Annotated in this window: 45 protein-coding genes and 7 pseudogenes (1 of these 52 only partly in view); 41 read left to right on the forward strand and 11 right to left on the reverse strand. The window is 61.6% G+C overall.

Annotation, left to right across the window (positions count from 1 at the left end; translation table 11 throughout):
* Positions 1 to 27: 27 nt before the first annotated feature.
* The 3 genes and pseudogenes from CDO87_RS25360 to CDO87_RS25370 all read right to left on the reverse strand — a co-directional run.
* Positions 28 to 264 (reverse strand): annotated as a pseudogene (locus CDO87_RS25360) (helix-turn-helix domain-containing protein); the annotation flags it as partial.
* Between the two features lie 18 nt (positions 265 to 282).
* Positions 283 to 1,641 (reverse strand): IS5 family transposase, encoded by a 1,359-nt coding sequence (locus tag CDO87_RS25365; RefSeq protein ID WP_254698519.1) that lies wholly within the window; start codon positions 1,639 to 1,641, stop codon positions 283 to 285.
* A 118-nt stretch (positions 1,642 to 1,759) separates the two neighbouring features.
* Positions 1,760 to 2,596 (reverse strand): annotated as a pseudogene (locus CDO87_RS25370) (hypothetical protein); the annotation flags it as partial.
* 226 nt (positions 2,597 to 2,822) lie between these two features.
* Between CDO87_RS25370 and CDO87_RS25375 the strand changes: the two are divergent.
* Positions 2,823 to 3,719 carry a recombinase family protein gene (locus CDO87_RS25375; RefSeq protein ID WP_100931448.1) on the forward strand — a complete coding sequence of 299 codons (897 nt, stop codon included), beginning with the start codon at positions 2,823 to 2,825 and terminating at the stop codon, positions 3,717 to 3,719.
* On the opposite strand, the gene CDO87_RS25380 is transcribed toward CDO87_RS25375, so the two are convergent.
* Both CDO87_RS25380 and CDO87_RS25385 read right to left on the reverse strand, forming a co-directional pair.
* Positions 3,703 to 4,098: a PIN domain-containing protein gene (locus CDO87_RS25380; protein WP_100931449.1), complete on the reverse strand. Its 396-nt coding sequence runs from the start codon at positions 4,096 to 4,098 to the stop codon at positions 3,703 to 3,705. The two genes, CDO87_RS25375 and CDO87_RS25380, sit on opposite strands and share 17 nt — an antisense overlap.
* The gene (locus CDO87_RS25385; RefSeq protein ID WP_009815510.1) at positions 4,088 to 4,315 is read right to left on the reverse strand and encodes an AbrB/MazE/SpoVT family DNA-binding domain-containing protein; all 228 of its coding nucleotides are present in this window, start codon (positions 4,313 to 4,315) and stop codon (positions 4,088 to 4,090) included. The genes CDO87_RS25380 and CDO87_RS25385 overlap by 11 nt, the downstream gene beginning before the upstream one ends.
* 314 nt (positions 4,316 to 4,629) lie before the next feature.
* Between CDO87_RS25385 and repA the strand changes: the two genes are divergently transcribed.
* The 3 genes from repA (at position 4,630) to repC (ending at position 8,243) form a co-directional block, all read left to right on the forward strand.
* Entirely contained in the window at positions 4,630 to 5,817 is a 1,188-nt protein-coding gene (gene repA, locus CDO87_RS25390; RefSeq protein ID WP_009815511.1) for a plasmid partitioning protein RepA, read from the forward strand.
* Positions 5,814 to 6,830, forward strand: coding sequence for a plasmid partitioning protein RepB (gene repB, locus CDO87_RS25395; protein WP_009815512.1), 1,017 nt, complete (start codon positions 5,814 to 5,816; stop codon positions 6,828 to 6,830). The genes repA and repB overlap by 4 nt, the downstream gene beginning before the upstream one ends.
* A 177-nt stretch (positions 6,831 to 7,007) precedes the next feature.
* Positions 7,008 to 8,243, forward strand: a complete 1,236-nt coding sequence (gene repC / locus CDO87_RS25400) for a plasmid replication protein RepC (RefSeq protein WP_100931450.1) — start codon at positions 7,008 to 7,010, stop codon at positions 8,241 to 8,243.
* A gap of 131 nt (positions 8,244 to 8,374) precedes the next feature.
* Here repC and CDO87_RS25405 read toward each other — a convergent pair.
* Positions 8,375 to 9,448 (reverse strand): annotated as a pseudogene (locus CDO87_RS25405) (Fic family protein).
* A gap of 254 nt (positions 9,449 to 9,702) precedes the next feature.
* On the opposite strand from CDO87_RS25405, the gene CDO87_RS25410 reads away from it, so the two are divergent.
* From CDO87_RS25410 to CDO87_RS25520, 23 genes and pseudogenes are all read left to right on the forward strand, one after another.
* Positions 9,703 to 10,188 carry a hypothetical protein gene (locus CDO87_RS25410; protein WP_100931451.1) on the forward strand — a complete coding sequence of 162 codons (486 nt, stop codon included), beginning with the start codon at positions 9,703 to 9,705 and terminating at the stop codon, positions 10,186 to 10,188.
* Positions 10,189 to 10,227: 39 nt separating this feature from the next.
* Positions 10,228 to 10,956: pseudogene (locus tag CDO87_RS25415) on the forward strand (ArdC family protein); the annotation flags it as partial.
* A 174-nt stretch (positions 10,957 to 11,130) separates the two neighbouring features.
* Entirely contained in the window at positions 11,131 to 12,480 is a 1,350-nt protein-coding gene (locus tag CDO87_RS25420) for a tyrosine-type recombinase/integrase (RefSeq protein WP_100931393.1), read from the forward strand.
* The gene (locus tag CDO87_RS25425; RefSeq protein ID WP_100931394.1) at positions 12,477 to 14,264 is read left to right on the forward strand and encodes a hypothetical protein; all 1,788 of its coding nucleotides are present in this window, start codon (positions 12,477 to 12,479) and stop codon (positions 14,262 to 14,264) included. Before CDO87_RS25420 ends, CDO87_RS25425 begins: the two co-directional genes overlap by 4 nt.
* On the forward strand, positions 14,261 to 16,477 hold the full coding sequence (locus CDO87_RS25430; protein ID WP_100931395.1) for an integrase: 2,217 nt from the start codon (positions 14,261 to 14,263) through the stop codon (positions 16,475 to 16,477). Before CDO87_RS25425 ends, CDO87_RS25430 begins: the two co-directional genes overlap by 4 nt.
* A gap of 51 nt (positions 16,478 to 16,528) precedes the next feature.
* Positions 16,529 to 17,431, forward strand: a complete 903-nt coding sequence (locus CDO87_RS25435) for an ArdC family protein (protein ID WP_100931396.1) — start codon at positions 16,529 to 16,531, stop codon at positions 17,429 to 17,431.
* A gap of 56 nt (positions 17,432 to 17,487) precedes the next feature.
* Positions 17,488 to 17,703 (forward strand): annotated as a pseudogene (locus CDO87_RS25440) (zincin-like metallopeptidase domain-containing protein); the annotation flags it as partial.
* 23 nt (positions 17,704 to 17,726) lie between these two features.
* Positions 17,727 to 17,936, forward strand: a complete 210-nt coding sequence (locus tag CDO87_RS25445; protein WP_088726107.1) for a DUF6330 family protein — start codon at positions 17,727 to 17,729, stop codon at positions 17,934 to 17,936.
* A gap of 87 nt (positions 17,937 to 18,023) precedes the next feature.
* The gene (locus CDO87_RS25450) at positions 18,024 to 18,413 is read left to right on the forward strand and encodes a DUF3768 domain-containing protein (RefSeq protein ID WP_088726108.1); all 390 of its coding nucleotides are present in this window, start codon (positions 18,024 to 18,026) and stop codon (positions 18,411 to 18,413) included.
* A gap of 156 nt (positions 18,414 to 18,569) precedes the next feature.
* Positions 18,570 to 20,552 carry a ParB/RepB/Spo0J family partition protein gene (locus CDO87_RS25455; protein WP_100931453.1) on the forward strand — a complete coding sequence of 661 codons (1,983 nt, stop codon included), beginning with the start codon at positions 18,570 to 18,572 and terminating at the stop codon, positions 20,550 to 20,552.
* Between the two features lie 74 nt (positions 20,553 to 20,626).
* The gene (locus CDO87_RS25460; RefSeq protein ID WP_100931454.1) at positions 20,627 to 21,220 is read left to right on the forward strand and encodes a regulator; all 594 of its coding nucleotides are present in this window, start codon (positions 20,627 to 20,629) and stop codon (positions 21,218 to 21,220) included.
* Entirely contained in the window at positions 21,220 to 21,876 is a 657-nt protein-coding gene (locus CDO87_RS25465) for a DUF6927 domain-containing protein (RefSeq protein WP_100931455.1), read from the forward strand. Before CDO87_RS25460 ends, CDO87_RS25465 begins: the two co-directional genes overlap by 1 nt.
* A 104-nt stretch (positions 21,877 to 21,980) precedes the next feature.
* Complete coding sequence (locus tag CDO87_RS25470; RefSeq protein WP_100931456.1) at positions 21,981 to 22,280, forward strand: type II toxin-antitoxin system RelB/DinJ family antitoxin; 300 nt, start codon at positions 21,981 to 21,983, stop codon at positions 22,278 to 22,280.
* Positions 22,219 to 22,542, forward strand: a complete 324-nt coding sequence (locus CDO87_RS25475; RefSeq protein WP_404944760.1) for a type II toxin-antitoxin system RelE/ParE family toxin — start codon at positions 22,219 to 22,221, stop codon at positions 22,540 to 22,542. Before CDO87_RS25470 ends, CDO87_RS25475 begins: the two co-directional genes overlap by 62 nt.
* A gap of 106 nt (positions 22,543 to 22,648) precedes the next feature.
* Positions 22,649 to 24,976, forward strand: coding sequence for a strawberry notch family protein (locus tag CDO87_RS25480; protein WP_254698511.1), 2,328 nt, complete (start codon positions 22,649 to 22,651; stop codon positions 24,974 to 24,976).
* 10 nt (positions 24,977 to 24,986) lie between these two features.
* Positions 24,987 to 26,216, forward strand: coding sequence for a site-specific integrase (locus CDO87_RS25485; RefSeq protein WP_088626526.1), 1,230 nt, complete (start codon positions 24,987 to 24,989; stop codon positions 26,214 to 26,216).
* On the forward strand, positions 26,213 to 27,565 hold the full coding sequence (locus tag CDO87_RS25490) for a tyrosine-type recombinase/integrase (protein WP_100931402.1): 1,353 nt from the start codon (positions 26,213 to 26,215) through the stop codon (positions 27,563 to 27,565). Before CDO87_RS25485 ends, CDO87_RS25490 begins: the two co-directional genes overlap by 4 nt.
* Positions 27,565 to 28,569, forward strand: a complete 1,005-nt coding sequence (locus CDO87_RS25495; protein ID WP_088626524.1) for a tyrosine-type recombinase/integrase — start codon at positions 27,565 to 27,567, stop codon at positions 28,567 to 28,569. The genes CDO87_RS25490 and CDO87_RS25495 overlap by 1 nt, the downstream gene beginning before the upstream one ends.
* Complete coding sequence (locus CDO87_RS25500; protein WP_254698512.1) at positions 28,490 to 30,766, forward strand: strawberry notch C-terminal domain-containing protein; 2,277 nt, start codon at positions 28,490 to 28,492, stop codon at positions 30,764 to 30,766. Before CDO87_RS25495 ends, CDO87_RS25500 begins: the two co-directional genes overlap by 80 nt.
* Positions 30,767 to 30,887: 121 nt before the next feature.
* A complete protein-coding gene (locus CDO87_RS25505) occupies positions 30,888 to 31,274 on the forward strand; it encodes a DUF6878 family protein (RefSeq protein WP_100931457.1) in 387 nt (128 codons plus the stop codon).
* Position 31,275: 1 nt separating this feature from the next.
* Positions 31,276 to 31,737, forward strand: coding sequence for a DUF6915 family protein (locus tag CDO87_RS25510; RefSeq protein ID WP_100931458.1), 462 nt, complete (start codon positions 31,276 to 31,278; stop codon positions 31,735 to 31,737).
* Between the two features lie 100 nt (positions 31,738 to 31,837).
* Positions 31,838 to 32,158 carry a hypothetical protein gene (locus CDO87_RS25515; RefSeq protein WP_100931459.1) on the forward strand — a complete coding sequence of 107 codons (321 nt, stop codon included), beginning with the start codon at positions 31,838 to 31,840 and terminating at the stop codon, positions 32,156 to 32,158.
* 107 nt (positions 32,159 to 32,265) lie between these two features.
* The gene (locus CDO87_RS25520; RefSeq protein ID WP_100931460.1) at positions 32,266 to 32,994 is read left to right on the forward strand and encodes a DUF736 family protein; all 729 of its coding nucleotides are present in this window, start codon (positions 32,266 to 32,268) and stop codon (positions 32,992 to 32,994) included.
* A gap of 166 nt (positions 32,995 to 33,160) precedes the next feature.
* Here CDO87_RS25520 and CDO87_RS25525 read toward each other — a convergent pair whose 3' ends face one another.
* Together CDO87_RS25525 and CDO87_RS25530 are read right to left on the reverse strand one after the other, a co-directional pair.
* Positions 33,161 to 35,626 carry a S8 family peptidase gene (locus tag CDO87_RS25525; RefSeq protein ID WP_100931461.1) on the reverse strand — a complete coding sequence of 822 codons (2,466 nt, stop codon included), beginning with the start codon at positions 35,624 to 35,626 and terminating at the stop codon, positions 33,161 to 33,163.
* A complete protein-coding gene (locus tag CDO87_RS25530) occupies positions 35,532 to 36,614 on the reverse strand; it encodes an ATP-binding protein (protein WP_100931462.1) in 1,083 nt (360 codons plus the stop codon). The genes CDO87_RS25525 and CDO87_RS25530 overlap by 95 nt, the downstream gene beginning before the upstream one ends.
* 687 nt (positions 36,615 to 37,301) lie before the next feature.
* Between CDO87_RS25530 and CDO87_RS25535 the strand changes: the two genes are divergently transcribed.
* The 5 genes from CDO87_RS25535 to CDO87_RS25555 all read left to right on the forward strand — a co-directional run bounded on the left by CDO87_RS25535 (position 37,302) and on the right by CDO87_RS25555 (position 44,449).
* Positions 37,302 to 38,231 carry a DUF2493 domain-containing protein gene (locus tag CDO87_RS25535; protein ID WP_100931463.1) on the forward strand — a complete coding sequence of 310 codons (930 nt, stop codon included), beginning with the start codon at positions 37,302 to 37,304 and terminating at the stop codon, positions 38,229 to 38,231.
* 534 nt (positions 38,232 to 38,765) lie between these two features.
* Complete coding sequence (locus CDO87_RS25540; RefSeq protein WP_007120662.1) at positions 38,766 to 38,972, forward strand: hypothetical protein; 207 nt, start codon at positions 38,766 to 38,768, stop codon at positions 38,970 to 38,972.
* A 560-nt stretch (positions 38,973 to 39,532) separates the two neighbouring features.
* Positions 39,533 to 40,126 carry a helix-turn-helix domain-containing protein gene (locus CDO87_RS25545; RefSeq protein WP_100931464.1) on the forward strand — a complete coding sequence of 198 codons (594 nt, stop codon included), beginning with the start codon at positions 39,533 to 39,535 and terminating at the stop codon, positions 40,124 to 40,126.
* Positions 40,113 to 42,446: a relaxase/mobilization nuclease domain-containing protein gene (locus tag CDO87_RS25550; RefSeq protein ID WP_100931465.1), complete on the forward strand. Its 2,334-nt coding sequence runs from the start codon at positions 40,113 to 40,115 to the stop codon at positions 42,444 to 42,446. The genes CDO87_RS25545 and CDO87_RS25550 overlap by 14 nt, the downstream gene beginning before the upstream one ends.
* An 8-nt stretch (positions 42,447 to 42,454) precedes the next feature.
* Positions 42,455 to 44,449, forward strand: a complete 1,995-nt coding sequence (locus CDO87_RS25555) for a type IV secretory system conjugative DNA transfer family protein (protein WP_100931481.1) — start codon at positions 42,455 to 42,457, stop codon at positions 44,447 to 44,449.
* Between the two features lie 3 nt (positions 44,450 to 44,452).
* Here CDO87_RS25555 and CDO87_RS25560 read toward each other — a convergent pair whose 3' ends face one another.
* Positions 44,453 to 45,247, reverse strand: coding sequence for a hypothetical protein (locus CDO87_RS25560; RefSeq protein WP_043754087.1), 795 nt, complete (start codon positions 45,245 to 45,247; stop codon positions 44,453 to 44,455).
* 77 nt (positions 45,248 to 45,324) lie between these two features.
* Here CDO87_RS25560 and CDO87_RS25565 point away from each other — a divergent pair, with 77 nt between their 5' ends.
* The 4 genes from CDO87_RS25565 (at position 45,325) to CDO87_RS25580 (ending at position 50,243) form a co-directional block, all read left to right on the forward strand.
* Positions 45,325 to 46,467: an exonuclease SbcCD subunit D gene (locus CDO87_RS25565; RefSeq protein WP_043754083.1), complete on the forward strand. Its 1,143-nt coding sequence runs from the start codon at positions 45,325 to 45,327 to the stop codon at positions 46,465 to 46,467.
* A complete protein-coding gene (locus CDO87_RS25570) occupies positions 46,464 to 47,837 on the forward strand; it encodes an AAA family ATPase (protein ID WP_100931466.1) in 1,374 nt (457 codons plus the stop codon). The genes CDO87_RS25565 and CDO87_RS25570 overlap by 4 nt, the downstream gene beginning before the upstream one ends.
* Positions 47,755 to 48,902, forward strand: a protein-coding gene (locus CDO87_RS25575; protein ID WP_404944761.1) for an IS3 family transposase whose coding sequence is annotated in 2 segments (ribosomal slippage) — positions 47,755 to 48,027 and positions 48,030 to 48,902 — 1,146 coding nt in all. Because the reading frame shifts where the segments join, the coding sequence is not laid out codon by codon here. The genes CDO87_RS25570 and CDO87_RS25575 overlap by 83 nt, the downstream gene beginning before the upstream one ends.
* A 57-nt stretch (positions 48,903 to 48,959) precedes the next feature.
* The gene (locus CDO87_RS25580) at positions 48,960 to 50,243 is read left to right on the forward strand and encodes a hypothetical protein (protein ID WP_157815110.1); all 1,284 of its coding nucleotides are present in this window, start codon (positions 48,960 to 48,962) and stop codon (positions 50,241 to 50,243) included.
* A 23-nt stretch (positions 50,244 to 50,266) separates the two neighbouring features.
* On the opposite strand, the pseudogene CDO87_RS25585 reads toward CDO87_RS25580, so the two are convergent.
* Positions 50,267 to 51,154, reverse strand: a pseudogene (locus CDO87_RS25585) (IS3 family transposase); the annotation flags it as partial.
* Positions 51,155 to 51,202: 48 nt separating this feature from the next.
* On the opposite strand from CDO87_RS25585, the gene CDO87_RS25590 reads away from it, so the two are divergent.
* Positions 51,203 to 52,392 (forward strand): IS3 family transposase gene (locus tag CDO87_RS25590; protein WP_100927447.1). Its coding sequence is split into 2 segments (ribosomal slippage): positions 51,203 to 51,455 and positions 51,455 to 52,392, totalling 1,191 coding nucleotides; the frame shifts between segments, so codons are not numbered across the junction.
* A gap of 51 nt (positions 52,393 to 52,443) precedes the next feature.
* Here the strand turns inward: CDO87_RS25590 and CDO87_RS25595 are convergent.
* Positions 52,444 to 52,701: pseudogene (locus CDO87_RS25595) on the reverse strand (transposase); the annotation flags it as partial.
* Between the two features lie 134 nt (positions 52,702 to 52,835).
* Here CDO87_RS25595 and CDO87_RS25600 point away from each other — a divergent pair.
* The 4 genes from CDO87_RS25600 to CDO87_RS25615 form a co-directional block, all read left to right on the forward strand.
* A complete protein-coding gene (locus CDO87_RS25600) occupies positions 52,836 to 53,186 on the forward strand; it encodes an SbcC/MukB-like Walker B domain-containing protein (protein ID WP_254698514.1) in 351 nt (116 codons plus the stop codon).
* A gap of 415 nt (positions 53,187 to 53,601) precedes the next feature.
* On the forward strand, positions 53,602 to 56,130 hold the full coding sequence (locus CDO87_RS25605) for a TerB N-terminal domain-containing protein (protein WP_100931470.1): 2,529 nt from the start codon (positions 53,602 to 53,604) through the stop codon (positions 56,128 to 56,130).
* Positions 56,123 to 57,430, forward strand: coding sequence for an ATP-binding protein (locus tag CDO87_RS25610; protein WP_064260171.1), 1,308 nt, complete (start codon positions 56,123 to 56,125; stop codon positions 57,428 to 57,430). The genes CDO87_RS25605 and CDO87_RS25610 overlap by 8 nt, the downstream gene beginning before the upstream one ends.
* 5 nt (positions 57,431 to 57,435) lie before the next feature.
* Positions 57,436 to 57,671 carry the 5' end (the start) of a DEAD/DEAH box helicase gene (locus CDO87_RS25615; protein ID WP_100931471.1) on the forward strand. It continues 1,936 nt past the right edge of the window, so the window shows 236 of its 2,172 coding nt (coding positions 1-236); its start codon is at positions 57,436 to 57,438; its stop codon lies beyond the right edge, outside the window.

Here is a 57,671-nt window from a genome sequence, read left to right on the forward strand (position 1 = left end):
ACAAATTTTGTGTGGCTACTGGTCGGCCTAAATCGCAATACTCCACATCCGAAACCGTCCCTGCCCCGTCACCTCACGGATTAGGCCTCTGGCTTCCATCCAGGCAAGATTGCGTTGAACGGCGGCTCGGCTGGCACCGATCCGCTTCTCGGCTATCGGGGCGGAAACGACGGGCCATTCGGTCAGCAAGGCGCTCAGGGCCGGCGGTGTCTTGCCTGAGAGTGTTGACATCTCGGTTTTGGCCCTCGCACACCATGATTGGATAGTCGAGCTTGAACAAGGCTATGCGCTGGCGATGAACGTCTTCTGACGCGTGTTCCGGGCGGTGTATCCGGCAATCGAGGTCTCCAGCCAAGCGAGGCAATGGAGCAAGAGAGCCCTCAGGTAGGCCAGGAGCTTGCGGATGTTGTGCCCGCAGCCACACAGGACGGCGAAGATGGCATCGCCGGCGGCGCCCTTGAGTGGGCAGCGTGCAAGGCGACCATCCATCTTCATGTGGCCGATTTCCGGCTCGATTGCGCTGCGCCTCCGGAGCTGGGCCTTCAGTGGCTCGGTCATCCCGCGGCGCATTCCGGAGATCAGGACACGCGTTCTGGTTACGCCATGGCCGCGGTAGCCGCGATCAACAACCGCGAGCTCGGGGCGGCAATCGGTGAGCGTCTCGACCTGCTCCAGCGCCTCGGCCAGGGTGTGGCCGTCGTATGGATTTCCGGGCATGGCCCGCATGCCGACGACAAAGCCCTCATCTATCGTCGTCGCGATGCTGACCTTGCAGCCAAACTCGTAGCGCACGCGAGCCTTCCCCTTCGAGATGCAGTCGACATCGGGCTCATGCAGCGCGTAGATCTTGCCCCGGCTCTTTGGCGCCTGGTGCAGCAGTTTCGACACGCGCGCCAACATTTCGAGCACGGTGTCGCGGACGGCTCCTCCGGGGACGGCATCGAGTTGGCGGCGAATGTCGCGCATGACCCGCCCCGCGTAACCGCGCAGCGTTCTCAAAGCCTTGCGCATGCGCTTGAACTGTCGCGCGTGCGCGTAGCGCCCGACCTGCAACGCCAACTGAGGCGCCTTGCGGGCATAGGTCTGCCGCAGGGAGAGGCCAAGGTCCCCGGCCAGCGCGACCAGCTTGCGCCGCGCTGTCTCGTAGAGGCGCCCGTCGGTTGGGTGGGCAATGTTCTTTTCCATTACGGTGGTATCGACCGACACGCGGGACAGGCCGCTGTCATCGATGACGCCGCCGGCGCGCCCGGCCTTGATCGTCTTGGTAAGCAACCATTCAGCGCCTTCCTCGCCGATCCGGTCCCGCCATCGGCTGAGCGACGACGGATGGATCGGCCGCTGGTGCTGGAAGAAGGTTTCGCCCGTGAAGTGCTGGAAGTACGGGTTCTCGACCCACCGCGCGATCACCGCCTCGTCGGAGAGGCGGAAGGTATGTTGGAGATACATGAGCCCGGCCACCAACCGGGGCGGCGTCGCCGGGCGCCCGGTTGCCGAGGGAAAGAACCCGGCCCACTCCCGCTCGAAGAACTCCCAATCTATCAGCTCGGCCAGCTTCACCAGTTCGTGGCGCATGTCGATCATGTCGACCAGCCTGGGCCGGAGGAGATCATCTTGCTCTTCAGGAGGCGAACGGTGTTTCATGGCGGAAATCCAAACTGCAGCCTTTTCAATAGAATCCTATTAAAGCCTGCAGTTCCAAGCCAGTAAAACCTAAGATTTATCTCGCACTCTCAAAGAGATGTCGGTTGTTCAGATCGAACTGGATATCATCGAGGTGCCGCATCGCCGTGAGGCTAGCTGTTTGCATCCCATTGAGCCAATGTTCGAGGCGCTTTGCCGATGGCCCACTCGCGCGCAGGCCCCCTGCCCCGCCCATTGCCAACGGTGCGAAAACTGCCCCGTTTGCCTCGCTAGCCGCGATGCGCGCCGCCGTGACCGCTGCTTCCACCCGATCGCCCTGCTGCTCAAGGCCCGCAAGACTCCAGAGATGAAACCCCATGCAGGCGCGGGTGATCGGATGAAGATCGGCGGCCTGTTTCATCAAATCCAGCCAACCGCTCGCGCGATCGTCGAAGCGCTTGGCATTTTCATCGATGTTTTCGGGATCGCGGTGGTCGAGGAAGGCTGCGATATAGACTATCGGGTCAGGACCGCCTGTCAGTCGCCGAACGGCCTATCCAATTCGCGCCAAAGCATTTGGGTCGTCTTGTGCGCCTGACAGGCGCATAGATATCCATAGAGCCAGACGATCCGTGCCTACGCGATCGCCTGCAAACCAGCTCAGGTCTGCCGCTTCGATCAGTGCCAGCCGATGCCGCCAACCTTCGGGCGCGCGAGCCAATCGGTGATCCAACGCACCCAAGCGTCCGGCCACCCTTGCCAGAAGCGCAGCCTGATGTGCTTCGGCCCTTGCCCAGTCATCAATGACGCCCTTTTCCGGCGGTCCCGCCCGAAGTCCGGGAGGCCGGTAATCCGGTTCCTCTTCGATCGGGCCCGGCAGGAACCAGAGGTTTTCTTCCGGGGAATCCTCATCCCCCTCTCCGATGTCGAGGGGTTCGTCGAAATCTTCAGGAATAATACTCGATTGTGGCATCATATGTGCAAAATACAGATTATTTGCACATTGCCTAAGCTGTTTTGTGACCATCGACAATGCTCTTTACACATTACGTGCGCGCGACTGCCGACGGAACCTTTCAGATCGCAATCAATGCAAGGAAACCAGGGGATTGTGTATCAGCACGACGAGAGAACACTTGCTTGCATTCGTTTATAAACGGTCGTTTATTGGCAATACCTTAAATTGCAAACGGCTCGTTTTCATGCCCCTGATTGGCTATGCCCGCGTTTCCACAGAGGAACAGACCCCCCTGCCCCAGTCTGAGGCCCTACAAGCCGCAGGATGCGTCGAAATCTTCGAAGAACACGCGTCTGGCGGCAATCGCGCGCGTCCGGTGCTTGCGCGGGTGCTCGAGCGCGTCCAGAGCGGCGACACGCTGGTTGTCGTACGGATCGACCGGCTTGCGCGGTCTTTGTCGCACTTGCTGGAGGTGATTGAGCGGCTGGAGGGCAAAGGAGCCTTCTTCCGCTCCCTCCAAGACCCGATCGACACTGCATCGCCGCAAGGCAAGTTTACGTTGCAGGTTTTGGGCGCTGCTGCCGAATTCGAACGCGCCCTGATCCGCGAGCGCACCAAGGCCGGGCTGGCCTCTGCGCGCGCCAAAGGTCGCGTTGGTGGCAATCCTGGGCTAAGCGCCAAGGATCCCGCCGCGCTGCGCAAGGTGCGGCTGGCGCGACAGGACGGCTACATGGAGCGCCTGAACGAGACCGCGCAAGATTGGGTGCCCCATGTGCGCCGCTTGCGCCCCGATATGGCTTGGGAAGACATCCTGCGGATTATCAATGGCCCCCTGCCCCCAGATCGCCATTGGACCCAAAGCCGCCTGCTCCGCGCCGTGAAAGCATATGTGCGCGACGGCTTTCTGCCCGCTGAAGTGCTTGGACGCGCTGGACGTCGCGAAACCGACGATCGCCTGCCCGCGATTGTCGCGGCAATCAAAGGTGCTGACCCCGAGATCACCTTGCAGGCAATCTGCTACCAACTGGAATCCATGCGTGAGCGCACCCCTCGCGGTCGCACCAGCTGGCAGCCTTCCTCAGTCAGAATGCTGTTGGAACGGGCGGAGCGACTTGGGTTGCTGGTCAGGCAAATGGATTGACGACGCGCAGCCAATCTTCGACTAGCAATCCGTCGTGCATGTCCTCAGTCCATAACGTCGTGCACCCAGCGAGCAGCGCGGCAGACACGATCATCGCGTCATAGACCGATAACTGGTATTTCTCCGCCAACGCGCGACCCACTTGATGGGTTTGAATCGTGAGGTCCTCGACAGGGCATAAGGACTTAATACCCTCAAGAAACGCTCCGGTATCTTCCCAACTGAGACCAGCTTTCCGCCGGCAATTTACCATCGCTTCGTTCAGGACTTGGACGCTGATCCGGGGTCCCTGCCCCAGAATTTCCTCTGCCCTCTCAGCCTTTGGACCATCGTCGAGCAGGTAGAGCACAACATTCGTATCTGCGAATTCAGCGCTCATGCGCGGCGTCGCGGCTTAGACGCGCGTCCTTGGGCAGTTTTCCGCGAAAACGCCTTAGCCCCTGTAGGACTTCATCAGCGCGAGGTTGGCGTCTCACAAGAATGGTTCCATCGTCCTTTACCAGGTCGACCTGATCGCCTTCCTTTAAGCCGAGTTCCCGCACAAGATCCGCGGGTAGCCGGACGGCAAGGGAGTTTCCCCATTTGGCAACTTGCATCTTGTCCTCTCAGGCATGGATAAACATCCACGTATGTATATCCAAAACTGCCAAAAGGCAAGCCTTGGTGCGTTCAAAAGCCATTTTGGACACCTCCGAAAAGAGTTCTGCCCTGTCCCTTTTAGTGAGATGCGGTGCGTTACACCATGCAGTAGGACACCAAACACCCTTGTGTTCGGTGAGGACTCGCCCACTAGATGTGGAAAAACCTTGCGCGAATCCGACTCTTGCGCCAATAGTCACGGAAGCGAGGCGAAAAACGTCAATTTCCGTGAACACGCCAAAGACGCGATGTCTCGGAAGCGAGAGGGCAGATGGATAATACCTTTGAGCATGAGGATCTCAACGCGGTGATCCGCCAGCATTCTGAATGGCTGGCGAACCAGTTGCATTCGCAACGTGAGAGCCTGTTTCCACCCGATGCCGAGAAGACCATGCGCAAATTCACCTCTGGTGAGGCTGCGGCGCTGCTCGGCGTCAACGATTCCTATCTTCGCAAACTCAATCTAGATGGCAAAGGGCCTTCTCCCGAGCTGACCGCCGGCAACCGTCGTCTTTACTCGGCGCAGGACATCCAGGCGCTGCGTGTGCTCCTTGAAAAAACCGCTCGCAAGCCGGGTGATTACGTTCCCGGACGACGAGAAGGTGATCATCTTCAGGTCATCGGCGTGATGAATTTCAAGGGCGGTTCGGGAAAAACAACAACCTCTGCCCATCTCGCTCAACGGCTTGCCCTGCGCGGATATCGTGTGCTGGGCATTGATCTCGACCCACAAGCTTCCTTCACCGCGCTGCACGGCGTTCAGCCGGAATTGGACCTCGAAGATGGCGGCACTCTCTACGATGCGATCCGCTATGAGGACCCAGAGCCGATCCGGTCGGTCATTCGCAAGACCTATATCCCCAATCTGGACCTGATTCCCGGAAACCTCGAACTGATGGAGTTCGAGCACGATACCCCGCGCGCGCTGGCTCAGGGCAATGCAGGACTTTTCTTCTTCCGCGTGAAAGAGGCGTTGGCCCAGGTCGACGAGGACTACGACGTGGTCGTCATTGATTGCCCACCGCAGCTAGGATTTCTGACCATGTCCGCACTGTCCGCGGCCACGGGCGTTTTGGTGACGATCCACCCGGAAATGCTTGATGTGATGTCCATGTCGCAATTCCTCCGCATGACAGCCGACCTCATGGACGTGATCGCTGAGAGCGGCGCCGACATGTCTCATGACTGGATGCGCTATGTTTTGACCCGCTACGAGCCGCAGGATGCGCCGCAGAACCGCATCGTGGCTTTCCTGCGAACAATGTACGGCGAAGCCGTGCTGAATTCGCCCATGTTGAAGTCTACAGCCATCTCCGATGCAGGCCTGACCAAGCAGACGCTCTACGAGGTGGAACGCAGCGCGTTCACCCGTTCCACCTATGATCGCGCACTCGAGAGCTTGAACACGCTGAATGACGAGATCGCCGACCTGATCCAGAAGACTTGGGGGCGCCTATGAGCAGCAGCAAGAAGAAACGGATGTCCATGCTCGACAGTCTCGCGTCGGCCGGAGCCCCCTCCCCTGCCCCGCAGTCCAGCGCCGTCACGCCAATGATGAGCTCTAACCGCGCGCTACGATCCGCGCGCGATGCTGTCGATGGTCATCACGTTTGGGAGCTGGATCCGACGAACATCGTGGATGACCGCATGGAGGATCGCCTCGACCCGGCGGATGTTCTGGACCTGCGCGATGCGATCGAGGCGAATGGTCAAACCGTTCCGATCCTTGTGCGCCGTGCCCCCGATGACCCCGACCGCTACCTGCTGGTCTACGGACGTAGGCGGTTGGAGGCGATACGCCAGTCCGACAAGGTGACCAAAATCCGCGCTCTCGTCGCCAATCTGGATGATGACAGTGCTTTGCGCGCGCAGATTTCCGAAAATATGGGTCGACGTGATCTGTCCTACATTGAGAAGGCGCTTTTCGCCAAGGATCTCGTGGCATCCGGCTTCGGAACACAATCACAGGTGGCAGAAATCTTGACCGTCACGAAATCTGCGGTCTCCATGGCCATCGCCATCGTAGACATCGTCGGCTCAGATTTAGTTCGCGCCATTGGGCCAGCCCACGGCATAGGTCGGCCTCGCTGGGACGCTCTGGGCCGCGCCATCGACGAGAACGGCCTCGATCGCGAGCGCCTCAGTCAGATTGCAGAGGAGGCGCGTGGAAAGGGTGTCGAGTCTACAGTTGTGGATGATTCCGTATCCACTGATGACCCATCCGTCCAGGCGTTTGAAGCGGTGGCTAAAGCCGTAGCGAAGGCACTCAAACCTGAGAAGGCTCCCTCCCCTGCTCCGTCCTCCAGTGTCCCGCTGAAGATCGGTGGCAAGCGCGGCGGCACGGTCAAACGCACTGCCAAGGGCCTGTCGATCGAGCTGGCAAGCGGAGATTTCGCCGATTGGGTTGAGACGCAAGTGCATGACATGATTGAAGACCTTCACGATCGCTGGAAGCAGCGGTCGGAAGACTGAGGAAGAGCAGAAATCAAAGAAGGAGGCACGAAAAGGCAAAAGAAAAGGTCCCGCAAAGCGACCACTCCACGAGACCCTAACTTGTTTCTAGCACCTTCAAGGTAGTGTCCGGAGTCATTTTCCGCAAGTCCAAAGTGATTCGCGGGCCGGGAAATTTTTGTCTTCGTGAATGATAAAATGGACTACACGCCCGTAACGCCGTTTCGGCGAACGATAGATGCTGCCATTCTAAAACATCAGGCAGCGGCGCAGGAAGACCTGCCCCCAGCCGGCGCCAACAAGTGGGAGGTCCTGAGGGAGCTAGCTACCGCTCGAGTCGCATTCGGCTTGTCCGATCGGGATTTGACGGTGCTTCAGGCACTGGTCAGCTTTCACCAAGCGACGATTCTCGGAGGCAATGACTGCGAGTTGATTGTACATCCGTCCAACAAGGCGATTTGCGAGCGCCTGAACGGCATGCCCTGCTCGACGATGCGGCGCCACCTTTCCAACCTTGTCCAGACTGGCTTTGTCGTCCGGCGCGATAGCCCCAATGGGAAGCGCTATGCCCGCCGCTACGGCGACGAAAAGGTTGCGTTCGGGTTCGACCTCTCTCCGCTTGTTCGACGCTTCCAGGAGGTCTGTGAGGCCGCCGAGGCCGTCCGGGCCGCTGAGGAGCGTTACAAGCGCCTACGTGCCACTGTGAGCCTCATGCGGCGTGACCTAGCGGGGCTGGCCGAGTACGGGCGCGCACTTCGTCCGGATCAAGGCGTCTGGGACCAATTCTCTGATCTTGCGGCCCTAACGGCTCGAGATCTTCGTAGAAAACTAGAAATGGAAGACCTTAGGCGCATCGAAGACGCTTTGGGGGTGGCTTTGGACCATGCCCGAAACCTTCTAGATGGCCGTGAAGCAGAAGATATGAGCACCAATGACGCTACTTTTGAGCAGCACTATCAGAATTCAAATAAAGACTCTTATGATCTTGAACCTCGCTTAGAAAAAGCGCGGGGCGGAGACGCTGTGCGTGAAAACCGAGAAGTCGCCGATAGCCCTCTGTGTTCTGACGATGAGGCTAACTCAACCTCGACTACTGACGACCAACTGATGCCGAACATACCGCTTGGTTTGGTCCTCGCCTCTTGTCAGGAATTCAAAGCGTATTCCGAGCAGCCTGTGCGCCATTGGCACGATTTGGTCCGGGTGGCTGACGTGGTCAGACCCATGATGGGTATTTCGCCTTCCGCCTGGAACGAGGCAAAACGCTATATGGGGCCCGAAGAGGCGTCTGTTGTCGTTGTTGCAATGCTTGAACGCTTTGCAGATATCCGATCACCTGGAGGCTACTTGAGAACCCTATCTTCAAAGGCGGCGATTGGGGAGTTCTCCTGTGGCCCGATGATCATGGCCTTGATGCGGCGGGATGCTGCATGATGAGTTCACAGCTGTGAACTTGGCTGACAAGAAGGATAGCTCGGGATGGTTCACAGCTGTGAACTTATTTCCAACACGGAAAGAGGCTGCGCTTGCGGACTTGGCCCGAAACAGGGTGCTGCAGTTACCAGTCACACGGGAAGGTCACCATCACCAAAAAGGTTTAGAAAGAGCCTCTCTTGATAGTCCAGTGGAAACGCTAACCCCAGCGGCGTTTTCGGAGACGCGGAGGTCAGTTAACCGGCGGCGGTGAGTTTGCGGAGCGAATTGCGTGCCGTTCGCTCGGACGTCTTGAGTATAATCTGCGCGTCTCCTCGTTCCAATGAGCCATGCCGGAGAACCGCCGAGATCAGCTCCGGAGCGCGCTTGTCATCGATGGTATCAGCAACAAGACGTCGATACCTTTGGTTCAATCCACAGAGATCGAACAATCTTGCTGAGAGGGTGATCTGGTCGAGCGTCACCTTTAGGAGTCATTCATTGAACGTCTTCAGTGCCGCCTTTGAAAAATTCCCCGTCCGTCGCGGCCTCCGCGGCGTGAACTGTCAGCCAGATTCGTCATCCGTTTGTACTCGCCCCGATCGGTTAACCTGCGGGCCAGCCCACGTGATAAGGGCCATGGCATGAGACATCAGTCTGCTGACACGACCGTTGCCATCCGGGAAAGGGTGGATGTAGTTCAACCGGTGATGTGCAGACGCGATCGCGATGATCCGTCCGCTCGAAGACCGCGCCGCAATTTGAAACCGTTTGTCAAAGTGATCCATGAACGCCGCAACGCACGACGATGATGGAGGTAGGTGGCGCCCGACTGCGGCTTCCCGATCGTCATCCTGGCGCATGCGTCCCGGAGCGATGGGCTTCTGTGTGCCGTCGGGATGTTCGATGACCCGAAACTCATTCGGCATCTCGTCGTAGAAGCTCTTATGGACCCAAGTCAGGAATTCCACAGATGTGGGGCGGGGCAGGGTGCCTATGCGATGCATCTCATCGATGGCCCGTTGAACGATGACCTGCGCCCGGGCCTCAAGGGCGAGAGGGCGGGTTTCTTCCTCAAGTTCGGCTGCGCTGTCAGGATGCAACCCAAGTCCCAGCCCGGTGGCTTCCCTCTGGATGTCGACCGAAAGGTCTGCCAGTTCTGTAGGAATATGCTCCTCGAAGAAGCAGGGTTCGATCCTGGCGGGCGTTTCTAGCCTTTTGCCGATCTTCTGCGCTTTCTAAGTAATTGAAATTTCGACATTTTACTTGATTAAGGGCAGGGTTCTGCCGATATGCGTTGCCGATCTTGAATTGCTGCATGAAATCAATGGCTTTGGCAGATGTCCCGGGCTTTCAGTTTTGTTGTGTGCCTAAAGGGATCGGGGAAAGGGAAAGTGTTCTTCGGGTTTTGTGACTGACGGATGAGGGCCTTTAGGGCCGCTCAGATGGGTCCGGGCCGGATTCCGGTCTGTCTTTCCTGATGAAGGGCATTCCCATGCAAACAGGTGTCTTGCGCGTGCTGCGCGCGACCGCTGCCTCTTGGTGGCGGCACAAGGAACTGCGACGAACTGGCCAGCTAGAATTGGCACGGCGGCTCGAAAGCAAGACCGTGTTGCGCGATCTCGTCCATCTCAGGCAGGCGGCGACATTGCCGAATGCGCATGTGATCTGCGGCGAGGGCGGGACATTCATCCATCTCGGTTGGACCACCGTGTCGACCCTCGCGCCGATCGAGCGCTTTCCCTTGGCCGCTCTTGCGGTCGCACGCGGGACGCCCTTCATCGATCTCCGACCCGTCACCGATGTCGTCGCTTTCGCGAACCTGCCGCGGGTGACGCGGGACGGATCGCTCGACCCTGAGCATTCGGGTGCCGGCAAGTGCGTCTCGCTGACCACCTACATCGACATGGTCGAAGGGCTCGGCGCGAGGATCGCCAACGATCCGCGGCCCCGTCGGTCAACCTGATCCCCAATCTTCTCACCAACACACGAAAGGACGCCAGCCATGGCCCGATCCAGCACGCCCAAATTCGATGCCTCCGAGGTCATCACAAACGAAATCATCCGCATCATCGAGCGCGGCGTCCTTCCATGGCGCAAGCCCTGGACCGCTGGCGGCAGTTCTCGTCCCCTGCGCGTGGGCGGTGAGCCCTACCAGGGGGTCAACAACTTCCTGCTGACCATGCGCACCGTGATGGCGGGCCACAGCTCGCCCTTCTGGATGACGCTTCCGCAGGCCAATGCCTTGGATGCGAAGGTCCGCAAGGGCGAGAAGTCCTCTGTCGTCGTTTACTACGGTCAAAGCCGGAGGGACGCCGGCGGCGAGGATGACCACGGGGAGAGGGATGATCGCTCCGAGGAGGCCCGCGTATTCCGCTTCCAGAAATCCTACCGCGTGTTCAACGCCTGCCAGATCGATGGCTTGCCCGACAGCTTCTTCCCCGACCCGGAGCCCGTGCCCGAGCATCCGCCGTCCGAGCCCATCCCGCACATGCAGGCGTTTTTCGATGCTATCGACATCACGACCGTTTTCACGGGAACAGAAGCCTACTATTTGCCGCCCGTGGACAAGGTCTTCATGCCGTCGATCGCGCGGTTCGAAAACCCGCGGAACTTCTACGGGGTCTGGGCGCATGAGCTGGCCCATGCCACGAAAGCCCCCCATCGACTGAACCGTGATTTCGGGTTCTCGAAGTTCGGCAACACCTCCTATGCGCGCGAGGAGATCGTCGCGTTATCTTGACAGTCTGCACCGCATGCCACCTTGCCGTAGGATGGGTGACAGGCGTCGACGGTAGGCAGTTTTCAGGCTGGCCGCCGCGCTTACCAAAGAGCTGGCGGCGGCCAGCCTGAGAACTGCCGGGCCGAAGCGTGCACCGGGTGGGGGCATGGGGAGGGTTTTGCGCTGGTGTCGATTATTTATGTTTGCGAGCGTCGCGAGGCCGGGGGTCTCGACGCGCATGTGCCGTTGATCCTGCGCGGCGACGCGCTCTACGACCCCGATCTGGATCGCTTCTTCCTCGACCTGCCGCTATCGGGGATTCGATCGCGGCATTCGCTTCGCGCCCAGGCCTATGATGTGACAGTCTGGCTTCGCTTTCTCGATGCTTGCGGCAAGACCGTATGGGCTGCGACCCGCGACGATGTCGAGGCTTATCATCGTGCGCGTCGGCGCGGCGATGCCGGTCAGCGGATCACGGCGGCAAGCTGGAACAGGGCCGTCGCCAGCCTTGATCGCCTCTATCGCTGGGGCGAGCGGCAAGGGCTGATCGCCGAGGCACCGTTCAACCGTCGTGCCGTGTGGCGACCGGCGCAGGGTGGACGTCGCGGAATGATCGCCGCGCGCAACGACGCCTATGAACGTGTTGCGAAGCGGTCGGATGTCCGGTTCGTCACGATGGACGACTACCGCATCTTCCGCGAGGTCGGTCTGCGCGGCCTCGCGCCTGACGGCAGCGAACGCCCCGGCGCACGTGATAGGAACGGATTGCGCAACGTGCTTTTCGCCGATCTGCTCGTCACGACAGGTTTGCGACTGGAAGAAGCCTCAGGTCTGCTCGCCGGTGATCTCGCGGTCATTGTTCCGGACGGCGATGAGAACCGGCAGCTCTGGTTGCGCCTGCCGCCGCCGCTCACCAAGGGCGATCGCGGACGAAGTGTTCTGGTCCCACGCCGGCTGCTTCGTCAGATCGCGGCCTATATCGATGTCGAGCGCGCGGCAGGCGCGGCCAAATTCGTCGCGCGCAATGGCGCGGCGCGCTTTGACCGGCCGATCCATATCACCGACGCCGGTCTCGACCGCATGCGCGATGTCTGCACGCCAGAGGAACGATGCCGTCTGATCCTGTGCAACGAGAACGGAACGCCGCGCGAGCCCGCGGCGCTATGGCTGACCGAGGTCGGACAGCCCGTTCGACCCAATTCCTGGGAGGTGATCTTCGCCCGCGCCTGCAAGCGCTGTAGAGACTATGGTTTCTCGTTGTCGATCAGCCCGCACCAGCTGCGCCACACCTTCGCGGTCCATATGCTCGCTTTGCTGATCCAGGAGCGTCTGCGCGAAGCCGCATTGCCGGCGGGGCCGATGGAGAGCTACCGGCTGATCCTGGGCGACCCGCTGCAGCAGGTGCAACGCCTGCTCGGCCACGCGAGTCTCGCCACCACCTATATCTATCTCGACCATATCGCGACCCGCGCCGATACGGTGGATTCGGCGGTCGAGGAGTTGCTGGCACTGCTGCCGGGACCGCAGGGCGCATGAGCGGGCGTCGCCGCAAGGGCAGGCCCGTTGCTTTCGCGCGCGTCACGCCGGAGCGAGCCAAGCCCGATCCGGTGCTCGGCCTCAGATTCGTCATCGAGGCGCGGCATGGCGGGACCGTCCAGGTTGACATGACCAATCTCGATCCTCGTCCGCTCGCTATCGCCTTTGCCAGCGCGTTGCGCCGGTCGGCCGCGCTCGGCGGCCCGATCGGTGCGGCCAGCGTCATCAAACAGTATGTAAACTCCTATCGCCGTTTCTTCACCTGGCTTTCCGATGAGGCGGGGGAAGTGGACGGGCCCGAAGACATGCGCGCAGCCCATGTCGACGGTTTCGCATCGGCACTCGAACGCGGGGGAATGGGCGCTATCTACCGGCATGTGACGGTCAGCAAGATCGTCAATACGCTGCGTGCGATAGAGGCGGATCGGCCCGACAGTATCACGCCCGACCTTCATGAGCGGTTGCGTTATACAATGGCAACCTCGGCGGGACGCTCGACCCCGCGTGATGCCTACAGTCCCTTCGTCGCCCGCGCGCTGCGCGACGCGGCCCGTACGGACGTGGAAGCGATATTCCGCCGGATCGGCGCCGAGGATCGGACCGATGAGGGCGATCCGGTCATTGGAGGAGCGCGGGCCGATGTCGAAGCTCTCATCGCGCGCGATGGAGCCGTTCGGACCGAGAGCGTCGAGCTGCGCCGTCTCTATTTCATGCGCTTGCGGCGCGGCTTGCCGATCAGCACGCTGATCGACGACCTGCATCGCAGACATCATCTGCACGTCACCGATCTGCCGCCATTGCTCGTGCTGCTTGCTCTCGATACCGGCCTCGAGCCGGAATGCCTGAAGGCGCTGACGGTCGATTGCCTGGCCAATCCCTCCGCCGGAACCGTCGAACTGCGATACCTGAAGCGGCGCGCCGGCGCCGCCGGGCACAAGAGCATGCGCGTGCGCGACGGCGGCCTCGGCACGCCGGGTGGCCTTCTCCGCCGGCTGATCGAGATTACGACCGTCGCCCGTCAGCATCTGCCCACCGATTGTCTCTGGGTTTACCACAACGTCGGCGGTCTCCATGCCGGCATCCGTCATCCGCGCGAACGCCTCGACGCCTGGGTGGCACGGCACCGGATTGTCGATGAGGACGGCAAGCCGCTCCATCTTCTGCTGTCCCGGCTTCGCAAAACCCACAAGGCGCTGTGGTACACCAAAACCGAGGGGTACATCGCCCGCTTCGCGGTCGGCCACACGCCCGAGGTCGCGGCGCGCCACTACGCCGATCTGCCATCGCTGCGGCCCCTGCACGAGGCCACCGTCGCCGATGCCTTCCGCGACGCTGTCGTCGCCGCGATGCCGACCATCCTCGCGCCAGCAGCCGAGAAGACGCTGCGCGAAGCGCCCGAACAGGCCGGGCCGCTGATGCCGCCGGATGCGGTCGGTTCCATTCTCGATGGGGAGCAGGATCTCTGGCTCGCCGCCTGCGCGGGGTTCCATAGCAGCCCCTTCGCCGAGGCCGGCTCGCCATGCCAGCAGCCGTTCTGGGGATGCCTCCATTGCCCCAACGCCGTCATCACCGCCCGCAAGCTCCCCGCGATCATGGCCTTCCTGTCCTTCGTCGAAGACCAGCGGCAGGGGCTTCCCGGTCCCGACTGGATGGTCAAGTTCGGGCAGGTTCATGCCCGGATCGTCCATCAGATCTTGCCCGCGTTTTCCGATGCCGTTGTCGCCGAAGCGCGGTTACGCGCCGGGGAGGAGCGCCTCTATCTGCCGCCCGAGGCGCGCGCATGACCGCGCCCGCCCTTGCCCGCGCTCCCGCGTTCGACGATCGGCCCGTGCTGGCGTGCGCGCCGCTCATGCCGGGCCATGCTCGCGAGGACCTGTCACGCGTCGGCGATCCAAGCTGGGATCTGGGTCCGGCCGTCTTCCGCGAGAACGCCCGGCGCTGCCACGTCACCGTGCATTTCGACGTGCTCGAAGATGCCGATGTGCAGGCAATGATGCGCGCCTATCTCTATGCGCGTCTCAATGTCGACCTTCCCGGCCATCGTCCGAAGCTGCCGCCCAGCTGCGTGCGGCAGGCGTTCAACCGGGCGCGGCGCTTCTTCGGCTTCGTCCGCGAACGATTGGGCGCGCTGGACCTTGCCCGCATTGATCCTCCGCTGATCGACGCCTATGCGCGGCATCTCCGAGAGGACCCGGCAAGGCGGCCCGTCATTGTCGGGCAGCTTCTCGAGGTCGTCATCGACTTCTATCTCTACCGCGAGCACCTTCCCGGCGGCGGCTTGTCGTTCGAACCGTGGGACGGGCGGCCACCCGCGCGCGTCGCGGGCTATCGTCATGTTCCCGAGAACCGGACCCCGCGCATCCCCGAGCCGATCATTGCGCCGCTTCTGGCATGGTCGCTGCGCTACATCACGGTATTCGCAGGGGACATTCTCGCCGCCCGGCGTGAGCTTTCCCGGCTCGAAGCGCGCCGCGCCCGGCTCTTCGTTGCGGAACAGGGATTGCCGCATACGGAGCGCCGCCGCCGGCAACGGCAGCGACTGGCGCGCTATTTCCGGTCCCGCGCGCGGCAGGGTCGGGGCGTGCCGGTCTGGGCTAGCCCGCCCAACGGTTCCGCATCCGTCGATCCGGTAAGCGGGGAGCTTCTGCCCGTCGTCAACGTGCAGCTTCTGCATCTTCACGCAGGCGTCGATGCCGCCAGGGAGCCGGCGATGCATCTCGCTCTCGCCGGCGGCGCGTCCGATCTCATCGCTGCCGCCATCGCGGATATCGGGATCGAACCCGGCGGCATGGATACGCCGATCTCGGTCGATGCCGATCTCGGCCGGCCATGGCGGCACCGCTTCGATGCCAAATCCCTCGTCCTGGAAGAGCGCATGCTGCAGGCAGCGGCCTACGTGGTCTGCGCCTATCTGACCGGTATGCGCGATTGCGAGGTGCAGGCGATGCGCCGGGGATGCCTGACGCTTGCGCGCAGCGAGGATGGCACCGTGTCACGACACCGCGTCCGTTCCACTGCGTACAAGGGAAAGGGGGCCCGGGGAGCGTCGGCGGAGTGGGTGACCATCGAGCCCGTCGCTCATGCGATCGGGGTGCTCGAACAGTTGACCCGGCGCGCGGCTGTTGCCCATGGTCTCGATACGCTCTGGCCCGTGCTGTCAGTGACGCGAAGTAGCAAACCGCACGTCTCCGCCGAGATCGTGCGCCAGATCAACGCCTATCGTGACCACCTGAACAGGCTGTTCGGGACGGAAGAGGCGCCCGCCATACCGCCCGGGCCGGACGGTAAGCCCTGGCGGATCACAACCCGCCAGTTTCGTCGCACGATCGCATGGCACATCGCCAACCGTCCCTTCGGAACGGTGGCCGGCATGATCCAGTACAAGCATGCATCCGTCGCCGCGTTCGAAGGCTACGCGGGTAGCAGCGCCTCGGGTTTCCGCGCCGAGGTCGAGGCGCAGCGCCGGCTCGGTCAGATCGACGATCTGCTCGAGTATTTCGACAGGCGGCGCGGCGGGGCTGACCTTGGCGGGCCGGCCGGTCCTCGTGTCGCGCGTACCCTCGACGAGACAGCCACCGAGCTCGGGCCATTGCCGCCGATGATCGCGGACCGGTCCCGTCTGCGCATCATGCTCGCCAGTCTGGCCCGCACCCTGCATGTCGGACCGCTTGCCGATTGCTTCTTCGATCCGGCAACCGCCCTGTGCCTCAAGCGCGTGACGGATGCCGCGGCAGACCGCCCGCTGACAGCGCTTTGTGAACCGACCCGCTGCCCGAACGCCTGCATCGCGGAACATCACAGGCCCGTCTGGGAGCGAAGTGCTGATGAGGCACGCATGTTGCTGCGCGAGAAGCGGCTGCCCGGATTGCAGCGGGCCGCGCTCCAGCAGGAAGTTGACCGGATCGAGGGTGTGCTGGCCCGGATCGCGCCCGAGGGCGCGACGCCGCCCGTTCGGGCGGCGGTAAAGGGAGAGGGAGCTTGGGATCGGGGTGAGTGACGGGATGAGGAGAGCGGGAGAGGCCTGCTCCGCCCGTCCTGGAGACCTGTCATGTCCCGCTCTTCCTCATCGGCCGGGCGCGCCGATGTTTATAACCGTATCACCACCGAGATCATCGCCGCCATCGAGGCAGGCACCGGCGACTGGCGTGCGCCCTGGTTCCACGACGGGAGCAGCATCGCGCGTCCGACCAACGTTTCATCCGGCAAGCGCTATCGCGGCATAAACACTTTGGCGCTCTGGGCCACGGGCTTTGCCGCCGGATATGGCGACGGTATCTGGGGAACGTACAAGCAATGGCAGGATGCCGGCGCGCAGGTGCGTAAAGGAGAACGCTCCACCACGGTCGTCTTGTGGAGGGAGATCAAGGTTTCCCAGCAGGCCGACGACGAAGACGATGATGACGGGCATCGACGGATGTTCGCCCGCGCATTTTCTGTCTTCAACATCGCTCAAGTGGACGGGTACGAGCGCCCGGCGACCCCTGTGCTGCCCGAGGCTGAACGCCTTGCCCATGCGGAAGCGTTCATCACAAACCTGGGCGTCAAGACGGAGTTCGGTGGATCGGAAGCCTATTACCGCCCGTCGGCCGACACCGTGTTCATGCCGCCGTTCACTTCGTTTCGCGATGCCGCGTCGTTCTACGGTGTCTGGCTACACGAGAATGGTCACGCCAGTGGCGCAAAGCACAGGCTCGACCGCGATCTTTCCGGTCGCTTTGGTTCGGCCGCCTATGCCGCCGAAGAATGCTGCGTGGAAATTCTCAGCGGGCTCGTCTTGGCAGACCTCGGGGTCGCCCACCATCCGCGCCCCGATCATGCCGCCTATATTGCCTCGTGGCTCAAGGTCCTGAAAGACGACCCCAAGGCCATCTTCACCGCCGCCAGCAAGGCGCAGCAGGCGGCCGACTGGATGCATGCGCAGCAGCCCCATGCAGAGGAGGTAGCGGCATGACCAAAACCGTTCTCATTGCCGAAAAATTTCAGAATGGGGCTGGACTGTCAGGATATGTGGCGGAATTGACCTCGGTTTTCCTGGGTCAGACGCTCGGCTTCACGGCCCATACGCTCGAGATGAATGCCGCCTATCTCCACAACTGGTTACGGGTCCTTCGGTCGGACAAGGGTGCGATCTTCAAGCACGCCGCGGATGCGCAGCGCGCCTGCGACTATCTGATCGCCAGATCGGAGACGGGCAGGGCAGGGCGCAGTGCCGAGGCCGCCTGACCACACGGAGAACGGAGACTCGCATGTCACGCAAGGAACCCAAGACGCTGCGGGTGGCCTGCTTCGAAGACGGCGGCCGCAAGATCATCACCTTCAAACGCGGTGCCTATTGGTGGAGCGCGTCTGAGGGCGCTTATCCGCTCTCGGCGGCACTTGAGAGCATCAAGGACCAGGGCGGCTGGATCGAAACCATCCCCAACCCGAATTACAGACCCAAGGGGCTGTTCGGGTAGGGCACCTTCTGCTTCGGTTCCTCCGCCCTGCGGAAAAGAAAAAGCAGGCTTTGGGAAGGGTGTTTCAACTTCTCAAAGGAAAGACCCATGTCCATGACCGTTCAACCCCAGTCAGACCGTCCGGATCCGACCGTGATCGCGGCGCAGAACGACGCGTTCCGCAAACTCGCGTGCCTTGGAGTGCCGCCCGCGCAGCCCATCCAAGGCCGGATGCATGTTACCCGTTCGCTCATGGAGGCTGGTGACGGCTTCATGGCCGAGGCGGTGAAGGCGACCGGGGAGTTTGATGTGTTCGAGCCCGAGAACGACCCGGAGGGATGGCATGATTTCGGGTCGGTCACGGTCCGCGGCGAGACCGTGTTCTGGAAAATCGATCTGTATGAAGCGGATTCCGACTTTCGCTACGGAGCCGAGACCCCGGACAACCCCACGACCACCACGCGCGTGCTGACCATCATGCTGGCGCGCGACTGGTAGAAGGGCAGGGGACTCCTCCCCGACATCTCAGGCAATGAAGGCCCACCGACCCCTCAAAGGGAGAGTGGGCCTTTTGTCCTTTTGATCCCCGAAGCCGGGGATTGGTCACGTGCGTGAACGCGCGGATCTCACCATACCCATCGAAAAGGACATCCCATGACCGCAAGCTTCAAACCCGTCTCCGTCGCCATCGGCGATCTGACTGCCCATCCAGCCAATGTGCGTAGCAACTCCCCGGAAACCTACGACCCCGAGAACATCGCCCATCTGAAGGCCAGCATCGCCGTACTGGGCCTGCTCCAGCCGCTCCTTGTCCAGAAGCTCGACGGCAAATATGCCGTGCTTGCCGGTGGCCGGCGCCATGCCGCGCTGAAAGAGCTGGTCGCGGACAAGGCCGTCAAGGGGTTCACGGCGAAAACCAAGGTGGACTGCCGTCTCGTCCGGGACGACTGCGACGTCACCACGGCCTTGTCGCTCGCCGAGAACATCACGCAAGCCCCGATGAACGCGATTGACGAGTTCGAGGCTTTCGCGCGGATGATGGAGGTCGATGGCCAGACCCCCGAGACCATCGCCAGGACCTTCGGCACCACAGTCGCTGCCGTGAAAGGCCGCCTGCGCTACGGTCTCATTCATCCCGACATTCGCGCGGCGGCTCGCGCGAAGACAATCACACTCGACACGATGAAGGCCTTTGCTGAGCATCCGAGCCAGGAAGTGCAGCGCGAGGTCTTCGAGGCGCTCACCAAGGAAGACAGCTACTTGCAGGCCTACACCGTCCGTCAGGCGCTCAAATCGCGCGGGGTGCAGGTCAGCGACGACATCGGTACCTTCGTGCGCGAGGAATACGAGGCCCGCGGCGGAGCGATCGCGGCCGATCTCCTGGAAGAGCATTCGGTGCTGGAAGACGCTGCGCTGGTCGAAACCATCCTGCTCGAGAAGCTCGCGGCCGCCGCCGAGGAGGCCCGCATAAAGCTGGGCTTTGCTTGGGCCGATTCGGTGGTCCGCTACGATTACGCGACCATGGCCGACTATGGCCGAGTCTATCCCAGCCCGATCGAGCCGGATGAGGCGAGCCAGAAGCGCATCGATGAGATCACCGCCGAGCTTGAGAAACTGCAGCTCGAGATGGAGGATGAGGGGCTCGAAGACGATGCCTACAATGCCCTTTACGAGCGCGTGGACGCTCTGGAAGACGAAGCGCGCGATCTGCAGGAGGCCTATAGCGCCGAGGACCTCGCGCGGTCCGGGGTGATCGCGTCGTGGCAGGGTGGAAAGATTACGCTCCATATCGGCCTCGTGCGCCCCGAGGACACCGTGAAAGAGGAGGGCGCGCGCGGTTCGTCGACCAACACCACCGGAGAGGAGGCCCCCGACGCTGGTGAAATCAGCTACCCGGCCTCGCTGGCAGAGGACCTCAAGACGGAGCGGGCCATGGCCCTCGGCGCCGCGATGGCGCTGCATCCCGAGGCCACGCTCGATCTGACGCTCTTCAAGCTGGTCAGTGATGTTCTGGCCAGCGGCATGAGCGTCACGCAGGCGATCAAGATCGATGCCCGCAAGGAATACCGCAGCCATGCCAAAATGGACGAGATCGACGAGACCTCGCTTGAGCAGGTGGCGGCGGCGCATGATGCGCTGGACCTCTCCTGGCTCGATGACAACTGTTCGCCCGCCGATCAGTTCGCGGCGTTTCGCGCGCTGGAGGCCGGCGAGAAGGCCAAGCTCGTGGCCTATGCGACCGCCAGCACGACGCAGTCCTGCTTCGCACGGGACCGCCAGCGCGACAGCCTGATGCATGACTTCGAGATCGAGATCATGCCCGACATCCGCGCCCACTGGACGCCAAATGCGGCGCTCTTCAACCGCTTCAAGAAGGCCTGGCTCCTGAAGATCCTCGGCGAAGATCTGGGTCTGGCCCAGGAGGCGGTGACGCTGGCCTCGTCGAGCAAGAAAGAGATCGTCGCCTTCTGCGACAAGCTCTTCGCCGAGCCTTTCGCGACGCTCACGGACGCGCAGCGCGCTGCTGTGGCCGCCTGGTGCCCGCCCATGATGCAGACCGCCGGCGTCGCCTGTGATGAGGCGGAGCATGCCTCGCAATCTCCCGAGCCTGACAGCGAGATCGCGCAAGCGGCCTGAGTCCTCACGCGACCCGCGCGAGCCATGACGCCTGCGCGGGTCGATCTTCTCATACCCAACCGAAAGACATCCCCATGGCTATTCTCAAGTTCTCTGCCTCCGCTGTTGCGGCGCAGATCGCCCATGCGCGCGCCTGCAAAACCTTCCTGCCCAACTGGAACGGGCCCGTGGACAGGCCGGCCCTGATCCTCATCGTCGGCAATGGCGTGCATCTGCGCTCGAACGGTATCGATGGCACAACCACCCGCATCGTCACGACCGAGCAGGCCGATCCGTCCTTCGCCTTCGCCCAAGGCATGAACCCGTTTCGGGATGCCGACTGGATGGCGCAGCGCCGCATGGCGTTTCGCGATCTGACCGGCCAGTTCTACACGGACATCCTTGACGATGTGCAGGCGCTCATCGATCGGGGGCAGGGGGCGATCCGGCTCGCCACCGATGGCCACAGCATCCGCGTCTTCGTGCGCCGGGCCTCGGACTATCTGATCGGCGGGACCTACGAGGTGCCTTCAGGTCTTGGCGGTACCTTCCGGGTCATCCTCAAGGATGCCTGCGACACCTTCGCGATCGTTCAGAACTGCGGCAATTGCGAGGATTTCGACGCCATGCAGCCCTACCGCGTGCCGCTCGATACGCTGATCGAAATCGATGACCGGAGGGCGGCGTGATGGGTTGGCTCTTCTACACCGACGGCCGCGTCCAGACCTACGCGGATGAGAAAGCGGAGATTGCCCGGCTTTGCACTTTTGAGGGCGACAGGCGCAAAACCGAACTGGTGAAAGCCTGCAAGGTCGGCTCCACTTGGTATGCGGCGGCAAAGGTCACCAATCTTGACGGCACCCCTGTCGAGGACACGACCTATGTCACAGATGCTGATGGCTCGATCACCTTCGGAGCTGTCTTCCTCACCCGATATGACGACGGCTGTTGGGGATACAAAGACATGGAGGAAAGCGCAGGACCAGTCGAATCTCGCGCACCACTGAGCCTGTTGGCCCTGCTGTCCGAGCTGACGGACCCAGACAGCTACGCCCATGCCTGGCGCCAGCGCTGCCGGGACTGGGCCGCGATCCCGAACTACGAGGAAGGCGACAAGATCAGGCTCGCCACGCCCGTAACGCTCACCGATGGCAGTACATGCCAGATCGTCACCGCGACGCACTATAGGCGTGGCCGGCAGAAACGCCGCTGCTACCGCATCGAAGAAACCGGTGGGCTCGTACGCCTGTCGAAGGCCTCGCTTGCGGGCTCGAAGTTGCTCAGCTCCGCGAAAGGTGCTGCCAGCCCGGTGCTGGCGGAGTTCCTGGCGGGGCAGGGTGACTGAGTTTCCCGCGGAGACAACACCACGGGACCACGTGCACACATACTGCCGCCTTGAAATCGTATCTCAAATGAGATACATCGCTCCCATCAACTGGAGGACCATCCATGCCTGCCCAAACATCCATGCTTCATGTCCGTGTTGACGATCAGCTGAAAGCACAGGCTTCTGACGCACTTGCGGGCGTCGGTCTGACGCTCTCCGACGCGGTGCGTATTCTTCTGACCCGCGTGGCCGCAGAAGGCGGCTTGCCTGCCGGATTGACCGCTGATCCGGATGCCTATGACGCCTGGTTCCGGGCGAAGGTACAGGAAGCGCTAGACGATCCAAGGCCCACAACGCCCCATGCCAAGGCGATGCAAGACGCTCAGGCATTGCTTGACGGGAAGCGCCTTGCCAAATCTTGAATGGAAAGCGACGGCCATCGCCGACTTGCTGGCAATCATTGACTACATCTCTGACGACAACCCGGATGCCGCCCAAGTTCTCAAAGACGAGATTGAACACAAGACGTCCCTCCTTCCAGAACGCCCTCAGATGTACCGCGCGGGCCGTGTGGACGGGACTAGGGAGATGGTTATTCGGCCGAACTACATCGTGGTTTATGCTGAAAGCCCTGAGATGGTGACCATTTTGCGCGTTCTTCATGCTGCGCAGCAGTGGCCATGATTGGGGTGCAGGCCCCCCGCTAAGAAATTGCCCGCTCTACGCCTTCAAAGTGTAGAGCGGGCTTTTTCTCCTTTGGAACTCAGACCCTGATCCAAAGGAATTCCCCATGTCCAAGCCCTGCTCAACGCTCCCCGATCCTATTGAATCCAAAGCTAACTTCGTCTCTGCCCTCGAGCAGATCGGCACGGAGATCGACCACCAACCCCTGCGCAGCTCAGCGCTCGCACGCATCATGCGAGAGACCTTTCTTGGCAGTGATGCCGGGGGCGCCTGGGACTGGCGGAAGGCCTATGACCTGATGCAGGCGGCGGCTGTGCAGGCGCTGCTACGTGGCGACAACAGTGAGGATGATTACTTCGCCGCAAAACTCCTTGCCTCACGGCTGCTGACGGAAACCCGCCGCTCGGAGCAGCAAATCCGGCTGCAGCAGTTTTCCACGCCGCTGCCATTCGCGGCGCTGGTCTTGCGGGCCGCGGCGATCCGCAAGGGCGAGACCGTGCTGGAGCCGTCGGCGGGCACCGGTGCCCTGGCTGCTTTCGCCGCCCGGGCCGGTGCCACGCTTTTGCTCAACGAGATCGACCCCTTTCGTCAGCGCCTCCTGCGCGCGGTTTTCGGCGGCGAGGTGACGGGCCATGACGGCGAGCATATCGACGATCTGCTGCAGTCGACGGTTCTACCCGACGTCGTGGTGATGAACCCGCCCTTCGCCTCCTCGGTCAATCGTTCCCGGGACAAACACATCGCCGCCAAACATCTCATCGCGGCTGCAAAGCGTCTCGCGCCCGGTGGGCGGCTGGTGGCGATCATGCCGCCGGGATTCACCTCCGAACGCGATGCCGCGCATTGGTCCCGCGCCTGCGGCCTCCTGACGCCGCGCCTGGCGCTGTCGATGCCGGGACAGGTCTATCGCAAGCTCGGCACAACTGTGGAAACCCAGCTCATGGTCTTCGACAAGGTGCAGGAAGGCGGCGAGATGATCCGCGCCAGTGTCCGGGACTTGGATGAAGCCCTTCCTTTTGTCGATGCCGTGGCCGCGAGCCGTCCCGAGGCACGGCCCGCCCAAAGGGCGGCGACGATCCCTCACGCTCGGCCGACCGTTCAATCATCTGTCCCGCGCAAGACCGCCGCCGGTGTTGTCACCGCCTCCAAACCCCGGGCCAATGCCGCAGTCCCGCTCAGCTTCACATGCTTCGATGTCCCGCGCGATAATACGCCCGTCTCGGATATCTATGCACGCTACCGTCCGCAGCGGATCGAGATCGCGGGTGCGCAGGAACATCCCACGCCGCTGGTCGAGAGTATCGCCATGGCCTCGGTTGCCCCGCCCATGCCCTCAAATACGGGCCGTGATGACTTGCGCCTGCCCGCACGGTTGGTCGAGGAGGGCGATCTCTCCGAGGCGCAGCTCGAGACCATCATCATGGCGCATGATGCCCATGGGCGTGATCTGCCCGGTCGGTTTACCATCGATGACGACCAGACCAAGCTGACGCGCGCCGATGATGACCCTGACGCACAGGCCTATCGCCTTGGTTACTTTCTCGGCGACGGCACCGGTTGCGGCAAGGGGCGCGAATGCGCGGGGCTCATTCTCGTGAACTGGCTGGCCGGGCGCAGGAAGGCGATCTGGGTCTCCAAATCTGTCACGCTCATCGAGGACGCGATCCGCGACTGGACCGATCTCGGCGGCTCGCCGGCGGATATTCAGCCGCTCTCCAAATGGAAACCGGACCAGCCCATCCCGATGGGCGACGGGATCCTCTTCGTCACCTACGCCACGCTGCGCTCGGCTGGCAAATGCGGCACCACGCGACTGAGCCAGATCCTCGCCTGGATGGGCGAAGGCTTCGACGGCGTTCTTGCCTTCGATGAAGCCCATGCCATGCAGAACGCGGCAGGGTCCGAGCAGGGCAGGGGGGTCAAACCCTCCCAGCAGGGCCTTGCTGGCCTGCGGCTGCAACTGGCAGCACCCCGCGCCCGCGTCTTCTACATCTCGGCCACGGGCGCCACGAGCGTGCACAACCTCGCATATGCCGCGCGGCTGGGGCTCTGGGGGCAAGGCCCCGAATACCCCTTCCCGAGCCGCGAGAGCTTCGTTTCAGCGATGGAGGCGGGCGGTGTCGCTGCCATGGAGGTGGTCGCGCGCGATCTCAAGACGCTCGGCCTCTACACGGCGCGCGCCCTCAGCTTCGATGGTGTGGAGTATGACGTGCTCGAGCATGCGCTCACCCCGGCCCAGATCGAGATCTACGACGCCTATGCGGGCGCGTTTCGGACATTATGCGCAGCTGCGCATAAGGTCCGTAATCGCGAGGACGCGATAATGCGAAGGTGTCCGGGATTCATTTTTGTTTTCCTTGGCTTCTGGATATCAGCGCGGGCTTTGCTGCGCATTATTTTGATTGCAAACCTCGGCGGCTTTCCAACCGTCTGAGGAGACATTCATGTTGAAATTGCACGACGAGCTGATCGAAGAGCTTGCGAAATCGCTCATGGAGCAGAACTACAATCCGGTGGTCGTGACCAACCATCGGCTCTACGCCCGCCGGTTCCTGGACTACCTGGCTGAGCGTGGCATGCCGGTGACGATGGTGACGCCAGCGCAGGTCGATCAGTATTTCCGCCACGCAGTCCTTTGCTTTCAGGATCGCTACGGTCGTCCGCCCAGCTCACGCTGGCACAGGCTGCCGCAAACAGCGATCGGCAGGTTGCTCCGCCTCGCCCAAGGCACGTGGCCGCCTGAAACAGAAATCGAATCGGGTGCGATGCTCCGGCACGCCATTTGCCATGATTACGGGAACTGGATGCGTGACGAACGCGGTCTGTCAGATGCGACGATCGACGCGCGCTCACGGGAGGCGCGGCGCTTTCTGGATTGGTACTTCTGCCGCAGCGGCGCCGACGATCTCTCGGCAATGGCCGTGCGCGATATCGATCACTACATGGACATGCGCGCCATCGGTCTGCGCCGGATATCGCTCTCGGGTTCTGCCGCATGGCTCCGTTCGCTGCTACGCTATCTCCATCAGTCGGGGCGGGTTCCGACCGATCTGAGCCCACAGGTCATCGGCCCCATGCTCTATGCCTACGAGGATGTTCCCTCGATCCTGAGCCGCAGCCAGATCGATCTGGTTCTGGAGGCCACCGGCAGAGACAGGTCGCCGAGGGGCCTGCGCGACCATGCCATTTTGCTGATGCTTGCCACCTACGGGTTGCGGCAAGGCGAGATCTGCAATCTCCGGCTCGACGACATCGACTGGCGCGCGGATTCGCTGCGGATCCGGCACACCAAAACCAATGCCTGTTCCACCATGCCGCTTCTGACGCCGGTCGGCGATGCGCTGCTTGACTATCTGCGTGCCGGGCGCCCGCAGGTCGAATGCCGGGAAATCTTCATCCGCTCTCTTGCACCCTATACCCGGATGACGAACTTGCACGGCATGGTCAAAAGACGTCTGGCGGCAGCGGGCGTCACCCCGGTGGGAAAACGTGGACCGCATATCTTCCGCCACGCGCGTGCGGTTGAACTGCTGCGGGCGTCGGTTCCGCAAAAGATCATCGGCGACGTGCTCGGGCACCGATCAACCGAGTCCACCAACACCTATCTCAAACTTGCCACCGAAGATTTGCGGGCGGTAGCGCTCGACGTGCCCGGATCGGAGGTGCTGTCATGAGCGCCTGGCACGATCCCGATCGCACCATCATCGACGCCTTTCTGGAGAAGTCGCAGTTCCGGCCGGGAAGCAGACCCACGTATCGCTGGTTCCTTCGCAGCTTCGAAGATGTTGCGCTCCGGCACCCTGCAGTGGATCGCCAGATGATCGAAGACTGGTTGGGCGAAATGGCACCGCGCTGGAAATTGTCGACGCTATTGAACCAGGTCTGCATCGTTGACCGTTTCCTCGACTATCTGGTCCAGAACGAGTTGATCGCCAGCAATCCCGTTGCCGAGCTTCGCAGGCAGCACAACATCAAGCAGAACAAGCCGATCTGGCGTGCCCTTGCATCGTCCAATCCCGACGAGGCCCTCGCGGGACTGTATCGGCCTGCGCCCTACGGCAGCGTTCTGGGCGACTTCATGCGTGACCATGTCGCGCTGATGCGAAACCGGGGCTACCAGTACGAAACGCAAGCTCATTGGTTGCTGCGGTTCGACCGGTTCCTGCAGGCTCATCCGGAACTGGCCGGAGAGCCGCTTGAGACGATGTTGACGCATTGGGCGGCAGCAAAGCCGACCCGCAATCACGCGGCAGAATGCCAGAAGCTGGGGCGCATCCTGACCAAGGCGCGGCAACGGCTCGATCCGAACATCCCGCCGAAACGCTTCAACCCGCGACCGGAGCGGGAGGTGGCGCGGGAGCACCGGCGTCCGCATATCTTCAGCCCGGCTGACATCCGGCTCATGCTCGAAGTTGCCCGATGCTATCCGTCGCCGCATGCCCCGCTGCGGCCGCTAACCCTCTACACGATGATCTTGCTGGCCTATTGCGCCGGGCTGCGACGTAGTGAGATTGCGTGGCTCGATCTGGGCGACGCCGACCTTCGATCCGGCACGATCACGATCCGGGAAACGAAGTTCTACAAGACCAGGATCTTGCCGTTATCGGGCAGCGTCATGGTTGAACTGCGCGCCTATCTCGATGCGCGGCGGCGCGCTGGTGCCCCACAGGACCCGCAGTCGGGGCTGTTCTGGCAGGATCACTTCAAGGATCGTTACGCCCCGGTGGTGGTCACAACGATGATCACCAACGTCATGCGCCGCGGCGGGTTCAAACCGCTTTCCGGACGGACAGGGCCGCGTGTGCATGACCTGCGGCACTCGATGGTCGTAAACCGGATCCTCCAATGGTACCAAGCCGGCATCAACCCGCAGGACCGGCTGCACTTCCTCTCGACCTATCTGGGTCACCGGGACATCAACTCGACGCTGGTCTACATCACCGTCACGCAGGATCTGCTGCAGGAAGCCAGCGAGCGGTTCCGCGTCGTCGGTGCCCCCTGCCTCAACGGGGAGGCGCTGTGATGAAAGCCGCAAATCCCTTCCCCGAACTATTGCGGGCCTTCTTCCAGGAATGGCTGGCGGAACAGCGCAGCGCCTCGATCCACACCATCAAGTCCTATCGGGACACCTGGCGGCTGTTGCTTCGGTTCGTCGCGGAGCGAAACGACCGTGGTGTCGCAAGGATCACCCTGGCCGACGTCTCCGCCGGCGAGGTCCGCGCGTTCCTCAATCATGCTGAACATGGTCGCAAGGGCACGATCGGCACGCGCAACTGCCGGCTTGCCGCCATCCGCAGCTTCTTCAGCTTCGTGGCGGACAAGGATCCCGAATATGTCGCCCAATGTGCAGAGGTCCTCGCGATCCCGCTCAAGCGCAAACCCACCGCCGCACCCTGCTATCTTGAGCCAGCGGAGGTCGAGGCCATTCTCGCGCAACCCGACCGGTCGACCATCGAAGGGATGCGAGACCATGTGCTGCTGTCACTGCTCTATAATAGCGGTGCGCGTATCCAGGAGGCGCTCGATCTCTGTCCCAAGGCGATCCGGTTCGAAGCACCGTATTGCGTGCGTCTTTACGGAAAAGGTCGAAAAGAACGCATCTGCCCGCTTTGGCCGGAAACGGTGGCGTTGCTGAAAAAGCTGCTGGAGCGGCAGCCGCGCGCACCGGATGAGCGCATCTTCGTCAATCGTTACGGCGAACCCCTGGGGGCATCGGGCGTGCGGTACAAGCTGGCGAGTTACGTCGCAGCGGCGGCGAATGCGACACCCACGCTTCGCTCGAAGCATGTGACGCCGCACAGTTTCCGGCACGCGACGGCCGTCCACCTCGTCGCGGCGGGCGTCGACATCACCGTCATCCGAAGCTGGCTGGGGCATGTCAGCTTGGACACCACCAACCACTATGCCCAGGCCAACCTCGAAACCAAGCGAAAGGCGCTCGAACAGGTTGGCGTTCCAGCAGCAGGAAATCGACCCGCGCGATGGAAACGTGACGCGGACCTGCTCGACTGGCTCGACACCCTCTGACCCCGAACCACGGAGAAATAATGTGAAGGACGTAGCCCTGAACTCCCTGAATGATAGCGATGGTGCCGCATTCCTTCGCATTATCGCGTCCTCGCGATTACGCACCATTCACCACAATCTCGAAGCGGCACTGACTGCGACTGGCGTCAACGACGCCTCGGGCGAGACCAATGCCTCGGCCGCACGCGCCTCTGCCAAGTCCCGTTTCGAGAGCACGAAGCAGCGCTTCTTCAACCATCTCCTGATGGGCATGAAAGCCCCGACCATCATCCGCGCCATCGAGGAAGATGTGGCGGCAGGCCATGCTTGCGTCATCCAGGTGGTTTCAACAGGCGAGAGCCTGCTGAAACGCCGGCTTCAAACGATGGACGCGGAAGATGAACTCGTTGAGGGTGCCCTGACGCCGCGCGACTATGTTCTGGGCTACCTGGAACAGGCCTTCCCGATCCACGCGCAAAAGCTGGTCGAGATCGACGGCAATATGGTGGCGGAACCTTTGCGGGATGAGACCGGGGCGCTCGTTGTCTCGCGCGAGGCGCTCGGCTTGCGCGATGCGGCTATGATGGAGTTGATGACTCTGGCCCCGATCCCCTCAGCGCTCGATCAGATCCTCTGGGCCTTTGGTGACGAGGCTGTCGCCGAGGTCACTGGGCGATCTATCCGGCCCCTCAAGGCGGCGGACGGCCATCTCTTCATCGAGAAGCGCAGCCTCAGCAGTAATTCCTCCGAGACCCAAACCTTCATGGACGGCGAGAAGGATATCCTGATCTTCTCCGATGCGGGTGGGACGGGCCGCTCCTATCATGCCGCAAAGACGGCCAAGAACCAGAAGCGGCGGCGACATTACCTGCTGGAGCCCGGTTGGCGTGCCGATGCGGCGATCCAGGGGCTGGGGCGCACGCATCGATCGGCCCAGATCAGCGCACCCTTCTTCCGGGTCTGCACCTCAGATGTGCATGGCGAGAAGCGCTTCACCTCGACGATCGCGAAACGCCTCGACCAGCTTGGGGCCCTGACCAAAGGCCAGCGCGAGACCGGCTCGCAAGGCATGTTCCGCGAGGAGGACAATCTCGAAAGCCCGATTGCGCGGGCGGCTTTGCGGGGATATTTTGCCGATCTCGCCGCCGGGCGCGCCGAGGCGATGAGCTACGAGAGCTTCACCGATTGGACAGCCCTGCGGCTGATCGACAAGGACGGTGTGCTGCTCGAAGAGCTTCCCCCGATCCAGCGGTTTCTGAACCGGGTGCTGGCGCTGCCCATCCACATGCAGAACGCGCTCTTTGCCGAGTTCATGCGCCGGATCGCTGATCAGTCTGAGCGGGCGCGCGCGGCGGGCACGCTCGATCTCGGCGTGGAAACCCTGCGTGGCGAAAAGATCGAACAGGTCTCCACAGAGGATCTCTGGACCTGCCCGAAATCCGGCGCAGTGACGCGGATCATCGGGCTCGAGGTGACGGACCCGGTCAATGTCCTCGGCGCCGAAGAGGCCATGTCGCGCAATCCCGACAAGCTGCCGATGGTCAATCGCGCTTCGGGACGCGCGGCGCTCATCTCGGCGCGCCCCATGCAGATGTATGACGAGGACATCGTCACGCTGATGCGCAAGGCGGTGAGGCCAAACGGGTCCAGCTATCTGGAGGAGACGCGGTTCGAGTCTTCGGCATGGGAAGAGATCGGCAGGCCTGAATTCGCACGGCTTTGGGATGAAGAGGCTGCGTCCCTGCCCAAGACCACCACCACCAAGCTCTACCTGCTGACCGGGCTCTTGTTGCCGATCTGGAAGGACATTCCGACCACCAATGAACGCATCTACCGGGTCACGCCGGACGGGGCGACGGCGATGATCGGGCGCACGCTGAGCGAGGAAGGGGCGGCCGCGCTGCGCGCCCGCTTTCTCGTGTCCAACCCGCAAACACCGCAGGAGATGTTGACCGCCGCCCTCGGCACCACCGCGCCTGTCGATCTGGGCCGGGGTCTCACCTTGACCCGTCGCCGTGTCGCAGGCGAGATGCGCCTCGAGCTGGGCGGCGCCGACAGGGGCATGATCGACGGCCTCAAGGCAATGGGGTGTTTCACTGAGATCATCGCCTTCCAGCTGCGGGTGTTCCTGCCGCATGGGGACGGGATCGACACGGGAAGCATTCTGGCCCGGATCGTGGGGCAGCGAGCCGCTAGAGCGGCAGAACAAGCCGCCTGAAAAGTCAAAGCGGGCTTTGGGTCGGGCGCCGCGGATCGGGCTTTGGCCGGTCTGCGCTTTCCGGCCGTGCGCTGACCAATGCCAGGCCCGCTCCCCCAACTTCAGACAAGAGGACAGACCCATGACCAATCCCCAGATCGATTATGCCGTAATGGCGGCTCAGTGGCGCGCGGAGCGCGAAACCACCTTGAAGGCGACCCGAGCTGAACTGCTCGCGCAACTACGTGCGCTTGGCATCAGCGAGATCACTGCCGAGTACGAAGGCTATGGCGACTCCGGCAATGTCGAGGATGTGACCGTGCAGCCTGCGGAGGTCAAACTGCCGGAACCGCTTGCGACAGAGGTGGGCGATTTCGCCTGTTCGCTCGCCTATCACCATCATCCTGGGTTCGAAAACAACGAGGGCGGCTATGGCACGCTGACCTGGGACTTGCGCAACGACAGCATCACGCTCGATCATGCCGACCGCTACGTTGAATGCGCGCACAGCTATGACGAGGGGCTTTGAGATGGCCCATCCGCTTCATCACGCTGAAAGCTCTGCCCGGAAATTCGGCGGGGTGCCGTCTGACTATCAGGCCGTCCACGATTGGTTTGACGCCTCGAAAGAGCATCTCGCGCTTTTCACGCACAGGGCGCTTCGCCACCATGCCCAAGGCCTGTTTGAGGCTGAACGCGCCTTCGGCCTGACCTTGACCAATAGCGCTGGTCGAGAGATCCCCGTGCGCTGGATCGGCGAGCAGCATGTCCGCGAAGACTGCCAGGGCCGTATCCCGAGCATGGCGGACTGGCTGCGACGGATCCAGCCCGAGCCATGGATGGCCAATGGCCATATCGAGCAGCATGTCAGCGGGGAGCCCTGCAGCGATCCAAGAGTTGCCTGGGCCTCCGAGGTGGCCGCCGGACGAACGGTTCTTGGTCTGAAGGATTGGATGGCGGCGCGCGCGACGCAAGTCGCGCAATGCGCCTGACAGGTCTCGGCCGTTGGCCAAACAAATGCTGCATGGAAGCCCGGTTGGACGACCGGGCTTCTTTCGTCGTTTCCCACCATTCTTTCGTAAGGAGGTTCGCATGACTCTCGAAGACATCAAGGCCGCCGTCGATGCCGGTCAGACCGTGCATTGGGTCAATACCGGCTACGTTGTGCACAAGGACCGGCTCGGTCAGTACCTCATCACCTATGTGCCGAATGATAGCTGCATCGGCCTGACCGACCGAAGCGGGCACCGGTTGAATGGCAAAGAGGCGGAGTTCTTCATCGCGCAATCGAAGGACGCTGTGGAAAATCCGGGCCGCCAATCAAGATCAGACGGGCAGGAGAGGGGCGCAGCACCCGGGGGCGCGGCGGCACACCTACTCAGACGGCATCGCGAAGCCGGGGGCGGGGCATAAAGGGAAAGCAAGCTTTCTGATTTGCGATCCCTCAAGGGGTCGAGAAAGCAATCCCGGATGCGCTGGCAAGGACGTCAGGCACCGGCCAATCCAAAAGGAACCATCCCATGTTCGCAGGAAACCTCACCCGCAATGCCGAAACCGCAGCCGCCGAGTACACCGGCATGATCCACTCGTCACGCTTTGACATCGCCATCCAGCTTGAGGCACGGGCCAAGATGTCCGCGCGCAGTCCGGATTACGACGTGACAGCAGTCAACAAATCGGGCCGCAAGGTCCGCATCGGCACGGCCTGGAACGAGACGGGCAATACCAGCGGAAACCCCTACATCTCGATGCAGATCGATGTGGGTCTCGGCCCGTTCCGGGTCAACGCGGTGCAGACGAAAGAGGCGCGCGCGGCCCAGAGCGGCGAATTCGAGATCATCCCGTTGGTCTCGAACGGTCTGATGAAATCCGGCTCGATCTCGGGCGAGCTCACCGCCATGGACGCTGACAACGCCTTCACCGGCTACATCGCCAATATGATGTTCGATCTGGAGTTCATGCTGATTGAGAACGAGTTCAAGTCCGGGGACACCCATCCCGACTACCGCATCGAAGTCAGCTCGCCCCGGGGCACACCGATCCGCGTCGGCTCGGCCTGGATGGCCAAAAGCAGCCGCACGGGCAATGACTATCTGTCGCTGCTGATCAACACGCCCGATGGCGACCTGCGCGTCAACGCCGTGCAGAACGAAGAACAGCGCGGCGGGCAGACTTTCTCGATCATCCCGTTCATCGACAGCGGTGAGCAGCCGCAGGACGCTGGCGCGGGGCTGTCGCTGGTCGCGTGATCAGCGCACGCGGTTAGACGATACGAACCGAAAGGGGAGCCGTGTGACCACGGTTCCCCTTTTGCTGTGTTTGATTCAATAGAGCGATCGAACTGCCACATCATATGGCGTTCGGATGTAGATGAGATGCCTAGATTGGGAGCTGCGCGCGGAGTCTCGATTAAAGTCAGACTTGTACAACCGCTTGAGCGGCAATCAAGGCGTCAACAGCAACTTGAACCTCGGCGTAGAGCTCGGTGTCCAACTCCTCCGCGTCGATTTCCACAATCAATGCGTAGCGTACAGAAGGCAAAACCTCAGCGAGAAGCTTTTTCGACTTCCACCATCCGGTGACAGGGTGAACAGCCAGCAGGTTGCGCCGCGCCAAATCTGAAGCCTTGCACGTCAGCTGATCTATATGGAGCGATCCGACATGGCGCCGATTGCTACCGTAGTCCCAAAGATCATCCTCGTCGTTTGCAGGACCATCGGGCTGTTCGGCCGCCTTGCTGATCCGAGCCAGGAATTGGGCTTCGTTCTCGCCAGCGCGATTAAGTTGGAAACGTAGGTTGTGGGACGCGTAGCGGTACCGAACGCCGCGCGAGGCTTCGGACGGGTTCGGAGCGATAAAGCTACTGAGTGCCACCCGCAAGGTCACATCGGCATTGCCGAGCGCGCGCAAAGCCTCAACGGGCCAGGGAAGGGCGAACAGCTTCATTTCATTGTGGACATCACCGCCGGTCTTTTCAGAAATTCCGTAAGGCGTAATCGTGTCTTCCACGATGAGGGTCAGCGCGTTCGACGCGCTGCGGCGGGCACGGGCCATGTCCGGCACACCATATCCATAGCGCTGAAAAAGGGGCGTGTAGTGACCCTTGTTCGGCTGGGCCGGCAGATGTGCACGCATCTGCTGCGTCCACCGCGCTGAAGACACATAGAGACCACGGACTGTCTCGGGCCAAAGCGTCGGATAGTCCGACCAGAGTTCCGTTACGTCCTTCGCTGCAAGCGCTGTCGCCGCGCTGGTATCGAAGGTGAATGTGAAGGATCGGACCGGATAATTGTGGTGCGTCGAAAGGAGTGATAACCATCCGTGTCGCATTGGCGGAGGCAAGGCACTTAGCGCCCAGTTTCCACCCTCAAGGACGACGTCAGGCTTGTTCGGCCAATGGGACGACCATGATGCTGTTCTCGAAGCTGGCGACAAGTCGCCGAATGGTGCAAGCGCTTGGGCCAGCTCTCCGTCTGGCAGTACGGTTTTCTCTGTAAAGGCGCCGACAGACAGAACATTCCACGCCTGGGCCGGCGACTCGATTTCGTTGTCCTCGTGATCGCATCGGTCGAGGTAGTTTCCGGCACCGAAGGTGAAGTTGTCGGTATTCCCTGCCGAAACAAGTACCAAGCGTTGTTGTTTGATTTCACCTGATACACCGGCGGCAAGCTGGTCGACTTCCGTTGACCAGGAGGTGGGGGCTCCATCGTGCGGTGTATCCTCACCTGTCGTCGTCGTCATGGTGAATGTACGGCGTCGGTGGCCAACCTGTTCTACTGTATTGATCGCCTGCCTGGTCACCGCGCCGAGGAGATGATGCGGGTTCATCCCTGCATCAGGCAGCAGCTTCACGGATTCCAGACGGTTCAAGACAGAAACGGGGTTCGCCTGGTGCAGTTTCGGCGTCAGGTCTCCAAAGAGCGCCAGTCCTCCCATCTGCGTGCCATGGCCCTTCACGTCCTCCAGCCCCCAGGCCGGGTTGGCGGCATGTCGGTCATCCACGCTGAGCGCGGGCTGAATGAGAGGATGCGCGCGACTTACCCCGGTATCCAAGAGCGTCACGTAGCTAGGATCGGGATTGTCGGTGTAGGTCGTACGACCCGCGAGTTCATCGACCCACTGCGCCTGTTCTGCCACCGGCAAGCCGTCGAAGAAATCCGCTGTGATGGTCGGAGCGGCAAGGGCGCGGACGCCGCCTAGTCGGCGGACGGCTTGGGCGAGCTGATTGCGATCGGCCTCTGCGATCACAACGATATCTTCGGGAAACTCCAGCCGATCTGCTCCCACGGTAACGCCATAGTTCGGTGCGGCCGCGACGAAAGCTTCGGTCATTTCAGGCTCGAGCCAAACCTCCCAGACGGTTGCAATATCCGCTGCGGGAAATTTGCCTGGAGGGCTGCGCCAGAGGGCACGCAATCCCGCTTCTGTGATGGCAGCGACGCTCTGCACCAGATCCGCGTTCTTCGGGCGACCTGGGACGATTTCACCATCCTTTTCCCGGTCGGGTGTGTCCTCCGTCCGAAACTGCTCGACCTTCTTGCGCAGCTTTTCAATACCCTTGGCTGTCGCAAACACCGTCGCGCGCTCTTCGGCGCCACCTGGATCAGGGGTCTCGGCGACGCGAAGGAGAGTCAGGCCACTAGCGTCGAGGCTGTCTTTCTTCAGGCGCTCGTCGACACGCGAGCGGACTTCCAGATAGACGCCGGGAAGTTCGGCTGCCGGAATATCCGGCAGCGCGTCGATGGCCTGAAGCAATGCTTGGGCGTGCGCCGCGCGATTGGGGACATCACTTGGTCTTTTGGACCCGCCCCCGCCCTTTGCCTGGAACGGGCGCGGTTGTCCGAGATTGCGAAGGTGGAAGTGCCGAAGGTCTCGTGCCATTGTCATCGGTCCCTAGTTCTTGGAGCGACCGTCGGCGTTCAAGGGCATCAAGCAAATCCTGTGTCGCAATCTTGTCAGTATCATTCAGCACGGCACGTCGAGCGGCATCTTCCGCCGCCGCCACAACATCGGCCGTTGAGAGGCCTGTCGCAACATCTGTCACCCGTTTCCAGCCCATGCGAGAGAGTGAGAAGCCGATCAAACGGCGTTCGAGCGCCTGCCGAATTGCCGGGCCATCGGGCATGACATATGGCAACACGAGATCAAAGCGGCGCAGCACAGCGCGGTCAAGAATTCCGGGCAGGTTTGTAGTCGCAATGATGATCGAAGGACCAGCATCCTCATCCAGAAACTGTAGGAACGAGTTCAGAACCCGTCGGGCCTCGCCGACGTCGTTCTCGCCGCCCCGGGCCGCAGCCAAAGCGTCGATTTCGTCGAAGAGATAGATACCACGCGTCGTCTTGACGGCGTCGAAGATCATTTTCAGCTTCTGCGCTGTTTCGCCCATGAACTTCGTGATCAGCCCGTGGAGCATGACCGAAAAGAGGGGGTACTGCAGCTCACCGGCAAGCGCTGAAGCACTCAGAGTCTTGCCGGTTCCGGGAGGACCGGAGAGGAGAACGCGGCGCCGTGGCTTCAACCCTTTTGCCTCGAGCTTTTCGCGCATTCGTGTCTCGACAACGAGATGCGCGAGTTCGCTCTCGATCCTGTCTGGCAAGATGACATCGACGAGGCGCTCGGTCGGATAGGACGCGGCAAGGAACTCCGCCAAATCACCGCGGGGTGTTGCGATAGGAGTGATCGCAGGGGTTCGCTTCGAAGGCGGTTTCTGTCCCGCTTCGGCCCATTGTCGCAACTGTTCAGCCAGCCGGGTATGTCCCTTCTGCTCTTCGGCCGCAGAGAGCTGCATCGCCAGATCGTAAAAACGATCAGCGTCCCCTTCTGCGTGGCTCTTGACGAGACCGATGAGTTGTTGGGCGGAAGCCAAGGTCGAGTTGCTCTTTCTGAATGTTCATTATCAATGATGCTAAGGTCTTTTCTACATTCGAACCCTTTGGCAGACCAGACAGTTTGCGCTATTTGGAAGCAGAGTGTGTCGGTTTTGTGTTTTCGAGCATCGACCTGAGCCCTTGCCTTGCGGCCTCCCCAGCTCGGCTTCGCGTGTCGCAGGGGAGAACGGCCCTTCGGTCCGTCGCGCATTCGGCCATGCGGCCTCACCGCGGCGTCGCACCCGGCATCCCGGTTTGCCCGCCTCGCGAGCACGTCCCTCCCCGGCCGCTCCGCCGGATTGCGCTCTGGTCTGTTTTGGCCTGAGGCCAAAACGATCCCGCCGCTCCATCCGTCTCCCGCGTCCGGTCGGGCCGTTTGCCTGCTCGTGTAGGGCAAACCTACCGTCAAAACACACACACATGAGTGCGGAAGCATATCCTCCGGATGGCCCCCAAATCAGCCCGCGTCAAGGATCGCAAAACTTTTCGGCGAGGGCGGCGCCAGTGGTGCGGGGCGGTCCCGTACCTGAGGGTGCGCGTGTCGCGGGTGCTGCGCGCAGAAAACTTTTGCGCCCGGCAAGCCGGCGGCTGCGCCGTCCCTGACCCGGGCAGATTCGGAAACCAGGCATTCGGCCATGCCCCCACACTCACGTGGTGGCTCCACAACCGAATACTGGAGACCAGACATGGCTTACGACAATGCAAACACCTACGAGACCATCGAACTTTTCGGACTGACCGAGAAGGACGCACAGCTCCCGATCCCGGAAGATCACGTCCTGACCGACCACATCATCCGCGAAAGCTTCGAGGCTCTGCTCGGTCCGCTGCGTGGGACCGGACTCGAGGCGGAAATCGAACCGCTCGCGCATGGGTTTGCGACGATCCTGCAACGGCGCAAGGTGGCGCTCGGCAAGGAGGTCGACCGCACCGCCGACAAGATCGGCGCGCTGGCAAAATCCCACGACGGATCGGAAATCGCCGAGACCGCGCTTGAAGAGGCGCAGGCGCGCTTTCTGCAGCTACGCGAGATTGTCGGCGCCATCGAGGTGATGAGCGAGGCCGCAGCGGAATGCTACGAGGTCGAGACGGGTCACGCCTTCATCCCGGCAGCCGGGTCGCGGGCGAGCGTCCGGGCGCAAGAGACCGGGGCGGTCTTCGAGGCGCGGCAGCTGCTGGAGCAGCACGACCGGGAGACGGCGGCGAAGTCGAAAGTCGAGGGGGTGCCCCTGATCGTCTCGGGCGCAACCGACTGGACCGATGTCGATGTGATCTTCAACACGCTCGACAAGGTTCGCGAACGGATCAAGCAGAACCGGAACCAGGAGATCTTCCTCTGCCACAAGGGTGGCAAGCACGGGGCGGAGATGATTGCGGCTCGGTGGGCCCGGGCACGCGGGGTCGCACAGGCGCGCTTCGATCCGCGCTGGTCCGCGCACGGGCGGGCGGCACCGTTCAAGTGCAATGACGAAATGCTGGACGACAAGTTCGCGGCGACGGGGGTTGTACTCTTCGGCGGCAACGGAGTCGCGCTGAACCTCGGGCAGAAGGCGGAGGCAAAAGGCCTGACGGTCATGCGGGTTGCTAACCCGGCGAAGAGGTCTGCGGAGAAGTGAATTGAGAGGGTCGCCTTCGGGCGGCCCTTTCGTCATGTCTCATGGCGCGTGCGATCGGTCACACTTGATCAGCACCTCGCGGCGGCCAGCACCGTTATCGCTCTACCCGGTCCGTCTGAGTTCGGCCCATCCGCTTCGGTAGGGGCTCGGGATGGTGCGCACCTCGCACATCGTCCGCAGCGCGAGACCGAGGGGTCGCGACGTCCCACTTGAGGCTGAAGACTTGCGCGTCCCTCGGTTGGCGTTTCGGAACATCGGGTCCACGCGGGCGGGCTCCGTCAGCACCCCGGCCAGGTTCGGCAGGACGTGGACGCGGATGGTGGCGACTGCGTGATGGCAGAGGTCATTCGGGTCCCTCCTTTTTGCTATGCATGTGGATCGCACGGGGTCGGCCCGTTCGTGCCCTCAGCTCACGCTTCGGCAAGCACAAATACGGCTTCCACGGCAGGGCCGCGGACCCTCCGCATTTGCGCTTGCGACCGGGCCTTTTGCCCCCGTGCCGGGTGATCCCCATCGCAACAAGGAGTAACCCAAATGACCAACCACTACGTCGCCACCGTTCCCGTCAAGTTCACCGATACCGATGGCCAGGAGCGCACCCGTTTTCAGCGCGTGGGTGCGATGTTCCGCAACACCCGCAACGGGGACGGTTCGGAGTTCTTCAGCCTCAAGCTCGACTTCCCGGTCGCGGTCTCGGAGCTGGTGATGTTCCCGCCGAGCGCGAAGGACCCTCAGGACTGAATCCTCTCACGAGGATGGGCCGCCCCGAGACGATCTCGAGGCGGCCTGATCCCTGTTCCAGGGATGCCGGGGCCGGCGGTCAGATCGCCGGCAGCGACCCTTCTTGGTGCCGTTCGCTGCGCGTTCAACGGACGCACTCCCCCCCGGAATGATCAGGCCGCGACAGACCGGCCAGTCAGCCTCAAGGGGGCCATCCACAAAAACCTGTCGGCCAGGGCCTCCCGGTTTTTGCGGCAGAGATTTGGCGGAGCCAAATCTGGCCCTCCTTGACCCTGCCTGTCCGCCCTGTCGGTGGGGTTTGCGCCCGCCCGCGGTTCCGTCCGAACACATGCGTGTTCGGCCAGACCCTCGGGCGGTGCTGGGGAAGGGGCCCCATGTGACAAGTGGGGTTCTTGATGGTGAGGGGACAGGCCCGCGTCCCTGCGGGCCGCGGGGGAAACGGACACCAAGGCTGCCTGAGCCTGAATGCGACGTCAGTATATAATTGACAGTTGGGTATATTATCGTAAGGTAGGGCAGCCTTGGTGGAAGGTGGCAGGAAATAGGGGGTCTTTCTTCGCATGTCGCGCTCAAAACGTCTCACCGATGCGGACCGCATGGAGATCGTTCGCGAAGCTGCGGAAGGTGTGACCACATCGGCCCTGGCGGAGCGGTTCGGCGTGTCGTTGCGCGCGATTCAGTACACGCTCAAGGCCGATGCCGAGCGCCAGACGGATGCCGCGATCCCGGTTTCAGCGGTCAGTGTGAAGGTCACGGCTGCGGAGCTTGCGGCGCTCGACGAGGTGTTGGCGAAGGCGGGGATCGAGAGCCGTGCCGAGGGGCTGCGGCGGCTCATTCAGGCGGCAGGCGGGGTGTTCGTTCCGGATGCGCAGATGGCGGCAGAGATGGTGCGCTACAGGGCCTCGTTGCACGAGGTCGGCAATGGGGTCGCGCAGATCGCAAAGCAGATGACGCGGGCCAACCAGATGGGGCAGGGGGCTGACGGTTCCACGAGTGCCGAGTTTTCGGAGCTGCGTCTTGCGCAGATGCGCGGACTGGCGCGGTTCATCCTGGATTCTGCTGACGAGATCGATCTGCTCCTGCGCCGTCGTCGCGACGCGATGCAGCTGGAGGCCACGGCCGCGCTGAGGGAGTTTGCCCATGCGGCTGAATGATGCGGTTGGCGCGGTCACGGGCGAGGTGTTCCGGGATGGCTGGAGCCGTATCCGAGGCTCGATGCAGGGGCTGCACGTGGCCAAGCAGAGCCAGCTTGTGCGCGCGGCAGCAGGGCACCGCCCGGCGGTCTTCAAGGCGATCAGGGGCGGTGGCACGCACACCAAATCGCAGCTGATGAACCAGCTCGATTACCTCACCACCAAGTCCACCCATATTGTGGACTCGAGCGGCTTCCTCGATGGCAAGGCAAAGCTCGAGGCGAAGGACGTCAAGGACCTGACCGAGCGCTTTGCCAAGCGGTGGGATGCGGGCTTCAAGCCCAAGCTTGGACAGACGACCCATATGCTCATGTCGTTCCCCATCGGCACGCGCGGGGAGGATGTGCGCGACATCGCGACGGATGTGGCCGAGCGGTTCTTCCAGACCGACGCGGGGCATTTCGACTACATTATCGCGGTGCATGAAGACCGCGATCACCCCCATGCGCATCTGGTGCTGAACCGCCGCTCGCAGGAAGGCGAGTTCTTCTTTCTGGGGCGCAACCACCGCTTCAACTATGACGACTTCCGCCTCGCCATGGTCGAGGAGGCGGAGAAGTACGGCGTGCGCCTGGAAGCCACGCGCCGGGTGGATCGCGGTGTCGTGCATTACCCCGCCACTACCCGCGAGGTCTATGCGGCGAAAGAAGAGGGCCGCGCGCCCCGCGAGCGCGAACGCGTGGGGGCCGACCTGACGCGTACGCTCGCGGAGATCGCCAATACCAGAACCGTCTACCACTCGCTTGCTGCAGAAGCTTCCCGGGAGGCCCGCGAGGATATTGCGGCGGCACTCTTCCGCGCGGGCGAGGTGCTGGCGCGCGGCGGACAGGTGGACCGAACAGGAGATGTGTATATGGCCGAGGATCAAAGCTTCGAGGATCTGAGAAGCCTCTATGCCGAGAAGCTGGCGCGGGTGCAGGGCATGATCGCTGAGAAGTCTGACGCCGAGCGACCTGTGCTGGAAAAACGCCTCATCGAGATCCAGACGCAGGTCCAGCACATGCAGCCGCTCGGATTGCGTTCGAGCACGTTGTCTGAGGCTCCGTCGGAAGGCGGGGTCTATTCTGAGGCCAATATCGACACCAAACAGATAGAACGTCTTGCCGAGCCGGACTTGCGGTCGCGCATAGACACCGCGCTGCGCGGAACCGGGATCAGCACATCGGAAGTTGTGGCCCGGATCGAAACCAGGGCCTCGAGTGCCGCGCTTGAGCATCAATGGATCGCCGATGATCTCTCCAAGGTGGCCGAGGCGCGTGACCTGAACCTCGAACGCCGTGCCGATCTGGAACAGGCGCGCGACATTCTCAATGACGTGCATGTGGAACTTGGCACGCTGTTGGAGCGCGAGAACGTGCTGCGCCGGGATGGCGTCATGGAAGCGGAACCGGTCAGCGAGCGGTTCCATTATCACCGGGACGCGGTCCGGGCGATGGAAGGGACAATCCGTCAGGAGATGCGCGCCGACGGCCTGACAGCGCAGCAGATCGAGGACCGGGATTGGGAGGTGGTCTCAAGGGCAGAGCGCCGGATCGAGGCGGAGCAGCGCGCGTATCTCGAGGCACATGCGGAGCTGCTCGCACGCCCTGGCGATGTGATCGACCGGTCTGAGCCCTACCGGGAGACCATCACCGATGTAGCCCGCGCCAGTGCGATCACCCGCGAAGTCGACCGCATCATGGAGGGACGCGATCTCCGCACACCTGTTGCGGATGCTGTCGCAGATGACTTGCGCGCGCGCTATCCGGACATGCCCTCCCACCTCGCCCGTGGGCTCGGCGCGACTTATGCAGCCGTCGTCGAGATACGCGACACGGAGGCCATCAATCAGGTTCGCCGCGACAACGAGTTGCGCGAGGGGCTTGGGGTTGGCACGCGTGACGACATCCTCGCGGCCCGCGATGAAACTGCACCGCTGTCTGACCGATCCGGCCGCCTCTCAGACGAAATCGCGCGTGTTCTGGACCATGAGCGGGCAGGGGAGTTGTCCGCGCCCTTCGAAACCGAGGCGGAGCGGGACGCCTTCCGCGAGGAGATCGCGCGGGTGCTGGACGTGCGCCAACTCGACCGGCTCACATCCGGCGATGCCGATGCGCTGGACAAGGTTCTCGAGGATCGTCTCGACCGGCTCTATGTCGCCAAGGTCTATCTGCAATCCGATGCCGCCACGGCCAACACGGAGGCCTTGCGCCAGGTGGTCGATGACCTCGCCGATGCCGAATACGAAAAACACCGCGCGACAGACGTGGATGGCGAGACCGAGCGGGGACAGGTCCATTGAGCGCCGCCATGGGAAAAGCGCGGATCGCCACGGGCGTCCTTCTGGTGACGCTTGTGAGTGGGGCCATGGGCTATACCATCGCCTCGGCGGTGCTGACCTACCAGGATCTCGGCTTCGGGGCCGAGATCGACTTTGCCTATATCGCGCAGAACTACATGGCGATCCTGGACCGCCGCCCGGAGGATGCCCAACTCATTCACCTGATCATCGGCAGCTTTGCCGCCGCCGGCCTGATGCTGAACCTCGCCCTCTCGGGATCCGCCCTGACACGGTTTGGCCAGACCCATTGGCAGAGCGCGCGCGAAATGAAGGCAAACGGTTTTTTTGGAGAGCCAGGGACCGGATTCATCCTCGGCAAACTCGGCAATCCTAAATCCCGCGCGAAATACATTTGCTCCAAGGTCTTCCCGCATGCGCTGATCGTGGCTCCCACGGGTCGCGGCAAGACCACGGGCTTTGTCATTCCGAACCTGCTGACCTGGCAGGGCTCCGCAGTGACGCTCGATGTGAAGGGGGAATGTTTCGAGGCAACGGCCCGGCACCGCGCAGCCCAAGGCGACAAGGTCTATCGCTTTGCCCCCACCGATTGGGAGGGCAAGCGCACGCATCGCTACAACCCGCTCCTGCGCATCTATCAACTGAAAGATCCCGCGCGCCAGCAGATGGAATTGCAGCTTCTTGCGACGCTCTTCCTGCAAAGCGACAACGACCGGGTGCAGGGCCTCCTCAAAGGCGGGATCGATCTCTTCGTCGCGGCAGGGCTCTTGGCGTTCCAGCGCAAGCGTCCGACCCTGGGCGAAATCTACCGCATCGCTGCCTCGGGCGGGAACAAGCAGAAGGAGTATTCCGCGCGGGGGCATGAGGTCGATAACAGGGCCGCCAAGCTGATCTTCACGCGGCTCGCCTCGACCAACAACGACACGCTGACGTCCTACGTCTCGCTCCTGATGACCTCGGGGCTCGATCAATGGCAGAACCCGGCCATCGATGAGGCGACGGCGGTGTCGGACTTTGATTTCCGCACGATCCGCAAGAAACCCTTCTCGGTCTATCTTGTGGTCCAGCCGCTGATGGTGAAGCCGCTCGCGCCGCTGATCCGGCTGTTCTTTTCCGATCTCCTCTCCGCCATGCAGGAGAAAGACCCCGGACCTGACGAACCCTGGCCCGTGATGATCATGCTCGATGAGTTCAACCGCCTCGGCAAGATGCCCATTGTGGTCGAGAGTATCGAGACCTTGCGGACCTATCGCGGACATTTGGCCGTCGTCACCCAGACCATCCCCGCCCTCGATGAAATCTACGGCGAGAACACCCGCCGCGCTCTGCAAGGCAACGCCGGCGTGAAGCTCTACCTTACGCCCTCGGATGAAAAAACCGTCGAGGAGCTGAGCAAGGCGGTCGGCAAGACCACCAAAACCGTCATCACGCGCTCTCAGTCTATCGGCAAGAACCCCTTCGAAGGGCGCAGCCAGTCCACACGGACCGAAGAGAGCTCTCTGCTACCCGAAGATGAGGCCCGCCGCCTGCCGCTCGACGAGATCGTCATGGTGATCGATGCGCAAATGCCGGTCCGGGCGAAGCGGATCCAGTATTTCGACGACCGGCTGTTCAAGGCGATCTACGCGGCGCAGACAGGCGAGTTGCCGTTTCCGGAGCCGGGGGGAGGCGGATCACAGGGTACGCTGCCGCTGAGTATGCGCGCCATGCCGATGACGCCGCCAGCGAAAGGGTCAGGCGGATCCGAGGCCGATATCGAGGCAGCAGACCAGGCTGCTGCAGGTCAGCCGTCAGCGCATGTCGTGCCAAAGAAGACCGCGCCCGTCGTTCAAGCCGTCATCGCTGAGGAACAGCGGCAGATGGAGATGGATTTTGAGGGCCCGGTCGCGGATGCCGAGACCACGAGCGTCGTGGGTGAGGCGCAGATGCGTTCCGCCGTCGATGGTCTCGATATGTTAGAGGCAACTATGGAGCGGAGCAAGAACGGCGTACGAGAAGGGATCTAGTTATCATATTGGTTCGTAGTCCGTTTTCGCGCGCTCAAGCCGTGCACCTACGGTATCCAACCCCCATCGACGATCAAAAAAGAATTCCAGCGCTTTTCTGGTTTCGACACGGAGCCATTCGCCTTCAAAGCCGAATTCACGTCTGACGACCTTTGCTTGCTCATCTGAAAGTCCTGTTTTTGGTCGCAGCCAAATGATTGCTCGAGTATTCCAGTCCACGTCCTCCGGCAGAGGCTTGTCTATGGGTTTCTCCTCGAACGAGCTGTCAGGATCGATGCGGATCGGGAGGTAGTTCCGATATTCACCGCGTTTGAAACTGTGGGCACGCAAGTGCACGCTTTCACCATCGGACGTGAAGCGGGTCGGTGCGATCCACTGCCCTTCGTCGGCACCGGACGACATTGATGTGTATCGGACGTGGACGGCGTTCCCCGACCTGATTGCTTGATGAAGAAACGCGATGGTCCTTTGATCTGCCTTCCGTTCCGGTCGCGGCAACGCGGACGAAGGCGTGTCTTCATCGACGCCCGCCAAGATATCGAATGCTTCGGTCAGGCCGGATGGTGCCAATGCCTCGTGCTCGCTCGCAGCTATGTATGTCTTTCGCACCGGATCATAGGTCGGCGGTGAACTGTGCGCGAGACCAAGATAGACACGGAAGTCCAGCGCTGCCTGCGCGGTCGAAATACCGAAGTGGTCGATCAGATCCTTGCGGTTTGCCATACCCCGCCAAGTCAGGCAGCGGTCCAGAAAGATCAGGCGCTCTCTCTGCGCATGTTTGAGGTCGTCGAGCTTCATGTGCGCATCCCTACCTTGACTCTGGCCTGTATGTCCATCTAGAAAATATACGAATAAAAAATATACGAGTTATTGCCATGAGGATTCTCCACACCGCCGACCTCCATCTCGGGCGTCAGTTCAACGGGATTCCTCTTGATGCCGATCACGCAGCAATTCTCGACCAGATCGTTTCGGCGATCACCTCTCGCGACGTTGATGTTCTTGTAATTGCAGGAGATATTTTTGACCGGGCTGCCCCGCCGACGTCTGCCGTGCGACAGTTCAATGGGTTCTTGGCGCGCGTTGCCTCAGAGACCGACGCGGCCGTGGTGATGATCGCCGGCAATCACGACTCTGGTGATCGAATCGCATCCATGGCGATCATGACAGACACACGACGCGCTTTGATACGTGGGGCTATCAGTGCGGACGAGAAGCCGCTGTTACTTACGGACGCCCACGGACCTGTGGCGTTCACGGGGTTGCCGTTCGCCTACGAGTATGCCGCCCGTGAATGTTTTTCCGACGAAGCTCTCCACGCGCCCGAGGACGTTCTCGCCGCTCAGGTGGCTTGCGGTCGGCGTAACATTCCCGATGGTACGCGTTGGGTCGTCGTTTCGCATGCTTTCGTAGCCGGGGCTTCGAGCAGCGAAAGTGAACGACCTCTCACTAGGGTCGGCGGCATCGAGACCGTCAGTTCGGCCGTGTTCGAGGGTGCCCACTATGTGGCTCTTGGCCATCTGCACCGGCCGCAATCGGTTGGTGCCCCTCATATCCGGTACTCGGGATCGCCATTAGCTTTCGGGTTTGATGAATCTGACTGCCAGAAGTCGATGAGCCTCGTCGAGATCGATGCAGTCGGGCAAACCACGATTGAGATCATTCCTTTCACACCCATTCGCCAAGTGCGCGTCTTGAAGGGACGTCACGCAGAACTTCTCCTCGCAGATCGATCTGACGATTTTATCAAAGCCGTGCTTACCGATGATGCGCCTGTGATCGATGGAATGAAGCGCATCCGCGACGTGTTCCCGAACGCCTGTGAACTTATCTACGAGCGGGATGAACAGGCGCAAGAAGTAAAGTCTTTAACGGGACGTGCCCTGGCGGTCGCGAACCCTGTCGAAGTCATTGGCGACTTCGTTGAACACGTGCGGGACGAAGGGTTCTCAGAGAAGGAACTGGAGGTCGTAGCGTCGGCACTCGGTCGCCTGTGTGAGGCGGAGGATGTCCAATGAGACCGGTTCGGCTAACACTTCAGGCGTTCGGTCCCTATCCAGGTCGGGTGGTTATCGACTTTCGGGATGCCGTCGAGGCGGGTCTTTTCGGCATCTACGGACAAACAGGATCAGGTAAATCGACCATCTTCAGCGCGATGACCTTTGCGCTCTTTGGCGAAGCGGCGAAGGCAGAGCAAGACGCTCCTTCGTTGCGCTCGGATCACGCAGATCCGGATATAATAACCGAGGCGGAGTTCGTGTTCGACATTGGTGAGCGGCGATATGTTGTGCTTCGCCGACCCGACCAGATGCGGCCCAAGGCACGCGGTGAAGGCGAGACGCGGAGCGCACACGAAGCTTACCTGTTCGATGCGACCGGAATGGCGCTGGACGCAATCACAGATGCGGCACGGGGCAAGATCTTGGCCGAGAAGAAGGTGCGCGACGTCGACGCGGCTGTTGTTGAGATGCTTGGATATGGCTCCGAGCAATTTCGCCAGATCGTCCTCCTGCCGCAAGGGCGCTTCGAGAAATTCCTTTCGGCCAAGACGAAAGAGCGCCTCGAAATCCTGCGAGAACTCTTCGATGTCTCGCTGTACGAGAAGCTCATGGCCGATCTCAAGTCGGCAGCCGATGAGGCTGAACGGCAGGTGCGGGATGAACGTGCGCTATGCGCCAGACAGCTCGCCGCAGAAGGATTCGAAAGCACTGATGCACTGATTTCGGGCATCGAAGCCGCAACTGGGAAATGCGCAGAGCTACGCGCGAACGAAGAAACCGGGAAGGCGACGCTGGAAGCTGCCGAGAAAGCAGTGCGTCAGGCGGAGGCGATCGAAGAAAAATTCGCGACGGCCGAAAAGATGAACGAACGGCTTCGCGCACTTGAGGCGCAGAAGGGCGATGTCGAGACGCTTTCTGAGCAGGTCCGACAAGCCGAGCGCGCACGCGGTCTGATCGATGTCGAGGAACGAGTAGGGGATGCCGAACGTGAGGTTGGTGAAGCCGAGGGTGCGCGCAAGAAGGCTGACGAGGCCAGCGAGCTTGCTTCCAGAGAAGCAGAAAAGGCGGCAGAGGCGCTCCGGCGCGAGGACGATCGTGCCGATGAGGTCGAAACCCTGCGCCGGAGAAGTGATGAACTGGAGAGGTATGGTCGAATCCTCGAGGCAGCGGCCGATAGCAATAAGGCAGTCGAAACCGCGCTGAAAGAGCAGCGAGACGCCGACAACGCTTTTCAGGCAGCAAAGGCACAACTGGACTTGCCCGGAAAAAGTGGAGAGCACCAACTGAGGAACCAGGAGGTGTTCTATGGGAAACGGAAACAGACCGACTCCGGAGTTTCGGCGCGAAGCGGTGCGTCTGGCGCTGACCAGCGGCCGGACGCGGCGTGAGATTGCGGAAGATCTGGGTATTGGCCTTTCGACACTGACGCGCTGGCTCAGTCGCGAGCGGGATACCGTTGATCCGGTTGAGGCATCGGTTGATCTGCATGCCGAGCTGAAACGGTTGCGCCGTGAGAATGCAGTTCTCAAGCAGGAGCGCGATATCCTAAAAAAAGCCGCAGCCTTCTTCGCGAAAGACGCAAGTCGATGAGCTTTGCCTTCATTGATGCGGAGAAGGCCAGCTTTCCCATCAGCCGCATGTGTCGGGTCCTTGATATCAGCCAAAGCGGGTTCTTCGCCTGGCGCGGCCGCCCGGCCTGCCAGCGCCAGAAGCAGGACATGGTCCATCTTGCCCACATTCGCACGGTGTTCGCCCTGTCGAACGGCAGCTATGGCAGTCCACGCATGCATCGCGACCTGATCGACGAAGGCCATCGGATCGGGCGTCATCGCACGGCGCGGCTGATGCGCGAGAATGGGCTCGTGGCAAGGCAGAAACGGCGGTTCAAGCGGACCACGGACAGCGAACATGCCTGGCCAATTGCGCAGAACCTGATCGCGCAGGACTTCAGTGCCGATGCGCCCGACAAGAAATGGGGCGCTGACATCTCCTACATCTGGACGGCACAGGGCTGGCTCTACCTCGCGGTCGTGCTCGACCTCCACTCTCGGCGGGTCGTCGGCTGGGCCACGAGTGACCGCCTGAAGCGCGATCTCGCCGTCGAGGCCCTGCGGCGCGCCATCGCGAACCGCAACCCCTCAGCAGGCCTGGTGCATCACAGCGACCGCGGTAGCCAATACTGCTCCGTCGACTATCAGGCCGAACTCCGAAAAAGGGGTATCCTGATATCTATGAGCGGGCGCGGGAACTGCTACGACAACGCGATGGTGGAAACCTTCTTCAAGACCATCAAGTCCGAGTTGATCTGGCCGATCGCCTGGCAATCCCGCCAGCAGGCTGAAAACGCCATCGCCAGATACATCGACGGGTTCTATAACCCCGTCAGGCGACATTCATCGCTCGGCTTCCAGAGCCCGATCGCCTTTGAGCGAAAGGCCCGCGAAGTGAGCTAAACGCTCTCCACAAAACCCGGGCAAGTCCATCTGGCAGCCAAGTCCTACGAGGGCGCTTTGCAGGATGTCGCAACGGCTCAGGACGCTGTCGCAGAACAACTGCGGACGTCGGAAGCTGCGACCGGAAAGGCCGAGAAGGCGCGAGATGATTATGAGACGGCCGAACGGGATCTAGCGGCAGCACAGGCGCTTCACCTCGCGACGAGATTGGAAGCAGGGTCGCCATGTCCGGTCTGCGGCGCAACCGAACATCCTGCGCCGGCGACTGGCGAGATCGGTAGTGCCGGCCTGGACAAGGCATTCCGAGAGTCACGAGAAGCATGGCTGGCCGCCGATCGCGAAGCCCGGCAAGCCGGCGAAGCACTGGTCGGCGTGCAAGCGACGCTTGACGAGCGACGGAAACGCTTGTCCACCCTTGAGCCGCCAGAGGCGCGTGCGGACGTCATCGCGGCGCAGATCGGTCGTGAGGACGCAGCACTCGCAGCGCTTGGTCCCCGGGTCGACATCCTTGCCGCGGAGGCCGGGATTGAGGAACTGGGACGGCAGGTCGAGGAACTGGAGCGGAAACGCGATGAGTTGCGGGACAGCTTCGATGAGCGGCGGAACAAGGCTACTGAGGCCAAGGCGACTCGCGACGGCAAGCTTGCCGAGGTGCCTGAGGACCTGCGCGATGTCACGGCGCTCGCGGCCACACTGAAGAAGGTGACCGAGTCGCTGGAGTCACTTCAGGCGGCGCGGATCGCGGCAGACAAAGCGCTGAAATCCGCGCGCGAAATGGCACTCGGCGCGGATAAGGATATTGAAAGCGCAAATAAGGCGCTCGTGGACTGTAAGGCGCGCCATCAAAAGGCGGTTGAGGTCTTCCGGACGAGACTGGCTGGAGCTGGCCTCACAGCAGAGGCCTTTCAGTCTCTCAAGTCAGCCATCGAAACTCTCAATGAAGATAGAGAAACGGTCGAGACCTACCGGCGTGAGCACAAGAGTGCGTCTGATGCAGTCACAGATGCTACCTCTGCGATTGAAGGCATGCCCCGGCCTGACATCGAAGCGCTGCGGGAAACGCACCAGACCCATGCTGAGGCACTCGGCAGGGTGACCGAAGAACGCATCGCCGCCCAGACCCGTGTCGATCATTTGGATCGGCTTAGAAAGGGGATTGAAGAGACGCTGCGCAAGCTTGACGAAGCCGAAGCGGCATCAGGCCCGCTGCGCGGACTAGCTGCGCTGGTGAACGGGCAGAACTCGCAAAGACTGACCCTGGAGACATTCGCGATAGGCGCGATGTTCGACCAGATTCTGGAAGCGGCAAACTTACGCTTCGGCCCAATGACAAACTATTGACCTGCCCCCTGCCGGTCCTTCATTCATAACGAGAGTCTGCAGGTTGGATTTGGGTATTCGGCTTCATCGTCTTGCGCAAGCGCGCCGGGCGCGGAGCCCTCAAATTGCTCAAGCGTCCGGCGCGCTTGTTGCGGCGTCTGGTTGGCCAGGGACGAATGCGGGCGGTCGGTATTGTAGTCGTAGCGCCAGAGCGCCAGCTTTCTCCGTGCGTCGTCCAGGCTGTCGAAGATCTCCTCGTTGAGCAACTCGTCCCGCAGGCTGCCGTTGAAGCTTTCGATGAACGCATTCTGCTGGGGCTTACCCGGATCGATGTAGTGCCACGGCACGGTATTCTCATCGGCCCATTTCAGGATCACCCGACTGGTGAACTCTGTGCCGTTATCGCTGACAATGCAGCCGGGCTTGCCGTAGACCCGGATAAGGGCGCTGAGCTCCCGGGCAACCCTTGCCCCGGAGAGGCTGGTGTCCGCCACGAGGCACAGGCATTCGCGCGTGCAATCGTCGATCACGGCGAGGATCCGAAACTTCCGCGAGGCACCGAAGCTGTCGGATACAAAGTCCAACGACCAGCGCGCGTTGACGCCCGCGGCCGATGGCATCGGGGTTCTTGTGCCACACGCTCGCTTGCGACCGCGCCGCCTTTTCACGGACAGCCCTTCCTCGCGGTAGATCCGGTAGAGCTTTTTGTGGTTCATGCTCATGCCCTTGCGCTCCAAAAGGACGCCAATCCGGCGGTAACCGAACCTGCGCCGCTTGGCGGCGATCTCCTGCATCTCCTTGCGGATATCTGCGCAGTCCGGCGGGCGTTCTCGCCGGACTGTCTTGGGATCGACACCAACCAGCCTGCACGCCCGGCGCTGCGAGATGTCATGATCCCGCATCACCTGGAGCGCCGCTGACCTGCCACGGGATTTTTCCTCCACCGTCGATTAGAGTCCGGCCCAACCTGAGGACGGACAATGAAGCGAACGAGATTCACGGACGAGCAGATCATCGGCATCCTGGCCGAGCATGAGGCCGGCGCGAAGTGCGCCGATCTATGCCGCAAGCACGGCATGTCGGAAGGCACCTTCTACAACTGGAAGGCCAAGTTCGGTGGCATGACGGTATCAGAGGCCAAGCGGCTGAAGGCGCTTGAGGATGAGAACGCCAAGTTGAAGAAGCTTCTGGCCGAACAGATGCTGGATCTGGCGGCGATGAAGGATCTGGTTTCAAAAAAGTGGTAGGGCCCGCGGTGAAGCGCGAAGTCGTCGCCTATCTTCAGGCTGAGCATGGCCTGTCGGAACGGCGGGCCTGCCACATCGTCGGCGCGGATCGCACGATGATCCGCTATCGATCTCAGCGCGCGCCGGACACGGTTCTGCGCGGCCGGTTGCGGGACCTGGCCAACGAGCGTCGGCGGTTCGGCTACCGGCGCCTGTTCGTGCTGCTGCGCCGCGAGGGCGAGCCCTCGGGGATCAATCGGATCTATCGGCTCTACCGCGAAGAAGGGCTGACGGTGCGCAAGCGGAAGGCGCGGCGCAAGGCGGTCGGAACGCGGGCACCGATCCTGGTCGAGGCGCGACCGAACGCCCGTTGGTCATTGGATTTCGTCCATGACCAGTTCGCCAACGGCCAGCGCTTCCGCGTGCTCAACGTGGTCGACGACGTCACCCGGGAATGCCTGGCGGCGATCCCGGACACCTCGATCTCAGGGCGCCGTGTCGCGCGTGAACTGACGGCCCTGATCGAGCGCCGCGGCAAGCCCGGCATGATTGTCAGCGATAATGGGACGGAGCTGACCAGTAACGCGATCCTGCGGTGGTGTTCCGAGCACCGGGTCGAATGGCACTACATCGCGCCGGGCAAGCCGATGCAGAACGGTTTCGTCGAAAGCTTCAACGGCCGGATGCGCGACGAGCTGCTCAACGAGACCATGTTCCGCAATCTGGCCCATGCGCGGATCGTGATCGCAGCCTGGGCTACGGACTACAACACCGAGCGCCCCCATTCGGCCTTGGATTACCAGACCCCGGCTGCCTACGCGCGGACCCTGACCACCGCAATCGCCCGCCCCGCTGCGCGAGATGAAAGCTCCGCGCGCCGGGCGATTGCTCAACCTGCGCCAACCGGCGTAAACACTAACCGGGCTCCGGTCGTGGCTGGATGAAAGTTCAGTGGCAGGTCACCGCATCTCGCCGCTTGATCAATGTCGTCAGTTCTTTCCCAGCAGGTCTTTCAACACGACGTTGTCGAGCATGGTGTCGGCCAACAGGCGTTTGAGTTTAGCATTCTCGTCTTCGAGGGCCTTCAGCCTTGCCGCCTCGGACACTTCCATCCCGCCATATTTGGACTTGAGCTTGTAGAATGTCGCTGTGCTCAGCCCGTGCCTGCGGCATACCTCCGCTGTCGGCATCCCTGCTTCCTGTTCCTTGATCATCCCGATGATCTGCGCCTCGGTGAAACGGCTCTTTCGCATGTGTCTGCTCCTTCAGAGTTGGCGCAGACTCTACATTACGGTGAGGGATTTCGCGGGGGGCAGGTCACTATCAGTATAGTCTTGAGCGCGAGATGGAGAATGGAGGGCGAGGTAAGCGAGGCCTTGGAACACAGGTGTTTGACGCGCACACCGGGAAATCACGCGCTACAAGCACACTCTCAGGCGGCGAGACGTTCATTGCAGCACTCGCTCTCGCACTGGGTCTTGCCGACGTGGTCGAAGCGGCGAGCGGCAAGGTCCGGCTCGACACGATTTTTATCGACGAAGGGTTTGGAAGCCTCGACACCGAAAACGGGTCCGGCACGCTCGACCAAGTCCTACAGGTCCTCAACTCTATCGTCCGACAGAACCGTGCGGTGGGTCTGATTTCGCATGTACCGCTCGTCCAGGAGGCGATCCCAAACGGCTTCTATGTCAGAAAAGGGATGTCTGGGAGTAGTATTGAGGAAAGGGGAGTGGTCTGATGGTTCCTCGTTGGTTTCGACGGCGAGCTCATTCGCGGCGCTTGCCAAATGGTGGCACTACCGACGTTCGAGAAAGCTGGGTCTTACTGTCTTCTTCGAATGCAAAGCGCCAGCGCAGTTTCCGGCATCAGTGCCCCATATGCGGTGCAGACGTGGTCACGGTCCGTATGCCCAATGGTGGCAGCGCTCATTTTGAGGGCGCGAAGGGATTGTATAGGATCAAGCACCCATGTTTGCATGTTGGCGAAGGTTTGAGCCGAGTGCGTGACACGAACACGCCTGACCTCTTCGAAAACTGGTGAAATGTGCACCCCCACTGGGGATTCGATTGTTCTAGCAGAGAAAAATCGCCTAGAGGTTGAGAGGCGGGCGCCGTTCTCTTGAGATCGAACTGGCCAGTTAGGAGATTTTATTGATGAGTCTTGTATGGAAGGTTTTTCGCGTTACATTTTTTTTAGCGATTTATTTCTTTGCTGCTTTGTTAATTATTGCACTTGCATTGCAGTCATGGTCGGACGGCAGCCAAGTTCTTTTTGCATTGGGAGCGCCCATCTGTTTGGTTTGGTGGCAAGAAAGGCGGCGATCTAGAAAAATTGCCGCTACAAATGGCGGCGCAAAGAGTTCGGAAACAACAGAAACGAATTCAGCGCTGGTAGCGCCTCCAAATGCATATGAAAAACGTGTCGAGCGTGAACGCGAACGAACTCGCGAAGCCAATGTTTCCAGAGCATCGGCTGCGACTCAAGCCTATTCCCCACCGAAGCAGGACTACGCTGAGATCGTTCGCGCTGGAAAGTCTGCGGCGCCAGCTCTTGCGGCAGCCGCTGAAAGAAAACAATCTGGGCGAGTTGCATCGAGCAGGTCGTCCCGAACAAAGAAAAGCGGGTGGGTCCCCTCTAGCGAAACAGCTAGCGTCGCCGGTCGCAACATCGGCGGGATGGTCTATGTTGGCACGCCTCCCTTGCTGAACTCTTACGGGTATCGCGACAAATGCCGAGCCTATATCGATCCATCCCTGCCGGTCGCGCGCTCGGGCAGGGACAAGGCTGGCGATGGCATGCCGTATTGGCCCGGATACTCGGATATCTCACCCCAGTGTCGAGCAACCTACTTGGAGTGGTTGGCAACTGGGCGAAGCGACGCCTCCTATAACCCCGGCTACATGTTCCTGTACTTCTACGGGCTGGAGCGTCGCTTCTTCGTCGATCAGTCGAACGAAGATGCAAAGGAGATCGTCCAGGAAGTTCGGCGGCTGCAGTCACTCTACCCTGATAACCATTCCGTCAGGCGGTATTTGGGCGAGTTCCTCGATATCGCAATGATTGCCGAAACCGACCTTGACGCTATCGAGCCGATTTTCGAGAAGCAGGGCTGGGAACTTCCGTTCTCACTCAAATACGCAATCGGAGCCCAGATCGACAAAGGCGAGAACCTGACGGCTGACTGGTTGCTGAGTTGGTTCATCTGCCATCCGGAAACAAATCTGAGAACTCCCGCGACGCGGTGCCGTGACGAGTTCGCCGCTCTTTTCCGTATGCGGTTTGATCGGCGTTTTCCTGATGGGCTCAAAGTGACAAAACCCCGGAAATCACTCACGGCATCCTATCGCGCCGCCTCCAGCGAGTTTCAGGGGTCTGCCAACCCAACCGTTGATGGCAAGCCGGTCCCGGATATTTCCGGCCTGCGCAAACCGGTCGAGATTGCCCAGGAGTTGGCTGACGAGGTGATGAACGATCTCGACAAGCTCAGTCGCTTCTTGGGCCGAAATCCTGATGGTCGCGGAAGCGTTGAAGCGCATGCCTTGCTGCCTTCTGAACTGTGGGATGCCTTCCCATCAGAGGAAATGGACCACTTGAAATCTTGGGCAAGCGATATTGTCGATCGGGGGGGATTGGTGCCGCTTGAGGAGGTGATCGGGCGTCTGGAGGGAGAAACGAACGAGAAGATCGGGAAACGGCAAATGACTGGAGCCGCCGACGCGCTCGCGCGCCTCGGTTTCGGTCTGGCACCCGACCCTCGGTTTGCTCTCCGGTCGCCCAAGGCGGAGGAGCCCGTTGTGCTTTTTAGTCTGGGTGAACCCATCGAAAGACTGGAGGAAGTTTCCGACAGCTATCGAAGCGCCTTGATCGAATTGGCACTTGGGTCGTTCGTCGCCCATGCGGATGGTCGCATCGCGGAGCCTGAACGCAGGGCGTTGGAAGATCAGGTTTCTGCCGCGACCCTCAGCGATCAGGAACGCCGCAGGCTGCGTGCAAACCTTGAATGGTTCCTAGCCGTGCCACCGGACATGGCGCTTCTGCGACGGAAACTGAAGGAGGTGGGCCAAGACAACCAGGCCGCCATGCGGGCAGCGCTGGTTGGTGCAGCACATGCCGATGGCATTATTCACTCCGACGAAGTCGCAAGCATCGAGAAAGTCTACAAGGCTTTGGGCCTTGATCCTGCGCTGGCCTACTCGGACCTGCATGCTGGCGAAGTTTCGGATGGTCCCCGCACTGTTCGTGCGTCGCAACCAGGTCGCCCGGGCGAAGCGATACCCGAGCTTGAAAAAGCCAGCGGACCCAAACTCGACGCGTCGCGGATCGCAGCAATCCGTTCGGACACTGAGCGCGTGTCGTCTGTCCTTGGGCAGATTTTCGACGTCGAAGAGGAAGAAAGTGGTGCGTCCGGGCCCGCCAGCCAAAGCCAGCTGGCGGGGCTTGACTCGAAACACGGCGCCCTTGTCCTCGAACTAGTTACTCGTGAGCATTGGTCTGAAACGGAGTTCGAGACGATCTGCGCCTCGCATGGCTTGATGGCGTCCGGGGCACTGGAAGTCGTGAATGAATGGGCTTTTGAGACCTACGATGAAGCGCTTCTCGACGAGTATGATGGATATGACGTGTCTCCGGAGATTGCGGAGGCGGTAAAAGAAAAGATGAGTGCGGAGGGCAGGGATGTCTAAGTTGAAACCACGTGAACGCGATGCAATCGTACAGGCGCTTCGGGCCGGGGTCGTGCCCAAGCTCGGTTTGCGCCATATTCAGGTTGGCCGCGTCCGGGAGATTGAAGAGCTCGTCAAGGACATGGACCGGATATCAGATGGCGGATCGGCGATCCGGTTCATCATCGGGGAATACGGATCGGGCAAGACGTTCTTCATGAACCTGATTCGCCTCGTGGCCTTGGAGAAAGGCCTGGTCGTGATGTTCGCGGATCTGGCGCCGGATCGCCGCATTCACGCGACCGGCGGACAAGCTCGGGGGCTTTATGCGGAGATGGCCCGAAACCTCTCGACGCGGACAAAGCCCGATGGCGGGGCATTGGCCAGCGTGGTGGAACGGTTTGTCAGCCAAGCTCACCGAGATGCTGAAGAACGGGATTTGCCCACTGGGACCGTCATTCGTGAACGCCTTGGCCACTTTGAAGAACTTACCGGAGGGTTTGAGTTCGCCGAAGTCATCCGTCGATATTGGGAAGGCCATGAGACCGGCGACGACGAGTTGAAATCCGCAGCCCTGAGATGGCTGCGCGGCGAGTTCGCGACACGCACCGACGCGCGCAAAGCGCTTGGTGTGCGAACGATCATCGACGACGCCAGTGTCTATGACCATCTGAAGCTTATGTCGGCATTTGTGTGCGAGGCCGGTTACAAAGGCTTGCTCGTCGGCCTCGACGAGATGGTGAACCTCTACAAGCTCACCTCGTCGCAGGCCCGCAATGCAAACTATGAACAGATCCTCCGGATCCTGAACGATGTGCTGCAGGGTAGCGCCGAGAACCTCGGATTTCTCATGGGTGGAACCCCGGAGTTTCTGATGAACACCCGTCGTGGGCTCTATAGCTACGAAGCCCTTCAGTCGCGTTTGGCCGAAAATACCTTCGCGCGAGACGGATTGGTCGACCTTTCAGGACCGGTTGTCCGGCTCGCCAGCCTGACCCCTGAAGACCTTTTCGTACTTCTGGCCAATGTCCGGCGGATCATGCAGGACGATGCCAGTGTTCTGCCGGACGCCGCACTCGAGGCATTCATGGCGCATTGCTCGGACCGGATCGGTGAAGCTTACTTCCGCACCCCGCGCAATACGGTGACGGCCTTCGTGAACCTGCTTTCCGTGCTCGAGCAAAACCCCGGTGTCGAGTGGAGCGATCTGATCGAAAAGATCGAAGTCTCCGAAGACCTCGGCGAAGACATGACCGAGGTAGACGAGTCGACTGGTGCCCAAGACCCCGGTGACGATGATCTGATCAGCTTCAAGCTCTGACGCCGATGAGCAGTGCGTTCGACAAACTGGCGAGACCTGTGCAGAAATGGATACGCCAGCAAGGATGGCGCGAACTTCGCGACATCCAGGCGCGATCCATCCGGACGATCTGCGAGACCAATACCGATTTGATCGTTGCGGCGTCCACGGCGGGCGGAAAGACCGAGGCGGCGTTCCTGCCGTTGATTTCACAGGTGCTTGACGAGCCGTCCGACGGCACCGGCTTCGACCTGCTCTACAT

It is taken from the genome of Sagittula sp. P11 (assembly GCF_002814095.1).
Lineage (GTDB): Bacteria > Pseudomonadota > Alphaproteobacteria > Rhodobacterales > Rhodobacteraceae > Sagittula.

Bases quoted from the DNA above. Each gene is read 5' to 3' on its own strand.
- repA (WP_009815511.1), top strand. From the start codon at position 4,630: ATGGATAATACCTTTGAGCATGAGGATCTCAACGCGGTGATCCGCCAG.
- CDO87_RS25490 (WP_100931402.1), top strand. From the start codon at position 26,213: ATGAGCGCCTGGCACGATCCCGATCGCACCATCATCGACGCCTTTCTG.
- CDO87_RS25505 (WP_100931457.1), top strand. From the start codon at position 30,888: ATGACCAATCCCCAGATCGATTATGCCGTAATGGCGGCTCAGTGGCGC.
- CDO87_RS25465 (WP_100931455.1), top strand. From the start codon at position 21,220: ATGGGTTGGCTCTTCTACACCGACGGCCGCGTCCAGACCTACGCGGAT.
- CDO87_RS25545 (WP_100931464.1), top strand. From the start codon at position 39,533: ATGTCGCGCTCAAAACGTCTCACCGATGCGGACCGCATGGAGATCGTT.
- CDO87_RS25520 (WP_100931460.1), top strand. From the start codon at position 32,266: ATGTTCGCAGGAAACCTCACCCGCAATGCCGAAACCGCAGCCGCCGAG.
- CDO87_RS25485 (WP_088626526.1), top strand. From the start codon at position 24,987: ATGTTGAAATTGCACGACGAGCTGATCGAAGAGCTTGCGAAATCGCTC.
- CDO87_RS25560 (WP_043754087.1), bottom strand. From the start codon at position 45,247: ATGAAGCTCGACGACCTCAAACATGCGCAGAGAGAGCGCCTGATCTTT.
- CDO87_RS25375 (WP_100931448.1), top strand. From the start codon at position 2,823: ATGCCCCTGATTGGCTATGCCCGCGTTTCCACAGAGGAACAGACCCCC.
- CDO87_RS25460 (WP_100931454.1), top strand. From the start codon at position 20,627: ATGGCTATTCTCAAGTTCTCTGCCTCCGCTGTTGCGGCGCAGATCGCC.
- CDO87_RS25450 (WP_088726108.1), top strand. From the start codon at position 18,024: ATGTCCATGACCGTTCAACCCCAGTCAGACCGTCCGGATCCGACCGTG.
- CDO87_RS25365 (WP_254698519.1), bottom strand. From the start codon at position 1,641: ATGAAACACCGTTCGCCTCCTGAAGAGCAAGATGATCTCCTCCGGCCC.
- CDO87_RS25380 (WP_100931449.1), bottom strand. From the start codon at position 4,098: ATGAGCGCTGAATTCGCAGATACGAATGTTGTGCTCTACCTGCTCGAC.
- CDO87_RS25535 (WP_100931463.1), top strand. From the start codon at position 37,302: ATGGCTTACGACAATGCAAACACCTACGAGACCATCGAACTTTTCGGA.
- CDO87_RS25570 (WP_100931466.1), top strand. From the start codon at position 46,464: ATGAGACCGGTTCGGCTAACACTTCAGGCGTTCGGTCCCTATCCAGGT.
- CDO87_RS25410 (WP_100931451.1), top strand. From the start codon at position 9,703: ATGAAGGGCATTCCCATGCAAACAGGTGTCTTGCGCGTGCTGCGCGCG.
- CDO87_RS25495 (WP_088626524.1), top strand. From the start codon at position 27,565: ATGAAAGCCGCAAATCCCTTCCCCGAACTATTGCGGGCCTTCTTCCAG.
- CDO87_RS25445 (WP_088726107.1), top strand. From the start codon at position 17,727: ATGTCACGCAAGGAACCCAAGACGCTGCGGGTGGCCTGCTTCGAAGAC.
- repB (WP_009815512.1), top strand. From the start codon at position 5,814: ATGAGCAGCAGCAAGAAGAAACGGATGTCCATGCTCGACAGTCTCGCG.
- CDO87_RS25515 (WP_100931459.1), top strand. From the start codon at position 31,838: ATGACTCTCGAAGACATCAAGGCCGCCGTCGATGCCGGTCAGACCGTG.
- CDO87_RS25540 (WP_007120662.1), top strand. From the start codon at position 38,766: ATGACCAACCACTACGTCGCCACCGTTCCCGTCAAGTTCACCGATACC.
- CDO87_RS25565 (WP_043754083.1), top strand. From the start codon at position 45,325: ATGAGGATTCTCCACACCGCCGACCTCCATCTCGGGCGTCAGTTCAAC.
- CDO87_RS25430 (WP_100931395.1), top strand. From the start codon at position 14,261: ATGACCGCGCCCGCCCTTGCCCGCGCTCCCGCGTTCGACGATCGGCCC.
- CDO87_RS25610 (WP_064260171.1), top strand. From the start codon at position 56,123: ATGTCTAAGTTGAAACCACGTGAACGCGATGCAATCGTACAGGCGCTT.
- CDO87_RS25550 (WP_100931465.1), top strand. From the start codon at position 40,113: ATGCGGCTGAATGATGCGGTTGGCGCGGTCACGGGCGAGGTGTTCCGG.
- CDO87_RS25470 (WP_100931456.1), top strand. From the start codon at position 21,981: ATGCCTGCCCAAACATCCATGCTTCATGTCCGTGTTGACGATCAGCTG.
- CDO87_RS25435 (WP_100931396.1), top strand. From the start codon at position 16,529: ATGTCCCGCTCTTCCTCATCGGCCGGGCGCGCCGATGTTTATAACCGT.
- CDO87_RS25385 (WP_009815510.1), bottom strand. From the start codon at position 4,315: ATGCAAGTTGCCAAATGGGGAAACTCCCTTGCCGTCCGGCTACCCGCG.
- CDO87_RS25455 (WP_100931453.1), top strand. From the start codon at position 18,570: ATGACCGCAAGCTTCAAACCCGTCTCCGTCGCCATCGGCGATCTGACT.
- CDO87_RS25605 (WP_100931470.1), top strand. From the start codon at position 53,602: ATGAGTCTTGTATGGAAGGTTTTTCGCGTTACATTTTTTTTAGCGATT.
- repC (WP_100931450.1), top strand. From the start codon at position 7,008: ATGGACTACACGCCCGTAACGCCGTTTCGGCGAACGATAGATGCTGCC.
- CDO87_RS25525 (WP_100931461.1), bottom strand. From the start codon at position 35,626: ATGGCACGAGACCTTCGGCACTTCCACCTTCGCAATCTCGGACAACCG.
- CDO87_RS25510 (WP_100931458.1), top strand. From the start codon at position 31,276: ATGGCCCATCCGCTTCATCACGCTGAAAGCTCTGCCCGGAAATTCGGC.
- CDO87_RS25425 (WP_100931394.1), top strand. From the start codon at position 12,477: ATGAGCGGGCGTCGCCGCAAGGGCAGGCCCGTTGCTTTCGCGCGCGTC.
- CDO87_RS25555 (WP_100931481.1), top strand. From the start codon at position 42,455: ATGGGAAAAGCGCGGATCGCCACGGGCGTCCTTCTGGTGACGCTTGTG.
- CDO87_RS25480 (WP_254698511.1), top strand. From the start codon at position 22,649: ATGTCCAAGCCCTGCTCAACGCTCCCCGATCCTATTGAATCCAAAGCT.
- CDO87_RS25475 (WP_404944760.1), top strand. From the start codon at position 22,219: ATGCCAAGGCGATGCAAGACGCTCAGGCATTGCTTGACGGGAAGCGCC.